This window comes from uncultured Olsenella sp., from assembly GCF_959602185.1.
Classification (GTDB): Bacteria; Actinomycetota; Coriobacteriia; order Coriobacteriales; family Atopobiaceae; genus Olsenella_I; species Olsenella_I phocaeensis.
Window position 1 is genome coordinate 57,326 of record NZ_CAUGRZ010000002.1, and the last position, 57,671, is coordinate 114,996.

45 protein-coding genes (2 of these 45 running past the window's edge) are annotated in these 57,671 nt (G+C 63.3%); 9 read left to right on the forward strand and 36 right to left on the reverse strand.

Going from position 1 to position 57,671, the window contains the following annotated elements; all coding sequences use genetic code 11:
* From Q5923_RS02085 to Q5923_RS02200, 23 genes are all read right to left on the reverse strand, one after another.
* Positions 1-315: the 5' end (the start) of a 2-C-methyl-D-erythritol 4-phosphate cytidylyltransferase gene (locus Q5923_RS02085; RefSeq protein ID WP_009279572.1), read on the reverse strand. 408 nt of this gene lie to the left of the window's left edge; the window shows 315 of its 723 coding nt (coding positions 1-315); it begins with the start codon at positions 313-315; the stop codon falls past the left edge of the window.
* A gap of 148 nt (positions 316-463) precedes the next feature.
* On the reverse strand, positions 464-1,282 hold the full coding sequence (locus tag Q5923_RS02090) for a phosphorylcholine transferase LicD (protein WP_232202859.1): 819 nt from the start codon (positions 1,280-1,282) through the stop codon (positions 464-466).
* Between the two features lie 34 nt (positions 1,283-1,316).
* Positions 1,317-2,123: a phosphorylcholine transferase LicD gene (locus tag Q5923_RS02095; protein ID WP_009279574.1), complete on the reverse strand. Its 807-nt coding sequence runs from the start codon at positions 2,121-2,123 to the stop codon at positions 1,317-1,319.
* 64 nt (positions 2,124-2,187) lie between these two features.
* The gene (locus Q5923_RS02100; protein ID WP_009279575.1) at positions 2,188-3,534 is read right to left on the reverse strand and encodes a Gfo/Idh/MocA family oxidoreductase; all 1,347 of its coding nucleotides are present in this window, start codon (positions 3,532-3,534) and stop codon (positions 2,188-2,190) included.
* On the reverse strand, positions 3,527-4,291 hold the full coding sequence (locus Q5923_RS02110; RefSeq protein WP_303131833.1) for a DUF4422 domain-containing protein: 765 nt from the start codon (positions 4,289-4,291) through the stop codon (positions 3,527-3,529). Before Q5923_RS02110 ends, Q5923_RS02100 begins: the two co-directional genes overlap by 8 nt.
* A 73-nt stretch (positions 4,292-4,364) precedes the next feature.
* The gene (locus Q5923_RS02115) at positions 4,365-5,561 is read right to left on the reverse strand and encodes a lipopolysaccharide biosynthesis protein (RefSeq protein ID WP_303131834.1); all 1,197 of its coding nucleotides are present in this window, start codon (positions 5,559-5,561) and stop codon (positions 4,365-4,367) included.
* Between the two features lie 67 nt (positions 5,562-5,628).
* A complete protein-coding gene (gene rffA, locus Q5923_RS02120) occupies positions 5,629-6,762 on the reverse strand; it encodes a dTDP-4-amino-4,6-dideoxygalactose transaminase (protein ID WP_009279578.1) in 1,134 nt (377 codons plus the stop codon).
* 48 nt (positions 6,763-6,810) lie between these two features.
* Entirely contained in the window at positions 6,811-7,989 is a 1,179-nt protein-coding gene (locus Q5923_RS02125) for an acetyl-CoA carboxylase biotin carboxylase subunit family protein (RefSeq protein WP_009279579.1), read from the reverse strand.
* A gap of 42 nt (positions 7,990-8,031) precedes the next feature.
* Positions 8,032-9,162 carry an acetyl-CoA carboxylase biotin carboxylase subunit family protein gene (locus tag Q5923_RS02130; RefSeq protein ID WP_009279580.1) on the reverse strand — a complete coding sequence of 377 codons (1,131 nt, stop codon included), beginning with the start codon at positions 9,160-9,162 and terminating at the stop codon, positions 8,032-8,034.
* 90 nt (positions 9,163-9,252) lie between these two features.
* Positions 9,253-10,170, reverse strand: coding sequence for a glycosyltransferase (locus Q5923_RS02135; protein WP_009279581.1), 918 nt, complete (start codon positions 10,168-10,170; stop codon positions 9,253-9,255).
* Between the two features lie 28 nt (positions 10,171-10,198).
* Positions 10,199-11,122, reverse strand: a complete 924-nt coding sequence (locus Q5923_RS02140; protein ID WP_303131837.1) for a glycosyltransferase — start codon at positions 11,120-11,122, stop codon at positions 10,199-10,201.
* A 12-nt stretch (positions 11,123-11,134) separates the two neighbouring features.
* A complete protein-coding gene (locus tag Q5923_RS02145; protein ID WP_303131839.1) occupies positions 11,135-13,918 on the reverse strand; it encodes a YfhO family protein in 2,784 nt (927 codons plus the stop codon).
* Between the two features lie 62 nt (positions 13,919-13,980).
* Positions 13,981-15,054, reverse strand: coding sequence for an alanine--glyoxylate aminotransferase family protein (locus tag Q5923_RS02150; RefSeq protein ID WP_198003174.1), 1,074 nt, complete (start codon positions 15,052-15,054; stop codon positions 13,981-13,983).
* A gap of 70 nt (positions 15,055-15,124) precedes the next feature.
* On the reverse strand, positions 15,125-16,030 hold the full coding sequence (locus Q5923_RS02155; RefSeq protein ID WP_009279585.1) for a sugar transferase: 906 nt from the start codon (positions 16,028-16,030) through the stop codon (positions 15,125-15,127).
* 176 nt (positions 16,031-16,206) lie between these two features.
* The gene (locus Q5923_RS02160) at positions 16,207-17,463 is read right to left on the reverse strand and encodes an ATP-binding protein (RefSeq protein ID WP_303131842.1); all 1,257 of its coding nucleotides are present in this window, start codon (positions 17,461-17,463) and stop codon (positions 16,207-16,209) included.
* Positions 17,464-17,578: 115 nt separating this feature from the next.
* The gene (locus Q5923_RS02165) at positions 17,579-18,118 is read right to left on the reverse strand and encodes a hypothetical protein (RefSeq protein ID WP_009279587.1); all 540 of its coding nucleotides are present in this window, start codon (positions 18,116-18,118) and stop codon (positions 17,579-17,581) included.
* Between the two features lie 256 nt (positions 18,119-18,374).
* Positions 18,375-19,655, reverse strand: a complete 1,281-nt coding sequence (gene pepT / locus Q5923_RS02170; RefSeq protein ID WP_303131845.1) for a peptidase T — start codon at positions 19,653-19,655, stop codon at positions 18,375-18,377.
* Between the two features lie 216 nt (positions 19,656-19,871).
* Positions 19,872-20,114 (reverse strand): hypothetical protein, encoded by a 243-nt coding sequence (locus Q5923_RS02175; protein ID WP_009279589.1) that lies wholly within the window; start codon positions 20,112-20,114, stop codon positions 19,872-19,874.
* 86 nt (positions 20,115-20,200) lie between these two features.
* Positions 20,201-21,475: an alanine racemase gene (locus Q5923_RS02180; RefSeq protein WP_009279590.1), complete on the reverse strand. Its 1,275-nt coding sequence runs from the start codon at positions 21,473-21,475 to the stop codon at positions 20,201-20,203.
* Positions 21,472-22,995, reverse strand: a complete 1,524-nt coding sequence (locus Q5923_RS02185) for an amino acid adenylation domain-containing protein (protein WP_303131848.1) — start codon at positions 22,993-22,995, stop codon at positions 21,472-21,474. The genes Q5923_RS02180 and Q5923_RS02185 overlap by 4 nt, the downstream gene beginning before the upstream one ends.
* A gap of 64 nt (positions 22,996-23,059) precedes the next feature.
* The gene (locus Q5923_RS02190) at positions 23,060-24,448 is read right to left on the reverse strand and encodes a hypothetical protein (RefSeq protein WP_303131850.1); all 1,389 of its coding nucleotides are present in this window, start codon (positions 24,446-24,448) and stop codon (positions 23,060-23,062) included.
* Between the two features lie 16 nt (positions 24,449-24,464).
* Positions 24,465-26,057, reverse strand: a complete 1,593-nt coding sequence (locus tag Q5923_RS02195; RefSeq protein ID WP_303131851.1) for an MBOAT family protein — start codon at positions 26,055-26,057, stop codon at positions 24,465-24,467.
* Positions 26,058-26,342: 285 nt separating this feature from the next.
* Positions 26,343-26,717 (reverse strand): helix-turn-helix transcriptional regulator, encoded by a 375-nt coding sequence (locus tag Q5923_RS02200; RefSeq protein WP_009279594.1) that lies wholly within the window; start codon positions 26,715-26,717, stop codon positions 26,343-26,345.
* A gap of 174 nt (positions 26,718-26,891) precedes the next feature.
* On the opposite strand from Q5923_RS02200, the gene Q5923_RS02205 reads away from it, so the two are divergent.
* Together Q5923_RS02205 and Q5923_RS02210 are read left to right on the forward strand one after the other, a co-directional pair.
* Complete coding sequence (locus Q5923_RS02205) at positions 26,892-27,077, forward strand: hypothetical protein (RefSeq protein ID WP_009279595.1); 186 nt, start codon at positions 26,892-26,894, stop codon at positions 27,075-27,077.
* Positions 27,078-27,319: 242 nt separating this feature from the next.
* Positions 27,320-28,273, forward strand: a complete 954-nt coding sequence (locus Q5923_RS02210; RefSeq protein WP_303131853.1) for a LysR family transcriptional regulator — start codon at positions 27,320-27,322, stop codon at positions 28,271-28,273.
* A 19-nt stretch (positions 28,274-28,292) separates the two neighbouring features.
* Here the strand turns inward: Q5923_RS02210 and Q5923_RS02215 are convergent, their stop codons facing one another.
* Complete coding sequence (locus tag Q5923_RS02215; RefSeq protein ID WP_009279597.1) at positions 28,293-28,697, reverse strand: hypothetical protein; 405 nt, start codon at positions 28,695-28,697, stop codon at positions 28,293-28,295.
* Positions 28,698-29,009: 312 nt separating this feature from the next.
* Between Q5923_RS02215 and Q5923_RS02220 the strand changes: the two genes are divergently transcribed.
* The gene (locus Q5923_RS02220) at positions 29,010-31,634 is read left to right on the forward strand and encodes an RNA helicase (RefSeq protein WP_303131856.1); all 2,625 of its coding nucleotides are present in this window, start codon (positions 29,010-29,012) and stop codon (positions 31,632-31,634) included.
* Between the two features lie 217 nt (positions 31,635-31,851).
* On the opposite strand, the gene Q5923_RS02225 is transcribed toward Q5923_RS02220, so the two are convergent.
* From Q5923_RS02225 to Q5923_RS02235, 3 genes are all read right to left on the reverse strand, one after another.
* Positions 31,852-32,700: a hypothetical protein gene (locus Q5923_RS02225; protein ID WP_303131858.1), complete on the reverse strand. Its 849-nt coding sequence runs from the start codon at positions 32,698-32,700 to the stop codon at positions 31,852-31,854.
* Positions 32,701-33,579: 879 nt separating this feature from the next.
* Entirely contained in the window at positions 33,580-38,286 is a 4,707-nt protein-coding gene (locus Q5923_RS02230) for a 2-hydroxyacyl-CoA dehydratase (protein WP_303131860.1), read from the reverse strand.
* The gene (locus Q5923_RS02235) at positions 38,279-38,980 is read right to left on the reverse strand and encodes a TetR/AcrR family transcriptional regulator (RefSeq protein WP_009279601.1); all 702 of its coding nucleotides are present in this window, start codon (positions 38,978-38,980) and stop codon (positions 38,279-38,281) included. Before Q5923_RS02235 ends, Q5923_RS02230 begins: the two co-directional genes overlap by 8 nt.
* Positions 38,981-39,332: 352 nt before the next feature.
* Between Q5923_RS02235 and Q5923_RS02240 the strand changes: the two genes are divergently transcribed.
* On the forward strand, positions 39,333-39,707 hold the full coding sequence (locus Q5923_RS02240) for a hypothetical protein (RefSeq protein WP_303131862.1): 375 nt from the start codon (positions 39,333-39,335) through the stop codon (positions 39,705-39,707).
* On the opposite strand, the gene Q5923_RS02245 is transcribed toward Q5923_RS02240, so the two are convergent.
* The 3 genes from Q5923_RS02245 to Q5923_RS02255 form a co-directional block, all read right to left on the reverse strand.
* The gene (locus Q5923_RS02245) at positions 39,704-40,051 is read right to left on the reverse strand and encodes a helix-turn-helix domain-containing protein (RefSeq protein WP_197414921.1); all 348 of its coding nucleotides are present in this window, start codon (positions 40,049-40,051) and stop codon (positions 39,704-39,706) included. The two genes, Q5923_RS02240 and Q5923_RS02245, sit on opposite strands and share 4 nt — an antisense overlap.
* A gap of 208 nt (positions 40,052-40,259) precedes the next feature.
* Positions 40,260-41,543: an amidohydrolase family protein gene (locus Q5923_RS02250; RefSeq protein WP_072500280.1), complete on the reverse strand. Its 1,284-nt coding sequence runs from the start codon at positions 41,541-41,543 to the stop codon at positions 40,260-40,262.
* Positions 41,544-41,631: 88 nt separating this feature from the next.
* Complete coding sequence (locus Q5923_RS02255; protein WP_009279605.1) at positions 41,632-43,014, reverse strand: NCS2 family permease; 1,383 nt, start codon at positions 43,012-43,014, stop codon at positions 41,632-41,634.
* A 514-nt stretch (positions 43,015-43,528) separates the two neighbouring features.
* On the opposite strand from Q5923_RS02255, the gene Q5923_RS02260 reads away from it, so the two are divergent.
* Positions 43,529-44,368 (forward strand): ABC transporter substrate-binding protein, encoded by an 840-nt coding sequence (locus Q5923_RS02260; protein WP_009279606.1) that lies wholly within the window; start codon positions 43,529-43,531, stop codon positions 44,366-44,368.
* Between the two features lie 359 nt (positions 44,369-44,727).
* Here the strand turns inward: Q5923_RS02260 and Q5923_RS02265 are convergent, their stop codons facing one another.
* The 3 genes from Q5923_RS02265 to Q5923_RS02275 all read right to left on the reverse strand — a co-directional run bounded on the left by Q5923_RS02265 (position 44,728) and on the right by Q5923_RS02275 (position 50,232).
* A complete protein-coding gene (locus tag Q5923_RS02265) occupies positions 44,728-45,444 on the reverse strand; it encodes a DUF554 domain-containing protein (protein ID WP_303131866.1) in 717 nt (238 codons plus the stop codon).
* 450 nt (positions 45,445-45,894) lie between these two features.
* Positions 45,895-49,152, reverse strand: a complete 3,258-nt coding sequence (locus tag Q5923_RS02270; RefSeq protein ID WP_303131868.1) for a DEAD/DEAH box helicase — start codon at positions 49,150-49,152, stop codon at positions 45,895-45,897.
* 180 nt (positions 49,153-49,332) lie between these two features.
* A complete protein-coding gene (locus Q5923_RS02275) occupies positions 49,333-50,232 on the reverse strand; it encodes a DMT family transporter (RefSeq protein ID WP_303131870.1) in 900 nt (299 codons plus the stop codon).
* 264 nt (positions 50,233-50,496) lie between these two features.
* On the opposite strand from Q5923_RS02275, the gene Q5923_RS02280 reads away from it, so the two are divergent.
* The 4 genes from Q5923_RS02280 (at position 50,497) to Q5923_RS02295 (ending at position 54,078) form a co-directional block, all read left to right on the forward strand.
* Complete coding sequence (locus tag Q5923_RS02280) at positions 50,497-51,189, forward strand: iron-sulfur cluster assembly scaffold protein (protein ID WP_009279610.1); 693 nt, start codon at positions 50,497-50,499, stop codon at positions 51,187-51,189.
* An 18-nt stretch (positions 51,190-51,207) separates the two neighbouring features.
* Entirely contained in the window at positions 51,208-52,212 is a 1,005-nt protein-coding gene (locus tag Q5923_RS02285) for a GGGtGRT protein (protein WP_009279611.1), read from the forward strand.
* 164 nt (positions 52,213-52,376) lie between these two features.
* Positions 52,377-53,102 carry a D/L-lactic acid transporter LarD gene (larD, locus tag Q5923_RS02290; RefSeq protein ID WP_009279612.1) on the forward strand — a complete coding sequence of 242 codons (726 nt, stop codon included), beginning with the start codon at positions 52,377-52,379 and terminating at the stop codon, positions 53,100-53,102.
* Between the two features lie 91 nt (positions 53,103-53,193).
* On the forward strand, positions 53,194-54,078 hold the full coding sequence (locus tag Q5923_RS02295) for a DegV family protein (protein ID WP_303131872.1): 885 nt from the start codon (positions 53,194-53,196) through the stop codon (positions 54,076-54,078).
* Between the two features lie 157 nt (positions 54,079-54,235).
* Here the strand turns inward: Q5923_RS02295 and murI are convergent, their stop codons facing one another.
* The 3 genes in view from murI to Q5923_RS02310 are tightly spaced (at most 60 nt apart) and all read right to left on the reverse strand, a layout consistent with a single transcriptional unit that may run on beyond the window.
* Positions 54,236-55,009 carry a glutamate racemase gene (gene murI / locus Q5923_RS02300; protein ID WP_009279614.1) on the reverse strand — a complete coding sequence of 258 codons (774 nt, stop codon included), beginning with the start codon at positions 55,007-55,009 and terminating at the stop codon, positions 54,236-54,238.
* Between the two features lie 60 nt (positions 55,010-55,069).
* The gene (cydC, locus tag Q5923_RS02305) at positions 55,070-56,728 is read right to left on the reverse strand and encodes a thiol reductant ABC exporter subunit CydC (protein WP_009279615.1); all 1,659 of its coding nucleotides are present in this window, start codon (positions 56,726-56,728) and stop codon (positions 55,070-55,072) included.
* Positions 56,715-57,671, reverse strand: partial view of an ABC transporter ATP-binding protein/permease gene (locus Q5923_RS02310; protein WP_009279616.1) — the 3' portion only. 810 nt of this gene lie beyond the right edge of the window; only the last 957 of its 1,767 coding nucleotides appear in the window; its start codon lies beyond the right edge, outside the window; its stop codon occupies positions 56,715-56,717. The genes cydC and Q5923_RS02310 overlap by 14 nt, the downstream gene beginning before the upstream one ends.

Sequence of the window (57,671 nt, forward strand, 5' to 3'; positions counted from 1 at the left end):
CGCAATGCTTCTTTCACCTGCAGCAAGCTCCTCGGCAGCACAGAGCGCATTATAGATGGACTCTTGGCCCGTGGAACCTCCGTGCACGACCCTCTCAACCTTCGAGAGGCCATGTTCGACCATGAGTTCTTTGCAGTACGCAATCCACTCCGAGACACACGAAATCACGATTGCATCGATTTTCGCATGGGCCTGGAACAGTTCCGCCGTACGAACGATGATTGGCTTGCCGTGTATGACCAGGAACTGTTTGGGGAGCTCTTTCGAGCGCATGCGACTGCCAACGCCACCTGCGAATATCACCGCAATGTTCATATGGTTCCCTTCAGAGCGACGAGACGTTGGACAGCCACTGCACAAGGAGGCGGCAACATCGCCACAAGAGCGCAAAAGGCAGATGTGAGCCACTTAATTAAGGGACACTCCCACATGGCCACCTTGAGGAACACTATACCTTTGTGGGTTAGTCACACACGGATCTGTCCCAATAGAAATCATCGGGGTGCGGAAGTCGCTCCTCTTCAGGCGGGAGCTGCATGTAGTCGCCATAGATATTTGATAGATATTTATCGTAATTCCTGTATCCGAGAAGCTCAAGGCCCTCGAACTCGAAGCTCGTTTGAGGAAGCATGTCCGCTTTGGCCCAACGCTCCTTCAAGCCGTACATACCAGTAATCCCACCGACGAATTCGGCAGTTTCGAAGGGCAGCTGGGAACAGACCGCATCAAGCCTCTTCGCGATGCGATAGCTGCCGTAGAGCTTGAGAAAAGGACGGACCATGTCCTTTGCCAGGGCGACCTTCTTGCCACGGTTGCTCATTCCTTTGCGTGACGTGCTCAGCAGAAGAATCCGTCGCAAACGCTCGATGTGCTTAACCTGATGATAAAAGGCGATGTCATCGGCTGGCACCCCATCATGCGGAAAGATGTCCAGGCCGAAGTAGGGGCAGTCGTCATCGGACGCATAGCGCGCATCTCTTAAGACGGCGTGGCTAACGTACCTGGCATAGTGCCGCGGAAAGGTCTCGTCCCTCAAAGAGACCACACTACGTTTGGCAGGAAGACTGGCTTTTCCCTCCAGACACAGGACGAGTAGGCGCTCATAGTCCGGACGAGGCATCGAGACGTCTACGTCATCGTCCCAAGGTATGAAGCCGTGATGTCTTACCGCACCAAGCAAGGTCCCTCCCACGATGTCATAGCGAAGGTCATGACTGCGACACAGGGAATCGAACTCCGCGAGAAGCGTGCGCCCCACCGAATGAATCTCGTCGATGGTCAAGGGACGCTGCCGTGGCATCACGGTAACGTCCGCGCTAGTCATTGATAATTTCCGCACTGTGCTTGTTCCTATCGCTCTCAGGAGGAAACTCCATGTACTTTGGACCGTAAATCGTCTTACACACCGTCTTGTAATCGCATGGTCCGACGAGTCGCTCGCCTTCGAACGAATAGGTGGTACCCGTCGCGAAAGAACTACGGGGAAAGATCTCGTCAAACCCAAAGGCCGCAAGGAAATTCAGGACATCATGGGTATCTGAATCATAAGGGCAGGACATGAGCACCCTGTTAAGCGACCTCAGGCAGCTCTTATAGGGAATGATGCGTCCAAGCCACTTGAAACAAGAGGCAAGCTTGACAGATAGTGCCCCCAGAGGACTTCGTCTGCGACGTTGGTCCACCAGCTCGTCGAACTGGACTATCTGGTTGAGATTCCACCAGAAGCTCAGACGTATTTTATGCAGCGTTCGTAAGGCTGCGGAATCAGGAATGCCATCAAGGGGAATGAGATCAATCCATGCGTACTCGATGCGCGGTATGTTCGCCATGCGATTTATCTCTCGCATGTTATGGCTGACCATGCGAGCCCATGGGTACCGGTATGTGTCGTCGTCTTCAAAGGTGCATAGTGCAAAAGGTTCACGGAACTCATCATCTGGAAGCGTGATGAAGCGCTCGTAATCCCCCCGCGGCATCGCAATGTCAACGTCGTCATCCCAAGGGATGAAGCCATGGTGTCGAACGGCCCCGAGAAGCGTCCCTCCCAACAAAAAGTACCTGAGGTCGTGCTTCTTGCAAAGGGCGACGAACTCTTTGAGGATGTCGAGTTCCTCGAGCTGCATGCGACGAAGGTCACCAGTAGCGACCATGTCCATCTGAGTTTGATTCATAGATGTAGGTGCAACGCTAGGCGATTTGCGTCACGTTCCTCCCGTCAACGAAGTCAGACATGACTCTCACGATGGCACGCGAGGTCTCTGGATCGATATAGCGTGTCCTCGTACCACTCTCGGCCATTCGCACAAACGACGCAAGCTGATTACGAATTCCAGCACCGTCAAGCTGGTAGAAATAACGTCTGTTGTTCGCAGGGTTCTCGAATCTGAGCTCAAAGTAGTCTGTTCTCCACCAAGGAGCAGGGACATAGGCATACCCGCGCGTTCCCGAAACAACGAGGTCTCCCTCCGACTTCACGCCCTTCCCCACGATAATTGACGCGACCGCATCAGGAAACACAAAATCAGCCTTGGTAAAGGCGTCGAGCTTCCTACTCGTTTCGAAACGACGGGAGACCATGTGCAAATCAGAGAAATCCGTTCCGAGCATCTGAAAAACCGGCAGCATGGCAATCGGGCCCCACTCTCCCATGCTGCCCCAGACGCCAGCAGGAATCTCAGGAGATGACCCTATTCCCTCGATCAGGCTCGTGCACGTGGCATCGACCGACGTCACCTTACCTATCACTCCACTCTTCACAAGAAGACACAGCCTCTTGAATGCAGTGCTGTAGGCGGGACGAATCGCCTCGACAAGACGAACGTCCGCCTTATGCGCAATCGCCTCAAGCTCTTCGAAATCGTTTAGGTCAAGGGCGATGGGCGATTCGCAAAGCACATGGATACCACGCTCCAGGGCTTGTTTTATCTGCTCAAAGTGCTCCGAAGGAGTAGAGGCGATGTAAATCGCATCGACAGAGGCAAGCAACTCGTCAAGAGAGCCAGTGACAACCCCTAAATCACGAAGTGGGCCCTGAAGGCGTTCGGGATGACGAGCGCAGATTCCACTCACGTCGAGTCCGTTCACATACTCACTTTCGGACAGGTACTTGGTAAGAAAGGAAACGTCGCCCACGAGGCCCAAGCGCATCCTCTTTTTTTCGGAGCGTATCTGAGTGCTCGAAATCCCTTCCGTGCGGTCCAGGTAGACCACATCGCAGTACTCCTTCAGGTAGTCAAACTGCCCAACCCAATCTGAACCGACGGCGAACACATCAATGCACAGCCGCTGGATGTCATCAATCTTCTGGCCCTCATATTCCTCGACGATTATCTCGTCGGCCAGGCCCGTCTCACGCACGGACTCCATGCGTTCAGCCAATGACTGCTGGACATTGATCTTTCCCCGTGCGACATCAAAGTCATCCGTCGTAACGGCAACCACAAGGTAGTCACCCAGAGAGCGGGCACGTTCCAATAACCTCACGTGGCCATGATGCAGCAAGTCAAAGGTACCGTATGTTATGACTTTAGTCACGGATAGTCCCACTCGCCACTTTTCGCTTGAGAAAGCTCGTTCCCTTCTTTATCCAATGCTGACTCTCCATGTTGATGACACCCATCTCGGAATAATCCACGCCATGCGCAAGAATCCAGGGATCCAATAACCTCTCCGCGACAAACCCGAATACTCTCTGATCGTTTGTGCTGTATCCAGAGGTGTCGAGCTCGTCCTCGAGTTCTGAAAGAATGCCAAACAGCCATGAGCAATACTCGTCGAACAAGTCATTTCGCATGACGAGCATGTTGAAGCGATGGCCGTGCGTCAGAGACATGCACTCGTCATAGGAACTTAGCATGGCCGGATACTTGCCCTTGATGATTTCCCTCGTGCAGTCTAGGTCCACCGAGTGATGTGCGTGCACGTACTGGCTGTAACTCGTCTCGATGAGATAGTTTCGTTCCTTCGGGAGGATGACGGGATGGCGTTCGAGCCTATATAGAAAATCGTCGCTAGAGGCAATCCGCGAAGTCTTCCCTCCCAAGGGGGAACGAGAAAAATGCCTGCGATAATGAACAAGCCCGAGATGCTTCGCGGTCACGTTCTTCCACATCCAGTACATTACTGTCAGTTCGCAGTAGCCTCTGTTCTTTTCGCTTATTCCCTCCCCCTCATCATCCCGACGCCACCCCTGGGGCAAATCGGCTGGAGCCTTGAGGGCACTGCCGGCCCAAACGGGAAGATAGGCCTCATCCTTGGGCATCCAATAGCGTTTATGCGCTGCAACTGACACGCACAGGTCTCTCATATGCCTTCTCGCAATCCGCGCAGGGGCACCACATTCCTCCCTGATGCATTTCAGGCGGTCAGTCGCTTGTGCTTCCCTTATTCGAGCGGAGACCCATCAGAAAGCCGCCGAGACACCAGAGTGTCAGACACAGCATAACCCAAAGGTATGACCATGACGCGCCATCGATTCCTTCAGCCCTTACCATCACCGGGCAGAGAATGCGAGCGATAAGGGAGACCAGGAGATATCCGAAGGTCAACATCCTTTGGTTTCGCATGATGGTGATGCCCGTAGTGAAGAGTGTTGCCAGAGCGAGCAGACCACCGCCCATAAGGAGCACAATCAAATCAATCCTGTACGGATACAGATTTGTATTATACAGAGCCCCGAGAACGGGGGCGCCTATCGTCCATGCACCCACGATGCAGCCGACTGTGATAAGAAGGATGACTATGGACTGCCACAAAAATCTTTTTGAGAACGCGTCCACTTTACCCTTGGACCATTGGAGGGCAAGGGATGCGACAATTGGATTGAAAATGAAGTTAGACAACAGGCCGACCACAAAGACGGGCATGGCAATGAAGCCATAGATCGCCTGCGCTGCGTCGTCCATAAGAGTGTCGATGGTATATTTTGGAATATTTCCTATATAAAACAGAAGAAAGAGCGAGAGAAAAAGGGGAAAGCAGGCTTTGAGGAGAGGCAGGGCTTTCGAGCTGCCACCCGCATCGAATGATGGAAGCCCATACCGTCTCCACACCCAAGCCGTCTCGGCAAGAAAGTACAGCGCGGTGTACGCCGTCGCGATGCTGAGGCTCAGGAGGAGATCACGTGTCAGGCAGACGAGCAGCGCAAAAATGGCGATCGTGGTAGACAACCGGAAACAGAGAACCTTGGCGCCAACATCAAGGTGCCCGTTTTGCTGGTAGTTTCCATGGACGGCATCCTCCAACGCATCAATGCACTTGAACAGGAGCATCACAAAGATGGTTGCCGACTTCGAAGCAGAGTATCCCGTATCGCCAAAAGGAGAAAGTAGAAACGCCGAGCCGAAGACCAACATCAGGGTGCTCGTCAGCACCCTCAGCTTCGCGTATGCGATAAAGCTGTGACGCCTCTCCACGTCCGAGACCTGGTAGTTCCTTACGCCATACTTGCCCAAGTTGAGAAAGAGGTTGGCATGGGCATATGCAAGGGTCAACACACCAGCCGTGCTGACATCGCAAACATGGGTGACCACCACCAGCATGATGACGGACTGAAAGGCCATGAGCATGCTGCTTGCGGTATTCCAAAGGTACGTCGATCGACTCGTCCCCTGGCGGTCCTCCCTCGGTCTAGCATCCATAGAATTCGTTCACGAAGTCAATCACGCTCTGGCAATCCGATTCGCTGAGCGAGTAGTACATGGGGAGTCTCACGAGACGCTCGCTTTCCGCAGTCGTATATCGATCAAGCCCACGGAACTCCCCGAAGCGACGGCCTGCGGGTGAGGAATGAAGTGGTATGTAATGAAAGACGCAGCCTATAGAACGCTCTCGCGCGGTCTCGAGAAACCTGCTCCTCTCCGATAGGTCTGCACACTTGATATAGAACATATGCGCGTTATGCACACAATCCTGGGGGATGCTAGCAAGCTCAATTATCCCCTCATCTGCCAGTCCGGATAGGCCGTTCCAGTAGTGATTCCAGGTCGCCAGGCGATTCTCGTTGATGTCGTCTGCACGCTCGAGCTGAGCCCAGAGGTATGCCGCGTTCATGTCGCTAGAAAGGTAGCTGCTCCCTCGGTCAACCCACGTATATTTGTCGACCTGACCCCTAAAGAAGCGCTGTCTGTTGGTTCCCTTTTCTCTAATTATTTCAGCCAAATCGTTATACTTGGCATCTTTGATGAGAAGGGCACCGCCCTCCCCCATCGAATAGTTCTTCGTTTCGTGGAACGAAAAGCACCCGAAGTCGCCAATCGTGCCCAATGCCCTTCCTTTGTAGCTGCTCATGACGCCCTGTGCGGCATCTTCGACAACGAGCAAGCCATGCTTGTGAGCAATGCGCAGTATCTCGTCCATATCACAGGACACACCCGCATAATGCACCACAACGATAGCGCGAGTCCTGTCAGTAATCGCATCCTCGATGAGCTTCTCGTCAATGTTCATCGTGTCGGGTCGTATGTCAACAAAGACTAGATGTGCCCCAACCATCTGAAAGGCAGTGGCGGTAGACGAGAAGGTGAAGCTAGGCAGGATTACCTCGTCTCCAGCATGCAAGTCGCACAGGATTGCTGCCATCTCGAGAGCGCTCGTTCCACTCGTCGTCAGCAGGGCCTTCTGTGCCCTAAAACGTTCCTCAATCCACTCGTTGCAGAGTTTCGTAAATGGGCCGTCTCCACAAATCTTATGATTGAGCTCCGCAGCCTCTCTCACGTACGAGAGTTCCGTGCCAAGATAGGGCGGAACATTAAAGTCAATCACTCACGTTCCTCCATTCCATGATCATAGAGGGTAAAGGGAACCGAAAGTCTAGCAAGGCAGGTAAGCTTCGAGATCTTCCGGCCTGGCAGCCGTCATCACGAAATAGCCTGCACGCTCCGAGCTGTCATGGACAGATGCCTTGGAAAACAGACTGTCACTTGGAAGTTCGAACTCGACTATATCGACTCTCTCGTCATTCTGCACTTCATAAAAGGCACGAAGATCATCCTCGCCAAAGAAGAAGCGGACAGCGGCCGCATTACCCGTACAAGTAGAGTCGACCGCCGGGTCAATCCCCAAAGAAACGTCTATGACCGCTCGTACGTAGTCAATGCCCGTGGTCAGCTGAACAAGGTGGCTCCCGATACAATCCCCACCCATACGCCCCCCTATCTCCACGATATGGGGACAGTTGTTCGCGTCCATAATTACTTCAGCATGGGCCGCCCCATTGTCAATGCCAAGCGTCGCAAGGGCGTGCAACACCGTCTTACGCAGCAGGGCCTCATTCTGTGGCAGGAGGCAGCTTGGTTCAAGATGTGCCGTTTCGATAAAATTGGGTATCCCTGTCGTAAACTTTCTCGTCACTGCCAGCACCTGTCGGCGGCCAGCGAAGCAAATGCATTCCGCGCTGTATTCGGTGCCAATCACATACTCCTCGAGAACGGCCTTTCGCTCGAAGCTTTGGGAAAGGGCATCTTGGATGGCGGGTCCTATCTCCGAGCGCGAGCTTATGTATGTAACGCCCCTGCTCCCTGAACGATCGGTCGGCTTGACGATAGCGGGCAGAGCGAGGTCAAACGAATCAATATCCGCGCCCTCATCTACCAGATAGCTCTTGGGAGACGGGTCGCCCCCGGCGGCAAAAGCACGCCGCATGGCAAACTTGTTGGTCATCTTTTTCGTGTCAGACCAGGTATTGCCAATGAGCCCCAGGCAACCCGCAACGTAGTTAACGGTGATGGCGGCAAGGTCTGACGCAATGCTACAAATGCCATCTATCCCAATTGCTCGACAGACCGCTTCAATTTTCTCGTATTCCGTAATGCTGATCGGATAAAAGAAGTCCGCCTCAGACTCGCCCACGTCCCCCACTTGCCAAGCAAAAACATGCGTCTCTAAGCCAAGTTCCCTAGCACGCCTGATGAGCGGGAGCTGAAGATAGGAAGCTCCTATAATTGCCAGTTTCTTACCACTATATAAGCTGGCGTCCGAATCCCTCTGCATACGACTCTCCTATAGCTTCTGGCAAAAGATGACTGCAGAAACTTACTGTATGAGGAATGAGGACGCTGCCTGTCGATCGGCGAGCGCCTCGCAAAACTCGACGCTCTCTCCCATGACAGACACCTGTCCTATGCAGTCATTGGCGCTCTCGTATCTGTTGACGTGTGAGCCGGCGCTGCGAAATGCCTGGACCTCAAAGACCTGCGGGTCGATTGGCTTGAGGCTGACGGCGCTCAACGTACCGTCCCTGTCGGGGAGAATCATCTTTGCAAGCGTGGCGTTTGGGGCATCCGAGTCGGAGAACGTGACGGGAAGTCCAAGGGCAACCCTAATGATGGACTCGTAATAGTCGATGCCATAGTTCATGCCTACGAGCTCTGGCAGGCCGTTGGCACCGGCCCTGCCCGTGAGTTCCATGACGCGGACCTCATTGCCGCTCATTTTAAAGTCCATGTTGACTGCGCAGTTATCGAAGTCACTAGCCCGTATTGCCTTGATTGCAGCATCTCGGGCGATTTCGGCACGGTCTTCGGTTAGGTTCACCGGGCAGAAGTGTCCAACAGGAATGGGGGCATGCGACTGGAACAGAAGGTCCCCATGCAACATCACGAAACGGATGTCACCATCGACCACGCATGCCTGGGCGCCAAACTCGTCTCCCTGAAGATATTCCTCTATGAGGAACTCGTCCTCGTCACGGAACTCTCGCTCGAGGACGGATTCGGCCTGAAGCCTGTCATTCACAACAAAGACGCCGTTGCTGCTTTGTGAGTGACGCTTCTTGAGCACCAATGGATAGCCAAGCCTGACTTCTGCCTCATCAAGATCGCGAGGCTCTCCCTTGGAAATCACGCAGTCAGCCACAGGGACCCCGGCATCCAAAAGGGCACGCTTCTGGAGCACCTTGTCGAATGAGGAGCGAGCCACCTCCTGCGAAATCCCTCTGAACCCAAGTGCGTCATTCACCGCCCCAAGCGCCTCGACCCCTGTGTCCATGCAGCTTGTCACTACAGCATCGATGTTAAGGCTCTTGGCTGCAGCAACCACTTCCGCAGGGCGCGTTATGTTAACGAAGCATTTTTCGTCAGCAACCGCCAGTCCAGGATAATCACCATCGAGCCCAGCGGCTATGGTAACAAGTCCCATCCGATGCGCGGCGGCATACAGACCCATTTGTCCTCTACCAGCACCGACAACCATTATTCTGCGCCGAACGGACATCACAACCCCCTATGTATCTCCCTTAGAAGTGCCGTCAAAAAATCAGAGCTTTCCGAGCAATATGAGAACATCGTTGAATAACCTAATGATAGGCGAGAAAGATTTGAACTTTGAGTCAAAGATTAGGTGAAATCTCTTGCCGAGACTCTCACGGTACAGGGCGACTGCCCTTAGCTCAGCGAGCTTGTCAGGGTAGACGGCCTCATAATTGCGCAGAACCTCGCGCGCGTTCTTCTCATGAATGTTGCTCCGGGGGCCAAGGCGGCGGGAGAGGTAGTCAAAATTCTTTAGAAGGTGATCAAGCGGATTGGTCGACGTAATGGAGAGGTTCGACCCTGTCTGGCGGTATAGAATGTAGGACCTATTGTCATACACGACGGTCCCAAGCCAAAAAGCGACAAGGGCGACGTAGGTGTCATGCCCTGAAATCTCCCCGACCTGAATGGGCGCCAACAACCTTTGTAGTGCATCGTTGTAGACCATCGTGCATCCGCGTATCCCAATGAAGACAGAGAGCATGTACTTGTCTATCTTTCCCTCCCAAGCGTTCGCCTTCCTGATGAAGTTCTCTTCCGCATCGACGACGTCAAGATCCGAGTAGTAGCATGCAGGCAACGAGGAGTCGGTCTGCTGAAGCATCTCAACTGCAGACAGAAGCTTCTCGGGCAGCCAGAAGTCATCTTGATCAGAGAATGCGTAATATGCCTTCGAGACGCAAGGGCAATTGTTCACAAGCCACATAAAAGATTTGATATACCCCACATTCTCTCCAAGGAAAACGCTCATGTTGCTGTTTTCACGAGCGTACCGTTTGAGCAAGGCGACGGTATTGTCCGTTGATCCGTCATCCCTCACCATCAAGCGGACGTCCACCCCCGACTGCCCTAGTATGCTATCGAGTTGGCGAGAAAGGAATTTTTCTCCGTTGTAGGTTGAGAGTAGGACGAATACCTTCTCCATCGTTGCCTCCCACAAAGTATGACAAATATCAGAAATTTATTTTTTCTTTTATTACATACTGAGGATATTGGTTCACTGAGATAAATATTCTTCCTATATATTCACCCAGCAAACCGAGCTGCAGCATTATCAAACCCGCACAGAGCAATATCACGATGGTGAGGGAACGGTAGCCGCTGGAAACGCCTGGATTTATTAGCTTGCAGACTATCGAAAACAATCCCATGGCGACGGCGAGAAGCGAGAGCACCCCTCCCAGTAAGGCGCCGACCCGAAGGGGCTTCGCAGAAAACGCCGTGAAGCCATTCACCCAAAGAGCAAGCGATTTGGAAAAAGTGAAGTTCGACTGCCCCACACGGCGCGGCCGCTCCTCCATGGGAACCATCACGATATCCGTCGTTATCCTTAGAGAAAGGCCTTCCAGATATGGGAACGCATTCTTATACGTCGCCATCGACTTGCAGACCACCTTGGTGCGTGCAATGAAATTCGAAAACACGACATTCTTCGGCTTTCCAAGCAGCAGGTGTGACATCTGATGGTTCATCGCACTGCCGAAGCGCTTCAATGGGGTCTGTTGCTTAACGCCATAATCTGCCATCGCCATATCATGGCCACGTTCGAGAGGCGCAATGAGTTCCCAGAGGTACTCGATTGGACACTGGCCGTCATCATCCACGCTCACGACGTAGTCTCCGGCAGCCAAAGAGTATCCCGCCAGAACTGCCGCATGTTTCCCAACATTTCCAGCGAGGCTCGCAACGCGCAGATGAGGGTCTCGGGCCGCTCTGTCTCGTAAGACCTCAAGGACCTTGTCGGGTGAACAGTCATTAACCGCCACGACCTCGTAATCGTAGGCCCCTTCTCGCATGCGCATGACAGAAGAAATTTCATCGATGACAGCGAGAATCGTCTTCTCGCTGTTGTAGCAGGGAATCACAAAACTGATCATCTTCACCTTGGATTATGCAGAAGGAAGCGAATTCTCTTCTGCACGTCCCCCTCTCATCCGCAGACGGCCTCTCGCTAAAATACAAATCGCATAGGCGAGCGTAGTTACAGCCGAAATAACCACGCCAAGTTGCTGCTCCCTATCAACATACTCGAGCGATAGGTTATGCATGCCGGGGCTAAGTCTGATGCCGACCATGCCGCCGTCGACATCAACAACGGGTGTCGTAAGCCCATCAAGCTTCAACTGCCATTTACTACCATAGAGTAAAGGCAGGCAGAGCATGGCGTCGCCTTCCGAGTCGTTCGAGACGGTTCCCTGAAAAACAGCTCCATGCTGCGTGATTTCAATATCCCCCAGGCTCCCCTGCCTCGCAAAGACGGATTCAACCGTCTCGGCAGAGATGCTCTCCAGGTCAATGCTATATACGTCGGCTTCGACGCCATCGGAAGCAGAGAGGACGATGTATCGACTCGGGCCTAGATCAGTTAGATCGATGGCATATTCTCCCACGCCATCGTGAATGGAGAAACTCGTCGACCTTGCAGCATCAGGATTCCCCAAGTCGTCAGTTGCGTACACTCGTAGCGCAGACGCCTTCCGGCTATTGAGAAAGATGGTCATCCTCCCGAACTCTGCCCCTGGATCTTCGCCCAAATCAAAGCAAAGTGGAGAATGCTTCCCGCCCTTGAGCGGAACGACACCATCAACCTTATAGATGTTCCCCCTATTGTCGACGGTGCGGTCGAGCAAATTCAGTTTGCGTATCGAGTCAGACACCGTGTCCATAGAGGGCCCTGTAGCGCCAAGGGAGTCAGAATCGCCGTCCGTCAAGTAATAACCGGACGTCAGGGCAAGCTTCCTCTCATTCGGGGACATCCGAGATAGCTGGTCTTTTGTCACTGCATGCGTTGCCAGATATCCGAAGCCTTGGAAGTTGGAACAACGGTAGAGCATCTTGTCCCCCCGCATTCCTACCAGGTCATAGAAGCGTGGGTCCATGTTGTCGTCATCCTGCGTGATCACATACTTCACGCCCAGAAAACGATCGCTGAGGATGCTACGATGCGGAAAGCGTATCCAATTACTTCCAGTAGTGGTTGACGTATTGTTCCGCACGGTACCAAAATTGGAATATGCCCCAACTAGTTCGGCGGAATTCGTAGAACTATATGACCCAACGCCAGGGTAATCTTGTACGAGCTGATCGTTGAAGCTCTGCGAATCGTACGTCTTGTTCACTCTATATGTGCCACCATCTTTTTGGCGCAAAGACAGCGCAACCAAGGACGTGCCGTCGGAGTACAGGTCGTTATTCCATGCGTCGATGGAAACATAGCTCCTCAGATTGATGGTGAAGTAGTTACTAGCACAGACATCGAAGATGAGCAGGACAAGAAACAATGGCTGCACAAGCGGAAGCAGTCGTTTGTAGGCATGCTCCTCCTCAGTTGCCCTGCGATTCAGAATCCTCGCATAGAGCATGAGGAACGCAGCATAGGAGGTAAAGACGATGACCAACTTGGTCAAGGTATTCCTGCTGACGCGATACCCCGAAACCTTGCCAATGACGTATGTGATGCAGACAAGCATCAGGAACAGTACCGCAGAATACTTGACCGTCGTCAAAAGGCGCGCAGGCGAATTCTGACCTGCGACCTCCTCCCGAATCAAGCAAATTGCCTCACCAATCATGAGCACCTGCAAAAAGCACAGTATGAACGTCCACCGTTGCGTCAAGGCCCTGAAAGAAAGCATCTGGGAAACTACCGGGCAGCCCAGCGCAATGAGGCACAGCGCGAAAATCAGAAGGAATCGCTTCTTATACCTGCTGCGAGTCAATTCGACGAACGAAAAAATCGACAGGACGCTTACGCTCAATATCGCAATCTCATAATAGTTGCCCGCGCCGGAATACTTCCCACCTATGCCCAGCAAATCGCTCGAAAGAAACCGACCTATGAAGCAGCCGATGTACTTTATGGAGTAATAGGGAGGAACCACCTGAGAGCCTACAACGCTCGCTCTCGTACTCCCCATAAGCTTTGAAATGTTTGGGATGATATACTCCGACGCCATTCCGAGAGCGGCGATGACGACACCTATGAAAAGAAGCGCCCTGCTTAGCACTTCGTGCCAAGGTTTCTCATGGATTCTCAGGTAGATAACCCCATAGAGTGCAAAAAATATGCTGGCAACATAAAGCACAGGATAGCTTGCCCAAGCTAGGCAAGCCACTGCAGGCACCACAAGCGGAGCGAGGCGGTCTCTCTCAAGGAAGAGCTGGAATCCGTAGAGCGCAGTGGTGAACGAAGCCATCGTGAGAAGGAACGAGTAATGCTGTCCCCAGAGTACGGCGAAGCCATTGAAGCACCACAGCATGGCTGCGGAGATGCTTGCAAGCCCGTCTGTTAGCACCCTCCGAAAATACAAATCAGCAAAGATTGCCATCCACAGGTATCTCAGGTAGGTGCTGACGATAAGGCCCCACTTGATGTTCTTCTCTCCGAATATGAGGAGAGGAAGGTTAAGAGGATGCAGATATTTTATAAGAGGAGTTCCCGAGAAATCACCTAATCCCCTAGTCAAATCATAGGTGTTAAAATCAAAAGCGGCAATTTTCCTCAGGTCATAGATGATGTTCGGCAGATATGCATTCACCGTGTCAGCGCCTATGTCCGTATAGGCGTAAATATTCGCGGCGAAGACGAATTTTCCATAGAGAACCAGGAAGGTCACTGTAATAAGGGACCACAGGAGCAAGTAACGCCTCTTCCCCCGATACCATACGTCCATGAGTCTCCAATGCTCCCGGCCTGTGCTACTGACACGTGCTCTAATTCCAGACAGAGTCAGCCCTACAAGAGGATTTCACGCCTCGAAAGATCGTATAGCGCTGCAATGAGCAGCGTATTGTCCGCAACGGACAGCTCACCCAAATGCCCGACCCTAAATGATGAGGACGATTCTTCCCCCCCATTAGGGCAGAGCCAGATCCCATATTCGTCCTTCAGCGTATGAAGTACCTCTAGAGCGCAGGGGGAGAGAGTCTCGACATAGGTCACGGCATTCGAGGGAGACTTGAGTCGCATGGAAAAGGGCAGGCCCTTGGCCCTTCGCCTGAAATCACCTGCCAAAGTTGCAACCTTACTTATCTCGGTATCTATCCCTCGCTCACGTATCTGATGGAGCCGGGAATGAACCTGAATGAGCGTGCCGACTGCCGGAGTGAAGGGCGTTTGCCCCCTCTCGCCATCTCTCAGCAGTAAATGCAAGTCAAGATACATGCAAGTCGGCTTGACCTGTGCGACCTTCTCCAAGCCGCGTGCAGATAGAGCAACAATGGAGACTCCTGGAGGACATGCAAGCCCTTTTTGCGAGCCAACGATAACAAAATCTGCTCCAATTGCAGACATATCGAAGGTATCTGCCAGAAATGAGCTAATCGCATCAACTACAAGAAGTAGGCCATTTCTTTTACAAAAATCTCCGACGAGATCCTTGTCGTAGAGAATGCCCGTTGACGTCTCGTGTATGTTCACGAGAAGGGCCGAGAAACCAGAGCCTTCGTAGGGAGCGAGGTCGGATGCCTCAAGGGTGTCACCGCGCTTTAGCGCTATCGCCTCGTAAGCAATACCATGGAGCTCGCACAGCTCAACGAACCTGTGTCCGAAACTACCACCATCGACCACCAGGACTCGATCAGAGCCATCAAAGGCCCCAGCGATCGTGGCCTCCATCGCAGCAGTTCCAGAACCACTGACAAAGACCGCCCTTGATCCTTCTGGCGCACCCACTAGGTGTAGGAAATCGCTCTCGTTCTCTAACATCAACCTCGAGAATTCTGGCGTTCTAAAGTAAGGGACGTCGTGAGCACCTAACTCACGCACGTCGTCGTTTGATTGGACCGGACCGACGGCGAAGTTAATCAAGATGTTCTCTCTTTCGAAAATTCGTACAGACAGTCAACAAGCTCCCTCAAGGCGAGCTACACCACGAGAGTCATCTGCCAGAACCTGTTGAGCCAAACATGGCATGGAAGGTGCCAAGGATGCAGAGGAGGTCCCTCCCAAGGCTGCGGTCGCGGATGTACTCGAGCTCCAGCCTCTGACGCGAGCCGTCCTCGTAGGTGGCATCGTTTCTTGCCTTGACCTGCCACCAGCCCGTGATGCCGGGGGTGACGCTGAGGAACTCCGCCACGCTCTGACCGTAGGCCACCAGCTCGTCCGGCTCGACAGGGCGCGGGCCGACCACGCTCATGGAGCCAGAGAGGACGTTGAGGAACTGGGGCACCTCGTCCAACGAGGTCTTGCGCAGGAACTTGCCGACCTTGGTCACGCGCGGGTCGTCATCCACCTTGTGCTCGGACAGCCACTGCTGCAGCTGCTCGGGATTGAGGTGCTTTTCCACGTCGTCCGCATCAGCCACCATGGTGCGGATCTTGAGGATGTCCACAGGTATGCCATAGCGCCCCACACGCCGCTGGGCGTAGATGGGGCTCCCCTTGCTGTCCAACGCCACAAGAAGGCAGATGGCGGCGGTGGGAACGAAGCCCACGACCACCGCTACGCTCGAGAACGCCACGTCGAAGACCCGCTTGGCAATGTGATATGCCTTTGTGTCGCGCGAGCCGGGAACGGGGGGAATCTGCTCCTCCTCGATCACGATGCCCGTGCCATAGGTGGCCTCGGAAACGACCGCTTGGGCCCTCTCGCGCGTGACAGGAGCCAGGGCCTCCTGCTTGGGCTTGAGTCGCGCGTCGCGCACCATCGCGACGGCCTCCCCCACCGCACCAACGGCGAGGATGGCAGCGCCTAGACCACCCGCAACCCCATACATGGCCAGGTGTCTGCGGTGGCTCTTGGCGCCGCCCGAGTGGCCGCGTCGATCGTCTTTGGGTCTTTCCATAGCTAAAAACTCCTGGAAGCGGGCCGTCGCCCGCGTAGCTAAAGTTCGAATCCGTGGATACAGGAACGCTTAAGACATTCTAGTACAGGGAACCCGAGCCCACCGTTCCTGGACACAAGCGTGCAAATTACCCATCAACCAGGGGCTTGCGACTCAAACTCACAAGAAGCACGGTCTCAATTGCCCCTTTTATATTTGAGCCCCCTGCCGGCCCCAACCGTAAAGACCTGCCCAAGCTCAATGAGCTCCTTGAGGATGCGCGATAGCTTTGACCTTCCGAAGTCGACCATACCCAGCAGCTCTCCCGAAGACCGAGGAACGGTAGGGCTCAACAGCCCATACACGAGCCGTTGATCGTCGGTGAGCCCAAGGTCGGCAACTGTCACCGGAAGGATCACGGTGATGGTGTTCTCCATCACCAAGAAACGCGGCGTTGTCTTGCTGCTGGCATATGCGTCCCGGATACGCTGAACCCCCGTTCCAAATGCCTCTATGAGGCCCAACCGGTAGAACACGTTGGCAAGAACGGGGTTTCGCCTGATCGAAACCATGCCAGCAAGGTACTCCTCCTCCGAGATGCCCGTTGGCAGGCCGCCAGGGGATGACACCTCCACCCGGTCGGGATACATTGCGATGCGCGCGTGGGCAGGCACATCCCAGGTCCTATGAACCAATGCGTTCGCGATTGCCTCCCTAAACGCCTCGGAGGGTATGCGCTCGACCTGAGTTCGCTCGAACCCAGAAATCCGCTCGTAGCAGTAGCAATCCCTGTACATGCGGACTGCATCTTCGTATTCGAGCAACACGGACTTCCCGGCACTCGTCTCCCGACGCAGAATTACGCTGATGCTCTCTCCAAACTGAGCCATGTCAAAGCCGGGCAAATCGTTCTTGTCTGCCAACAGGGCAGCGGCATTGTTGTAGCCATCTTCGTCCGAGTAGAGCTCGAGCGTCCTGAGGGTGTCCGTGTCGAAATTCTTGATGCCAACCGTGGATTTCAGCGCCGAGCCGAGTGTCTCGAAGGTAAACTGCTGGCTTCTTGAGCTCAGCCGCTCGTACGAAAGGTTACTCCCCTCGAGCACGAGCCTCCTGAACTCGATGGGATCCACCTCGACGGTCGAGCTATCGCTACGTCGGTATGCCTTGGCGCGATAGAGATACGGCTTTGACCTCCCCGGACGAACCACGAGCTCGACAGTGGAGTCTTTCGTGTTGGGCAGAAGCTCATAGTCGGGGCGGGAAGAAATAGAATCATTGACCTTGTTTTCGATGTCAAGGCAGGCTGCCCGTACGTTGCCAAGCCCCACAACCCGCGCCGCGTCGTCCACGCCAAACAGGATTGACCCGCCCTCATAGTTCGCAAAGGCGGACGCAGTTTTGAGAAAGCTGTTTGAAATCTCCTCTCTGAATTCAAGCGTCTTCGTTTCCCTCATGAGACTCTCCAAATCAAGATTGCAGCCGAAAATCAACAGCAAAATCAACAGCAAAATTTTGCTGTTGATTTTGCCATCGCGCTTCGACCGAAAAGAGGCCCAGGAGCAACCGCCGCTACAGCCCCGAGTCCAGAGCGTCGAAGCGGTTGATGCGCAGCAGGATCTGGTCCACGTCGAGTGACCCCCAGATGGTGATGGAGCCTCTCTTGCCCCGCTCGAAGACACGCACGCTCTGGTAGCCCACGAGGGCGTTGGGCCTCGCCCACTCGATCCGCGCGATGTCGCGATAGCGCACGGTGCGCGTGAGGCCCACGAAAGGCGTGATGCGCATGCGGTCCACGTAGGTGACCACGCGGTAGTGCTTGATCGCAAGCCAGAAGGAGAAGGTGACCAGGAGGAAGGCCAGGAAGAAGGCGAATACCACGGTCGTGTCCGCCTTGAAGGCGCCCAGCGCGCAGAGCCAGCCCAACATGAGGCCCAAGGCACCCATGAAGACCATGGCCATGACCAGCATGCGCGAGAATTGGCCCGACACGATGTAGGTGTCGTGGTGGCTGTGGTGGCGCTCGGAAAGCCCCGGGTTCCCCACCAGCTCGATGGCGGTGGCGACCACGGGCACGGCGGCAGTGAGGCCGGCAAGCATCTGCAGGGTCATGGTCGAATCGCCCCTCCGTGCCTGCCGCGCATGGAACCTCCCCCATCCTCGAACTTCCCACCAACGTGCATGACTCTCTCAGCCACTACCTTAGGGGGTAAGGCGAACGCCGCCCACGGGCGCTTGGCGTGCGGGCGGCGTTCTTCTGTATGCGGCTCAATCCCCAGCCCAGAGGTAGGAATTCGCCTGCGGGCGGCAGGGCCCAGGGTAGGGTTCGACGCGGGATGGCGGGGCCTCTCCCCCGTCCCCTCCCCCCCTACGCCTGCTGGGGCACGGCGAACTTGCCCACCAGGCGCTGGAGCAGGTCGACCGTGAGCACCATGTTCCTCACGGGGATGAACTCCCTCACGGAGTGGGCGCTGTAGCCACCCGTGGCCAGGTTGGGACAGGGCAGGCCGCGCAGGGTGAGCTGGCTCCCGTCGGTGCCCCCGCGCATGGCGATGACCTTGGTGGGGATGCCCAGCTCCTCCTGCGCCTCGAGCACGTTGGTGACCAGGAAGTCCATGCCCGTCAGGTGCTCGCCCATGTTGCGGTACTGGATGCGGGAGTCCACGCTCACCGTGTCGGCGCCGTAGCGGTCGTTCAGGAAGGCCGCGATCTTGCGCAGGGTCTCCTCACGCGCGAAGAAGCGCCCGGAGTCGTGGTCGCGGATGATGTAGGTCAGCCGGACGTCGCTCGCCGTGCCCTCGATGCGAATGGGGTGGTAGAAGCCCTCGCGACCCTCGGTGTGCTCGGGGCGCTCGAAGATAGGCACCATCTGCTGGAACTCGCTCGCCACGGTGATGGCGTTGACCATGATGTCCTTGGCCACGGCCGGGTGCACCATGACGCCGTGGACGGTCACCGTCGCCTCCATGGCGTTGAAGGTCTCGTAGCTGAACTCGCCCAGGGCCTCGCCGTCCACGGTGTAGCACCACTTCGCCCCGAACTTCTCGAGGTCGAGCAGCCGCGCGCCATGGCCTATCTCCTCGTCGGGGACGAAGGCTATCTTGAGCGCTGGGTGCGGGATGTCGGGGTCCTGCTGGATGCGGTGCAGGAGCGAGCAGATCTCGGCCACACCCGCCTTGTCGTCGGCCGCGAGGAGCGTGCGCCCGTCGCTGCAGACGATGTCCTCGCCCACAAGGCCCTTGAGGTCGGGGAACTGCTCCTGGGTCGTGGCGACGGGCTTGCCGTCCACCACGCCGGAGACCAGGTCTCCCCCCTCGTAGCGCACGACGTGGGGACGGACCCCCTTGGCAGGCACGTCGCTCACCGAGTCGATGTGCGCGCAGAGCCCCAGCGCGGGAAGCCCCTCGGCGCCGACGGAGGCGGGCACGCTGCCCGTCACGTAGGCGTGCCCGTCCACGACCACGTCCTGGACGCCCAGGCTGCGCAGCTCCTCCCCCATGTAGCGCGCCATCTCGTGCTGGAACGGCGTGGAGGGCACCTCCCCGTCGTTCAGCGGGTCGGACTCGGAGTCTATCTGCACGTAGCGCATGAAGCGCTCGACCACGTCCGGAAGCTCGGCGTCGTGCGCCGCCTGCCCTTCGTCTGCCATCTTCCTCTCCCCTTCTCGGCGTCGCCGCGCGGAGCGGAGCCCGTGTGCCCTGCGCTGCGAATTTGGGCCGCCACTTTTGATGCGGCCGAAAAACTGCGCATTGGTTTTGTGGAGGCCTCCGCAATCCTGGCCAAACGCCAGACTTCTTCACAATTGGGCGCTTCCGTGCGCAGTTTTTCGCGCACGGAAGCGCCCGTCAAGGCCCGAAGCGACGAGCTAGTCCTCGTCGGCCAGACGCTGGACCATGGCCAGCAGGGACTGGGCGCTATTGAAGTTGGCGGGGACGATCTCCTTTGCGGGCACGGCGACGTCGAACTCGTCGTCGATGGCGCTCACGATGGAGAGGATGTCGAAGGAGTCGAGGATGCGCTCGTCGATGAGGGTGGTGCAGTTGGTGTAGTCCACGCCCTCCTTCACGTCGTTGAGCAGGTCGATCATGGCGTCGAGGTCGATGTCCATGCTGTCTCCCATCTGGGTCGTTCTGGCGGTTTGCGTATGGTCACGGGCCTGGCTGCCGCGCGGGACGGCGCGAAGCCGGGAAGAGTCTAGGCGTGCGATGTGGAAGGCGTGTTGAGGACGCTCGTCTGGACCCAGTCGCGCGCAAGTGTCACGCTGCCGTCCTCCTCCACGAGTAGGACGCGCGGCATCGTCCGGCTCAGGAAGAGGTGGATGCCCTCGGTGACGGAGTAGGCACCGAGGTTCCTCAGGGCCAGGACGTCCCCCATGCGCAGGTCGTCCATAGGGAGGCTGCGCACGAGCACGTCGGCGGTGGTGCAGAGGCTGCCGCAGAGGCTCCACTCGCGCGCGCCGGACGTCGCGGGGCCAAGCGGGGCGGGGCCCCCGGGCACCACTGCGCCTCCGCGCCCGGCAGCACTGAGGTCCTGGATCACGGGCAGCTTCATGCCCATCATCTGCCCCAGGTAGGTGACGTGGTTCATGCCACCATCCACGAAGGCGTAGTGGGTGCCCTCGTTGGACTTGAGGTCCACGATGCCCGTGAGGTAGCTGCCGCACTCGGTGGCGAAGAAGCGCCCCATCTCCACCGTGAGCTCGACCTTGCCGGCGACCCTTCGCAGGTCCTGGGCGATCTGGCGGGCGGGGGCAAGCGTGTCCTGGAAGTCCTCGCCCTCGAAGAGGGGCACGGCCAGGCCGGGCCCGTACTCGAGGCGTCGGGGGCGCCAGCCGTGGCCGCGTTCGAGTTCGTCGAGCAGATCCTCGAGCCTCTGCAGCTCGCGTGCCTGGTGCTTGAGCTTGCGGCGCTGGGTGCCCACGAAGTAGTGGATGCCCACAAGCTCCGCCGCGGGGAAGTTCTGGCGCTCGTCCACGATGGAGGTCAGGTCCTCGAGCGACATGCCAAACTGGCTGCCCCCGTTGAGCCTGAGCAGCACCGGGACGACCTTCCCCGCCTCCATGGCGCAGCGCTCGACCAGCTCGAACTGGAGGCGGGACTCCGCCGTGAAGACGCCCACGCCGTACGCGAGCGCCTCCCTCACGTCGTCCTCTCGCTTGCACACGCCGGAGTACACGATCGCCTGGGGGTCGATGCCCAGGGACTCGCAGATGCTGAGCTCGCCGGGGCTGCAGACCTCGAGCTTGAGGCCCTCCTCCGCCGCAGCTCGGGCGAGGAAGGGGTTGGCCTTGATGGAGTAGCAGAGTCCCACCTCGGGCCCGAAGGCCTCCCCCACCTCGCGCAGGCGCCGGCGGAAGGGGCCCAGCTCGAAGACGAAGCTCGGGGTGCCGAAGTCCCTGGCGAGCGAGAGGAGCTCGTCTCCCGTGGCGAAGCCCCCCTCGGGGGCGAGCTTGCTGTACTGCCGGCTCATCGGCGCGCTCCCATCTGCGCCAGCTCGGCGCGGTCTATCTTGCCGTTCTTGGTGAGGGGCATCTGGTCCAGGCGGCGGACCTGCCGCGGGACCATGTAGGGGGGCAGCCTCTTTCCCAGCGCGTCGAGGAGCTCGTCCTCCGTGGGGGCGCCCAGGTAGAAGAGGCGGATGCGCTTGCGGCGCGCGTCATAGACGCAGCAGGCGCGCTCCACACCCTCCACGGCCTGCGCCGTGGCCTCGATGTCTCCCAGCTCGATGCGCTGTCCCAGGTGCTTGATCTGGTGGTCCTTGCGCGAGGCGTAGACCAGGTTGCCGGCCTCGTCGTAGCGGGCGAGGTCGCCCGTGCGGTACACGGGCTCGAGCCAGCGACGGTTGAGGGGGCTCTGGACGAAGGCGGCGGCGGTCTTCTCCCCGTCGCCCAGGTATCCCAAGCCCAGGGCAGTGCCGCCCACGCAGACCTCGCCCTCGACGCCGGGGGACGTGACCTCTCCCCCGTCCTCGTCCAGCAGGAAGACGCGCTCGTTGGGGAAGGCGCGTCCCATGGGGATGACCTCGTCGTCCTGGTAGTCGCGCTCGACCTCGAAGTAGGTGCAGTTGCAGGTGATCTCGGTCGGGCCATAGAGGTTCACGAAGCGGGCGCCGGGAAGGAAGCTCCGCCAGACGCGCAGCTGCTTGGGGGGCATGACCTCGCCGGAGAAGAGGACGCGCCGCACCGTCCGGGGGACGCGGTAGTCGAAGCCGTGCATGATCGAGACGAAGCAGAGGGCGCTCACGGCCCACACCAGGGTGGTCACCTGGCCGTCCGACAGGTAGTCCATGAGGGTCGTGGGGTTGGAGAAGTAGGGCCGCGGGATGATGCGCAGGGTCGCCCCGCGGCAGAGGCTCGAGTAGATGTCCTTGACCGAGACGTCGAAGTCGAAGGGCGCCTGGTTGCCCAGGACGTCCTCCGCGTCAATCCCGAAGGTCTGGGTGAAGGTCGGGATGAAGTCGATGACCGAGCGGTGGGACACCACGACGCCCTTGGGCGTGCCCGTGCTGCCGCTGGTGAAGTTGACGTAGAGGGGGTCGACGTCGATTGCCGACGCGCGCACCGAGGCGAGCGCGTCGGCGTCCGCCCGCGGGAAGGCGAGTGCCTCGTCGACGAGGGCGACCCTCGTGCCCGTCCCCTCGAGGGCACGGCGCGCGGCCTCCTCGTTGGCGCGGTCGGTGAGGACCAGGGCGGGTTCCAGGGCCCGGCAGATCGCCTGGATGCGCCCGTCGGGCTGACGCACGTCGAGCACGGAGTAGAAGCCCCCGGCATACACGCCGCCCAGCATGCAGCAGAGGGCGTCCGTGCTCTTCTCGAGGTAGAGGGCGAGGGCCTGGCGCGGAGCCATGCCCTGTGCGACGAGCCAGCTCCCCGCCCGACGGGAGCGGTCGAGTAGCTCGGCGTAGCTCAGCTGGGAGTCGGGGTCGACCACGGCCAGCTTGTCAGGCCTGAGCGATGCCTGGCCCTCGAGCCATTCGAGCACGTTTCTCATGTTCCTGCCTTTCCCGCGCCGTCTCGGGTGCCATCCGCCTCGCGGACGTGCCAGGACGGCGCGACTAGTACGTGACCAGGATGTTGGAGCGACGGTCGAACTCCGCCGTGGAGCCCACGAGACGGGCGCGCACGTAGACGACCTTCTCCCCGTGGCCCGTGACGGGCAGGTCGAAGGTGGGGTCCTCGCTCCAGTCACGGACCAGCGCGGTGCCGTTGGAGCCCCTCTCGCCCACGTAGTACTGGTACTCGACCTTACGACCCAGGCCAGCGTAGGGTGTCGCCGTGACGCGAACCACACCGTCGCCGGGCTCCTCGTCGAGGGTCACCGCAGACAGCCTGTCTATGGAGCCGAGGTACTCGTCCCAACCGTCATACGAGTAGAAGTCGGACGTCACGTCCTGGTCCGTCTCAACGCGCGCGAGGAGCTCGCCAAAGGCCTTGGTGAAGCGCGCGGCGCCGTTGGCATTGAGGTGCTCGCCGTCCAGGAAGTCCGACTCGTCGGCCACGTATGCCGAGCCCCGGGCGAGGTTAAAGTCGAGGAAGCGGAAGCCCGCGTCCGTCACTACCTTTTGGGCGCGCGGCATCTGCTTGGGGTAGTAGTCGCCATAGCATAGCACGTTGAAGGTGGGGCATGGGGCGACGACCACCGTCAGCTCGACCCCGTTGCTGCGGCAGAGGTCGCAGATGCGGCGCAGCGCGTCGAGGGTGTCGTCGCGGAAGGGCTTCCTGCCGTACTGGGACGAGAAGAGCAGCTCCTTCGCGTTGGTGTAGTCGATCACGAAGTCGTAGTTGCCATAGCCCTTGCCCTGGTAGTGCCAGTTGGGGTCGCGCTGCTTGACCGCCTCGAGCTGCGTGGTGCCGCCCAGGCGCTGGCGCAGGTTCTGGCTCACGGCGCGCGGGCCCATGCCCACGCGGTTGAAGGTCCAGGGGAAGAGGAAGTTGAGCGACTGGCTGGTCCCCGCGAACTCGTGGCTGCTCATGAGCCCCCACAGGGCGCGGGCGCGGTATCCCAGCGGCTGTCCCTCGCAGCGGGCCAGGAGGTAGGCCATGCGGGCGTTGGGGTAGGAGCCCTCGGAGAAGCTCGCGTAGTCCACGCCCAGGATCGCCCGCTTCACGTGATGGTCGCGGATGGCCTGCTCTATGCCTATGTAGGAGTCCTCGAGCGACTGCGCCGACGAGGAGAGGCTGAAGGAGCTGGCGCCGAGGGTGCCGTCGAGCACCTGGAGGTCGAGGGAGCGCTCAGACACCGAGGAGCCCACGACGATGGTGTCTATGTCCTGGCCTGCCATGGAGCGGTACTCCGACCAGCGAACGGAGCTCAGGCTGCCATAGGGGTCGAGAAGCAGCGTGGCAAGGACGTTGGCGAGGGCGAGAAGGGCCAGGGTCACCAGGGTGCCGAGCGCTCGGCGAGCCCAGGCGCGACGGCGACCGGGGACGACGTCCGTGTCCATGGGCACCTCCCTCCCGCTAGAAGTTCGCATACATGAACCCTCCCGCGCCGCCGATCGAGAACGCGTACGAGGACGCGATGAGGAAGAGCAGGGCCACATAGGCGCAGGTCCTGACCAAGAGACCGCGCGAGAGCACTAGCTCGCGCACGTCATGCCCACGCTCCTCGACGAGGCTCACCGCGAAGATGGCCACGCAGCCTATGATCGCGATGTAGCTGACACCAAGCGGCCCCGCCGCCTTGGGCCCGAAGAGTTCGGCCAGGGTGGGCTTCATCAGCTGCGGCGCGAAGTTGAGGAAGGTTGCCCTCAAGCAGGTGAGGGAGTCGCCGAAGTCGTAGATGCGGTCGAAGTACCAGCCCAGGTTGACCACCAGGAAGGTGCGCAGGGTCGCCCAGACGCGCCAGAGACGGGGGTGGGAGTCGGCGCCGAGCGCCGTGCGCATGCGGGCGAAGGCCGGCGAGAACAGGTCCGCCGCAGCGATGACCAGGCCGTTGTAGAGGCCCCAGGCCACGTAATGGACCTCCGCGCCGTGCCAGACGCCCACGATGAGGAAGACCAGCACGTTGGCGCAGCAAGCCGGCAGCGTCCGCCCGAGGTGGCGTCCCAGCCTCTCTCCCGACCAGCGGCCGAGGGCCTTCATGGGACGAGTGAGGGCGAAGGGATAGAAGACGTAGTCGCGCATCCACGCGCCGAGCGAGACGTGCCAGCGCCTCCAGAAGTCGGCGAGCGAGACGGCGAAGTAGGGGCGCTTGAAGTTGGGGGCCATCCGCACGCCCAGGAGCTCCGAGGCGGCGAGCACCATGTCGATGCCGCCGGAGAAGTCGGCGTACTGCTGGACGGAGTAGAGCAGGATCCCGAGGACGACGACCGACCCGGGCATGCCCGCGTCTACGGACGAGAAGATGGCGTCAATCCTGCCAGAGAGGACGTTGGCAACGGCGTACTTCTTCATGGCGCCGAAGAGGAAGAGGAGGAGCGCCCGACGCGCGCGGTCCCAGTCGGCGCGGTTGCGACCCAGGAGCTGGGGGGCAAGATCTGCCCAACGGTTGATGGGACCCTGGATGAGCTGGGGAAAGTACGAGACGAAGAGCAGGTAGCGCGGGAGGCTGCGCTCCGCCTCCACCCTGCCGTTGTAGCAGTCGAGCAGGTAGCCCACGGCCTGGAAGGTGTAGAAGGAGATACCCAGGGGAAGCACCAGCCCCAGGCTCGAGGGCGAGGGGGCCGCGCCCGCCTGCCAGAGAATGACGTTCCAGTACTTGAGGTAGCCCAGCGCCCCCAGGCAGCAGGCGAGGGCCGCCAGGAGCACGACGCGACGCAGCCGAGCGAAGCGAGCCTTAATCTCCTTCTTCGCCGCCCGGTCGGGGGCGGCCTTGCGACGGTCGCGGCATTCGGCGTCAAGCCGGGCCAGGGCGAGGCCAGCCGCCCAGGTGACGGCCGCCGTGGCAATGACGAGCCAGAGCGTGGGAAGGCCGCCCATGAGGCAGTAGAAGCAGAGGCTGCCGGCAAGGAGCACGACCCACTGTCCCCGGCCGAGGATGCGGCCCACGCCAAAGTAGGTGACGGCGAGGGCGGCGAGGAAGAGGACGAAGTTGAGGGAATAGAGCTCCAAGCGGGCACCTCACCTTCCTTTCTTGCCCCGCGTCGTCTGACGGGGCATCCGAGGTGCTCGGCTGCCCGCGCTCAAGATAAAAACGTTTCAGCACTCCAACTGTGACAGGCGATCGGGCGAATGGCAGCGCCTACGGCGCGAAACCATCGAAATCGCCAAAATCCCCATATGCGGGCTGAACGAGGAGGGTTGATTGCGTCTGATCCTAGGACGGGGAGGACCTGCCAGGGCGCGCGCCACGAAGGGGCGTGCGGGATGTCCGGCCCTTGGACGGGGAGATGAGGACTACGCATTGCGCTTCCGGTGGCGGGCGCGTGGCCTCCTGGCCTTCGCGCTCCCCTCCATGATCGTGTGAACCGCCTCGCGGATGTTGGGAGGCGTGCGCTGGTAGAGGTCGGCGAACTCGAAGTAGCCGTCCTCGGCGAGGTAGCCGCGACGGGTGCCGCCGGCGGGGTCGCCACCGTCCTCGATGCCGAAGAGCTCGTTGGGCGTGCACGAGAGGACCCGGCAGACGTCCCAGACGTAGCGGGACTTCAGGCTGTTGCGACCCACCTCCCAGGCGTTGTAGGTCGACGGCCCGACGCCGAGCTCCGTGGCGACGTCGGCCTGGCTCTTGCCCGACCTCACCCTCAGCTCCTTGAGCCTCAGCCTTCGTTCCACCGTCCGTCTCCCATGCGCCGACCTGCCTGCATGGGGCCATTCTTTATGAGGACACGCCGGCCGAATATATGGACCATGTCGAAACGTCTGAGTTGGCCACCAATATCCACGTACCGTAGACTTTGTAATGCACGCGAAGGCAGAAACGAGCTTGAAACCCACGAACGGAGAGCCATGGATGACGAGAGGGACTTCACCGCCCCGGACCCGAGCCAACCGTACCGGTTGGACGGGACCGACAGGACCGTCACCTATGCGGAGATGACCGCAGAGATAGACCCCGAGCTCCTTCCCTGCAGCAACGCGGACCTGGAGCTTCTGCTCTCGCTCATGGGCGCGACGCCGGTGGAGAGGGGCTGAGACGCGGACGCCTGCGGGCGGCCACGGGCCCCAGCACGGGAACTGGAGTCATTCTCCCTCGAAATACGAGGCCGTACGCCTTCGAAAAGTGAGGCCATTCTCCCTCGAAAAGTGAGGCCATTCTCCCTCGAAAAGTGAGGCCATTCTCCCTCGAAAAGTGATGCTCCAAATGCTCAAAAAGTGAGATGCTAAGAAAACCGCAGGTAAAAGCTATCGAGCAGAGCACTAACGAGGAGGTCAACATGAGGCTGCAGCAGCTGCGCTACGTCATAGCCGTCGCCGAGGCGGGGTCGATCAACGCCGTCGCCCATGCGCTCTTCGTCTCGCAGTCGAGCCTTTCCGTCGCGATCAAGGAGCTCGAGGCCGAGATGGGCATCTCCATCTTCAACCGTTCGAGCCGCGGAATCTCGCTCACCAGCGAAGGCGTAGAGTTCCTGAGCTACGCCCGCCAGGTGGTGGAGCAGGCCGACCTCCTCCAGAGCCGCTACGCCGGCGACCGCACGAGCGCCTCACGGAGGCTCTCCGTCTCGTCCCAGCACTACGCCTTCGCGGTGAACGCCTTCATCGACTTCGTGTCCGAGCACGACGACGGCAGCTGCGAGTTCACCCTGCGCGAGACCCGCACCGCTGACGTAATCGAGGACGTCCGCGGCTTCAGGAGCGACCTTGGCATCCTCTACCTGGGCACCTCCAACGAACGCGCGCTGCAGCGGCGCTTCGACGAGGCGGGTCTCACCTTCACCTCGCTCTTCAAGGCACGTCCCCACGTCTTCGTCCACGAGGGCCACCCGCTCGCGCGGCTCGGCACGGTGCGGGTCAAGGACCTCGCGCGCTGGCCACGCTACACCTTCGAGCAGGGGCCCCAGAGCTCGCTCTTCTACTCCGAGGAGCCTCTGAGCACCCTGCCGCACGAGCGGCGCATCGTAGCCAGCGACCGCGCAACGATGACGAGCCTCCTGCGCGACTACGAGGGCTTCCTGGTGTCCACCGGCGTGAGGTCGGACGAGATGTACTCGCGCATCGTGTCGCTCCCGCTCGAGACCGACGAGGTCATGAACGTGGGCTACGTCGTCCACTCCGAACGGCGCCTGAGCGAGCTTGCGCGGACGTACATCAAGAAGCTGAACGCTCTGATCGTCGGCTTCGACGACCAGAGCGTCCTGGTCCCGTCCAAGGGCGCGCTCAGGGACAGGTGAGAGGGGCGGGCACGGGCGCCTAGCGGGCGGCGTCCTCCGCGACCTTGCGCGAGAGCACGAGCACGGCGAGCGACGCGAGCAGGAGCAACGCGGCCAGGACGAGCGCCACGAGCCTGCCGCCCATCTGCACGCAGGCCACGGCCAGCACGTTGGCCACGAGCAGAACCCAGGCCGACGCCTTCTGGTCTGCCACGCGACGGGGCGCGTTTGCCGCCCGGGCGAGGCGGGCGCCAAGGACGACGCTCACGACGCCCGAGACGAGCGCCACGAGCCCCAGGACGAACCCACCCAGCGGCGCGCTGCCGTTGGAGACGTCGCCCGGCAGCATGCCCAGCTCGAGGAGCACGCCCTCGGCCAAGGTCACCACACCCAAGAGCAGCACGGCTATGGAGAGGACCTTCAGGCCCTTCTGCGCTCCCATCATGAGGAGCTCCCTTCCCTCGCTTGGCCCCGACGTGCCGCCGAGGCCCCACGTTTCTCTCCCCCGATGATACCCAAGGGCCCGCCAGTCGCGACGCCGCGACCGCAGGCGAAGGCGCGCTGCGTTGCGGAGGGTGGCACGCAGGCGTAAAGTCAGCAAGGCGAGAGGACCTGCGTCCGTGCCTTGCTGGCCAGGAGGTGCCAGTCGGAGCGCCACGCGCCCGCGCCACGTCGGCACAGCACGTCCCTCTCGCCCCATGCCAACCGCCCCCGACGCGACCCGCGCGCCCCGCCCCCATCCCAGACTTGGAGCCCCATGCCCGCCGACCTCACCCCCACGCCCCAGGAGCCCTTGGACCAGAGGGACGTCGCCTCGTTGGGACAGCTCGTGCCCTGGCCGGACGACGAGCACTTCCCCGACATCCCCGCCGAGGACGCCCTCGAACTCTTCCTGGGCTGGGTCGAGTCGCGCGGCGTCACCCTCTGGGAGCATCAGGAGGAGGCCCTGCTCGACCTCGCGTCCGGCAGCCACGTGATCCTGGGCACGCCAACGGGCTCGGGCAAGTCCATGGTCGCCCTGGGCCTCTGCTTCATGGCCATGTGCACCGACCGCCGCAGCTACTACACCGCACCCATCAAGGCCCTGGTGAGCGAGAAGTTCTTCGACATGGTCGAGCTGCTGGGCAGGGACAACGTGGGCATGGTCACCGGCGACGTCACCATCAACCCCGCCGCGCCCGTCGTGTGCTGCACGGCCGAGATCCTGGCCAACCTCGCGCTCTCGGAGGGCGCCCGCGCCGACGTGGGCTGCGTCGCCATGGACGAGTTCCACTTCTTCGGCGACCGCGACCGCGGCTGGGCCTGGCAGGTCCCCCTGCTCACCCTCCCCCACGTGCAGTTCCTCCTGATGAGCGCCACCCTGGGCGACGTCAGCGCCATCGCCGCCTCGCTCGAGGGGCACACGGAGCGCGCCTGCGAGCTCGTGCTGGACGCCGAGCGACCCGTGCCCCTGGAGTACCGCTTCGTGGACACGGGACTCGAGGGCACGGTCGAGCTTGCCCTGAAGGACGGCGACGCCCCCCTCTACGTCGTGCACTTCTCGCAGGACAGCGCCCTCGCCAGCGCGCAGTCGCTCGCGAGCTACGGCGTGAGCACCCACGAGCAGCGCGACGCCATCAAGGAGGCCGTCAAGGGCACGCGCTTCACCACCACCTTTGGCAAGACCCTGCGTCGCCTGCTCCTCTCGGGCGTGGGCGTGCACCACGCGGGCATGCTCCCCCGCTACCGCCTCCTGGTGGAGAAGCTCGCCCAGCAGGGGCTCCTTCCCGTCATCTGCGGGACCGACACCCTGGGCGTGGGCATCAACGTGCCCATCCACACCGTCCTCCTCACCGCGCTCAGCAAGTTCGACGGAAGGCGCATGCGCAGGCTCTCGGCCCGCGAGTTCCACCAGATCGCCGGGCGCGCGGGCAGATCGGGCTTCGACACGGAGGGCCTGGTCATCGCCCAGGCGACCGAGTACGAGATAGAGAACGCCCGCGCCCTGGCCAAGGCCGGTGGCGACCCCAAGAAGGCTCGCAAGATCAAGACCAAGAAGCCGCCCGAGGGCTTCGTGGGGTGGAACAGGCAGACCTTCGAGCGGCTCGTCGAGGCCACGCCCGAGACCCTGCGTCCCCACATGAAGGTCACCCACTCCATGGTGCTGGGCGAGGTGGAGCAGGGCGGCGACGCACATGAGCGCGTGATGCGCCTCGTGGAGGACTCCCAGCAGACCGAGGAGCAGAAGCTGCGCCTGCGCGTCCGCGCGGACGAGATCTTCGCGACCCTGATCGACGCCGGCGTGGTGTCGCGCGAGGAGGCCACGGACGGAAGCCTCGCCTTCGACGGAAGCCCGTCGGCGAGCTACGCCCTCACCGTCGACCTGCCCGAGGACTTCGCCCTGGACCAGCCGCTCTCGCCCTTCCTGCTCGCGTCGCTCGAGCTCCTGGACCCCGAGTCGCCCGACTACGCGCTCGACCTCATCAGCATGGTGGAGGCGACGCTCGAGGACCCGCGCCAGATACTGCGCGTCCAGGAGCGCCATGCCCGCGACGAGGCGATGGCGCAGATGAAGGCCGACGGCATCGACTACGACGAGCGGATTGACCGCATCCAGGAGGTCAGCTATCCCAAGCCCCTCGAGGAGCTGCTTGGGGAGGCCTTCGCGCGCTACTGCGAGCAGGTGCCTTGGGCGCGTGACTTCGAGCTGTCACCCAAGAGCGTGCTGCGCGACATGGTCGAGACCGCGAGCGACTTCAAGGGCTACGTGGCCCGCTATGGCATCGCCCGGAGCGAGGGGACGCTGCTGCGCTACCTGAGCGACGCCTACCGCGTGCTGAGCCGCACGGTCCCCGCGTCGAAGCTGGACGAGAGGCTCGAAGAGGTCGTGGACTGGCTGGGCCTGGTGGTGCGCACCGTGGACTCGAGCCTCGTGGACGAGTGGTCCGGCCTGGGATCGCGGGACGAGGACGGGCTGGACGCCGCGGCGCCACAGGAAGCGGACGTCGTCGTGCGCGACCGGCGCGGCCTCACGCTCTTGGTGCGCAACGCCCTCTGGAGGCGCGTGCGGGCGGCGGCGGTGCGCGACGCTACGACCCTGGGCGCGATGGACGAGGAGTGGGGTTGGCGAGAGAGGCGCTGGCAGGCGGCGCTGGGCGAGCTCTTCGGGGAGCACGACGAGATCCTGCTGGACGGGGACGCCAGGAGCTCGGCCTACCTCTGGGTCGACGAGGCGGACGAGCGCGAGGGGCACGTCTGGCACGTAAGGCAGATGTTCCATGACGCGGACGGCGACGACGACTTCGGCATCGCCGCGGACGTGGACCTGGACGAGACGCAGGCCGAGGGCAGCGTCGTCTTCGCCAGCTACCGCGTCGGCTTCGTCGAGGACCTGCGGGCCTAGGCCTAGGCCTCTGCCCCTCTCCCCTCCCCCCCCCTCGCGAGTGCGCAATCTGAAAGCTTCAGTTTGCGCACTCGAGGCTTCTCTCGCCTGCATTTGCCCAGGAAAGTGAGAAAGAACCCTGCCGAGTGCGCAATTTGACTCATTCAGTTTGCGCACTCGGGCTGCAGGGCACTCTGACTAGGCTGGCATCTACCCTCGAGTGCGCAAATCAGTACGTTCAGCTTGCGCACTCGGGCGGACGACGGCCACGGGGGAGCAGCCGTCGGAGGAGAATCCTGCGCCGGGCACGCAGCTCGGGGTCCCCGAGCAGGTCAAGTCGCTCTCGCGCAAGCCGCTTCCCCATGTGCCTCGACGAAGACGAAATCACTCGAGCCAGAAGCGTCTCAGCAGCCGCAGGCGTGCGCAAGTCATCGAAGACAATGGGGCAGGCGACGATGCCAAGTGCCGCGTAGTCCTGCATCCTACGAACGTCCTCCCTTCGCTGCTCCGCCAGGTCATGCCATTCCCCGCTGTCATACTCAAGTGCGAGCTCCAGGCCAGGGAAGTACAGGTCGGGCCTGAGCCTCCGGTGTTGGACTCCCCTTCCAGACGGCCCGAGGTCCAAAGGCTGGTTGACCAGGGGCTTCTCGAGACCGATGCCACCCAGCTCTGGCGGAAGGCTCAGGAGCAGGGCGAGAAGCGACTCCATCGGGGACGCGGCACTCTCCACTGCCAGATGCGCGGCCTGCCTTGCCAGCGCAACGCCCCGCATGCGCGAGCAGCCAGCCAAGAAGCCAGAGAAGTCCTCGAGGCGCTGGAGTGGCCTGAGCCCATACGTACAGGCTCCCCGCAAGGGGTCCCGTGGGTCCCTGCCGTAGCTGCCGCACATCTCGTTTGTGAACTCCGTTAGGTCGACGAGGGCGGCAAAGTCCTCAAGGATGCCCCTTCGGATGCGCCTCTGCCGGTCTCGGGCAAGCTGCAAGAGGCTGAGCTGGGGAACGTCTATCGCAAACCCATGCGTCCCAGGCTTCAGAAGCGGGGACGACAGGCCCAGGAAGGCGGTCGCGGGAAACTCGACCGAACACATGTCACTTGCCACGAGACGATGCCGAACCCTATGCCCCGGGTCCGGGGCATGAAGGCGCAATGGATGCGCTGCATTGATGGCGAGAAGACCAGAGAGCCGGTCGACCGCGACGTCACCCAGGCGCTCGTAGGGGCATGCCGACCTCCTCACTCGCCGCAAGCCCGTTGGCGCGACCGTGACCTGATTGTCAATCCTGCTTCTGCGCAGCAATTCCAGGGAGCTGCCGCCCGACACGAAGATATCCATGCGGCGAGACTAGCAACGCAAGCTCGTAGGTACCTCGTTGGCAGCTTGCCGCAGACTGCCAGCAGATTGGGGTTGATGTATGCAAGCCTCGTTTGCGCAGTTCAGCCATGACACCAACCTGCAGCTAACGCTTAAGTTGCCTGCCGTCGAACCGACGTGGGAACACACTCGTCACAGAAAGCCCACGGACTACCCCGCTTGGACAAGCTCCGCGCTTCCTCATCCCGCTTGCCCCTCTCTCCGCTCGCCTCTTTCCTCTCCCCGTGTCTCCTCTCGCGAGTGCGCAATCTGAATGCCTCGAATTGCGCACTCAACACAATTAAGCAGCATGTTTGCCCAGGAAAGGAGGAGGCATGGGTAGTCGAATGCGCAATCTGAAGCTTTAAGTTTGTGCACTCGCGAGGGGGAGGGAGAGAAAAATGGCGAGAGGAGCGCCTGGCCTTCGCCGCAGCGTCCCTCTCGCCTGGAAGTACCTCTTGGCGGAAGCCGGACCGCCGCAGCGACATCGTCTCCTGCCGTGCAGACGCCCCGCCTCCTGCCGCGCGGGTGGCTGCCCCCCTGCCCCACGTCCACCTTCTGCGTGGCTACCTCGTGTCCGCCTTCTGCGTAGCTACCTCGTGCTCTCCTGCTCCCTTACCTCACGCCTGCCTTGCGCTTGGCACGCTCGATCTCGGCCAGCTGCTCGGGGGACAGCCTGATTCCGTGCACCGCCGCGCTCTCCGCGCGCTCGTCCACGATGCGGTCGGTGTAGCTACGCTGGTAGCGGGTCTCGTCCACATAGGGCGCCACCACGCGCTCGGTGGGGTCGTCGGGATTCTGGACCCTGAACGCCCCGCCGTTCCTGAAGTTCTCCTTCGCCACCGAGATCATCAGCTTGATGCGGTTGAGCTGGTTGACCTCCGACGCACCGGGGTCGTAGTCGACGGCCACGATGTTGGACTCCGGGTGCATCTGGCGCAGCCTCTTGATGACCGACTTGCCCACGACGTGGTTGGGCAAGCAGGCGAAGGGCGAGGCGCAGACGATGTTGGGGGTGCCGCTCTCGATGAGGTCCACCATCTCGGCCGTGAGCAGCCAGCCCTCGCCCATGGTGTTGCAGAGCGAGAGGACCTGCTTGGCCTTGGCGGCGAGCTCGAAGATGTCGATGTAGGGCTCGAAGCGCTCGGACCTCTCGAGCATGCGGTTGATCGGCGCGCGCATGCCCTCGATCAGCTTGATGCCCGCACCGTGCGTGAGGCGGCTCGTCGCCTTGGTGCCCAGCTCGTCCCTCATGTTGATCTGGTTCGAGGTGCCGAAGAGGAAGAAGTCCACGAGGCCCGGGACGTCGGCCTCGCAGCCCTCGCCCTCGATCACGTCCACGACCTGGTTGTTGGCCGTGGGGTGGAACTTGACGAGGATCTCCCCCACGACGCCGACGCGCGGCTTGCTGCGGTCGTCCACCAGGGGCAGGGCGTCGAAGCGGTCGACGGTGTCCTGGCAGAGGCGGTAGAAGCTCTTGCGGTCGGTGCGGCAGATCAGCGCCTTGGCACGGCTCATGAAGTGGTCGAAGAGCCTGTTGGCGGCACCGGCCTCGGCCTCGTAGGGACGGGTGCGGTACAGGAGCTTCATCAGCAGGTCGCCGTAGAGCAGGCCGTAGACTGCCTTCACGATGAGGCCGGGCCTCAGGATCTGGAAGCCGGGGTTGTCCTCGTCGAGCCCTCCTGCGACGGAGAGCGAGATCACGGGGACGTCCTCATGCCCGGAGTCCTTCAGGGCCTTGCGAATGAGCGCGATGTAGTTGGTCGCGCGGCAGCCGCCGCCGGTCTGCGAGATGAGCACGGCCGTGCGGGACAGGTCGTACTTGCCCGAGAGCACCGCCTCCATGATCTGGCCCGTGACCAGGATCGAGGGGTAGCAGATGTCGTTGTTTACGTACTTGAGCCCCGTGTCCACGGCCTTGTGGTCGACGGAGGGCAGGAGCACCACGTTGTAACCCTCGGAGCGCAGGAGCTCCTCCACGATCTCGAAATGGATGGGCGACATCTGCGGTGCCAGGATGGTGTAGCCCTCGGCCTGCATCTGCTTGGTGTAGCGCACCTTCTTGACCGCGGCGCTCTTTGCCTCGCGGTACACCGGGGTGCGACGGCTGAGATCGGTCTGGCGCGCGTGCTCCAGCGAGCCATCTGCCAGGCGCACGCCGACGGGGGCCGCCTCGCCGGCGACGCCGGCCGCGGTCTGGCGCTCGAGCTCGGCGCGCTGCTCCTTGAGCGCGGCCATGAGCGAGCGCACGCGGATGCGGGCGGCGCCCAGGTTGCTCACCTCGTCGATCTTGAGCACGGTGTAGATCTTGCCCGAGGCCTCCAGGATCTCCTGCACCTGGTCGGTGGTGAGGGCGTCCAGGCCGCAGCCGAAGCTGTTGAGCTGGATGAGGTCGAGGTCGTTGCGGCTGGCCACGAAGCGGGCGGCGCGGTACAGGCGGCTGTGGTACATCCACTGGTCGACCACGCGGATGGGCCGCTCGGGCTGCATCTTGTGGGCGACGGAGTCCTCGGTGAGAACCGCGAACCCAAAGGAGTGCAGGAGCTCCGGGATGGCGTGGTTGATCTCGGGGTCGTTGTGGTAGGGGCGGCCCGCCAGGACGATGCCGTGTGCGTCGTTGTCCTCGATCCACTGCAGGACCTCGTCGCCCAGGCGGTGCATCTGGTCCTTGAAGGCCAGGTCCTCCTCCCACGCCGCGTTGACGGCGGCGTCTATCTCCTGGCGCGTGATCGCCTCTCCCCTGAAGCGGCCCTTGCCGGCGCGTACGTCCTCGGCCCTCTGGACGGCGATGAGCTCGTACAGGCGGCGCTTGAGCTCGCGCTTGTCGTCGTAGGGGATGAAGGGCGCCAGGTACTCGACCTTGTCGGAGGCGAGCTCGTCCACGTTGAGCTCCAGCGCCTGCGGATAGCTCATGACGATGGGGCAGTTGTAGTGGTTGGTGGCGCTGCCGTCCTCGGTGCGCTCCCAGCGGATGCAGGGCATCCAGATGAAGTCCGGGTCCTTGGCCAGGAGGTTCATGACGTGGCCGTGGCTCAGCTTGGCCGGGTAGCAGACGGACTCGGAGGGCATGGACTCGATGCCCGCCTCGTAGGTCCTCTTGGTGGTCTGGTCGCTCAGCACGACCGAGAAGCCGAGCTCGGTGAAGAAGCGGTGCCAGAAGGGGTAGTTCTCGTACATGTTGAGCGCGCGGGGGATGCCCACCGTGCCGCGGGGCGCCTCGTCGGGCGCAAGCCCCTTGCGGTCGAAGAGCAGCTTGTTCTTGGTGGCGAAGAGGTTGGGAGCCTTGCTCTGCTCCCTCTTTGACTTGCCCGCGCCCTTCTCGCAGCGGTTGCCCGTGACGAAGCGGTGGCCCCCGCCGAAGTCGTTGATGGTGAGCTGGCAGTTGTTGGAGCAGCGGCCGCAGTGGGTCTGGATGCGCTTGACCTCGAGGGTGTCGATGGCGACGCGCGGCAGCAGTGTGGAGGTGCCGCTCGCACCGGCGCGGTCACGGGCCAGGAGAGCCGCACCGTAGGCGCCCATGACGCCGGCGATGTCGGGGCGGATCACGTCGCGGCCGGTGAGCAGCTCGAAGGCGCGCAGGGTGGCGTCGCTCATGAAGGTGCCGCCCTGGACCACGACGTACTTGCCAATCTGGTCGTAGTCGCGCAGCTTGATGACCTTGAACAGGGCGTTCTTAATCACGGAGTACGAGAGGCCCGCGGCCACGTCGCCGATGGTCGCCCCCTCCTTCTGGGCCTGCTTCACGCGGGAGTTCATGAAGACGGTGCAGCGGCTGCCCAGGTCGATGGGCCTCTCTCCCCCGACTGCTGCCTTGGCGAACTCCTGCACGGTCATGCCCATGGAGTCGGCGAAGTTGGCGATGAAGGAGCCGCAGCCGGCCGAGCACGCCTCGTTGAGCATGATGTGCTCGATGACGCCGCCCTTGACCTGCAGGCACTTCATGTCCTGGCCGCCGATGTCCAGGATGAACTCGACGTCGGGCACGAAGGCCTTGGCACCACGCAGGTGCGCCACGGTCTCGATCTCTCCGGAGTCGGCGCGCAGGGCCTCGATGAGGATGCCCTCGCCGTAGCCGGTGGTGGTCACGTGCCCGATGGCGCAGTCCTCGGGCAGGTGGTCGTAGATGTCGTCCATGATCTTGCGGGCGGTGCCCAGGATGTCGCCGTTGTTGTTGTCGTACCAGGTGTAGAGGAGCTGTCCGGCCTCGCCCACGACGGCCGCCTTCATGGTGGTGGAACCGGCGTCGATGCCTATGAACACGCGACCGTGGTAGTCCTCGAGCCGTCCCTTGGGCACGACCTGCTTGTCGTGACGCTCCTTGAAGGCGCGATAGTCGTCCTCGGTGGCGAAGAGCGGGTCGAGGCGCGCGACCTCGGAGCCCTGGGTGCCCTTGAGGCTGGCAAGGGCGTCGACGACCTCGCTGAAGGTGACGTGCTTGTCGGACTCCCCGGCGAGGGCGGCACCCGTCGCCACGAAGAGGTGGGCGTTGGCGGGGATGACGCGGTGCTCCTCGTCCAAGTGCAGCGTCTCGTAGAAGCGCTTGCGCAGCTCGGAGAGGTACTGCAGGGGCCCGCCCAGGAAGGCCACGTAGCCGCGGATGGGGTGCCCGCAGGCGAGGCCCGACACGGTCTGGTTGGCCACGGCCTGGAAGATGGAGGCGGCCACGTCCGCGGGGGCGGCGCCCTCGTTGAGCAGCGGCTGCACGTCTGACTTGGCGAAGACGCCGCAGCGGCTCGCGATGGGGTAGATGTGCGTGGCCTCCTTGGCCATCTGGTTGAGGCCCGAGGCGTCCGTGCGCATGAGCGAGGCCATCTGGTCGATGAAGGCACCCGTTCCACCGGCGCAGGTGCCGTTCATGCGCTGCTCGATGCCGTTGTCGAAGTAGATGATCTTGGCGTCCTCACCGCCCAGCTCGATGGCGCAGTCGGTCTGGGGGATGAGGGCCTCGACCGCGCGCTTCGAGGCGATGACCTCCTGCACGAACTCGAGGTCGAGCCACCTGGCGAGCAGCATGCCGCCGGAGCCGGTGATGGACACGCGCATGGAGGGGTCGCCGATGACCGAGCGGGCTCGCTCGAAGAGGGCCTTCGCGGTGGCTCGCACGTCGGTGTGGTGACGTTCGTAGTTCGCGTAGACCAGGTGGTTGCGGGCGTCGATGACGGCGAGCTTGACCGTGGTGGAGCCCACGTCGATGCCCAGCCTGAGCTCGGCGTGCCCCAGGTCGACGGGGTTGGCGGGGCTAAGCTCCGCCCCCTGCTGCCTCAGCTCCACTCCCTGCGTGGCCTCTGTCTGCGCCGCGTTGGAACCTGCGTGGTTAGTCATCGCTTGTCTCCTTAATTCCAAGAAGGGAGAGGCCCAGGGCGTCGACGTCGAACTGCAGCGACTTGCCGTAGAGGTCTCCGGGCCTGACGAACAGGAGAGCGGTCATGACGCGCGCCATGTCGCCCACGTCCTCGCGCATCCCCGCCGAGAGCCAGCGCGCGAGGACGCCGACCTCGGCCGAGATGACGAAGGTGAGGTAGTAGTCGAAGAAGGGGATGGCGCGCAGGTCCAGCCCGTCGAGCGCACGGTCCTGTACCACCTCGCGCACCATGAGCTTGATGCGCTCGGCGAAGGCAGGGTCTCCCCCCTCGCCCAGAAGGGGGCTCAGGTAGGGGCGGGACCTGAAGTACTCGAGGAGCCCCACCGCGCCGGGAGCCGGCTCGAGCCGGGCGATGACCCTCTGGAGCTCGTCCAGGTTGACGGCGGAGAGCCGTGCGACGCGGCTCCTGAGCTCGTCGATGGTCCGCTCCTCGAGCGAGGACACGAGGTCGGGGATGTCCCGGTAGTGGGAGTAGAAGGTGCGCCTCGTGATGCCTGCGCGGTCCGAGACGGCGGTGACCGTGACCTGGGAGAGGTCGCCCGTCACCTCGATCTCTTCCGCGAGGGCGTCGCGCAGGGCACGCCTCGTGCGCACGACGCGTCGGTCGGCGCTCGCCGCCGTGGCGGCGCTCTTCTGGCGAGGGGCCTGTCGCATGCCGCGACTCCTTCCCTGTTGGCAGTCACTTCGCACCCTGTGAAGTATGTTACAGCGTGGGAATTATTGCACAAGGCGAGAAGTATCACCAGACGAGAGTGACGGGCGCACGTCGCTCACACATTCGGCCAAGCCGCGACAAGAAAGGCGCGCCCCTCTCCCCTCACGAATCGTCAGACGCCAAGATGGCTTCAGCCCAACTCGCAAATCCGTACAACCTGTTGTTGCGCAAGGCGTCGAGCTCCTCGCCCCACCCTCGCGGTGGATGTCGCTTCTCGCTCACCAGCACCTTAAGGGCGTCAAAGACCACCTGCAAGCGCGAGCTCGCCAGTTCCAGCAGAAAGGCATCTGGATGGCGCGCCATCACGCCAAACTGCCGCAGGACGGAGTCGGGGAAGTCTTTGAGGTTGTACGTGACGATGGTGCCCGCGCCCGCGGCGATTGCGGCACGCACCACATGCACGTCGTCCAAGTCTGGAAGGTCAAGGCCAGGTGGCCGCCTCGCAAGCTTTACCTGGGCAAACGGAAATGCCTTGTTGGCAGCGTCAAAGATGGCATCGCCCGCGTTGCCACGAATGCGCTAGTTCGCCCTCCTGGCTTCTTCGATGATGCGTTTGGACCAGACGGGCTCGAATACCTCGGCGTCGGCAAGCGTGAGCAGCACGTCAAGCGTCCATGTCGTGACGAAGACGTTTGCGTCAAGGACAGCAAGCTGCATTGCGGCTAGCCGAGACCGTCAAGGTACGATGACAGGTCCGTATCATAGAAGCCCGCCTCGTCTGCGGCATCCCTCATCTCTTCGAGCGCGGCAGACCGCTGCGCGCGCACTCTCAACGCAAGGGACACGACATCCTCCATAGCGACCCTCCTGTGGTGGTTGCCGCCGATGCGCTCGCACGGCAGCTCCCTCCTGTCAATCATGCGAGCGACGGTCCTGCGAGACACGCCGAGGACCTTCGCTGCCGTTCCCGTGCCGACGAGGTGCGGACCACGACCCTTGCCCTCTGAAGGCGAGGAGAGGACCTGAGCCACCTGTTTGGCAAGCTCATAGGCCTCCTGGGTGAGCCGCATGCGGTCCCCCTGCGCGCTCACGAGGTAGGGACACGTAGTGGGAACAAGAGTCGTGGTATGCATTTCTTCTCCCTCCCTCGTCTGTCTTGGCTGCATTCATCTTAGCAAAAACGGTCAAAACGGACATCTCGGCACAAGAAGGCGCGCCCCTCTCCCCCGCAAGACGCAGGCGAGAGGGGCGCACGACGATCCAGCGGCAATCTGTGCCCTAGAGCTCGATCTCCTTGCCGGCGACGAACTTGGCGGCAAGCCTGCCACCCTCGTCGGCGAGGTAGCAGTAGCGCTCGAGGCGCTGCTCCACGCTCAGCTCGCGCGGCGAACGGATGCCGGAGTCGTCCAGCACGAGCGCGTCGAAGTCGAAGCCTTCGTCCAGGCTTCCCACCTTGCCGAAGAACGAGCCGCCGCCCAGCGTGGCGATCCAGAAGGCCTCCTGGATGGTGAGCGACGGGAGCTCCTGGTCGACGCAGCGCCAGCGCAGCTTGGAGCAGCCCACGGCGTCGGCGACGGCACGGAACATGTTGAGGCTCGCGCCGCCAGCGACGTCGGTGCCCAGTCCCACGTTGACGCCGCGGCGCAGGTAGTCGCGGATGGGAGCGATGCCGGACGAGAGGAAGGCGTTGGACTGGGGGCAGTGCGCCACGTAGGTGCCCGTAGCCCTCAACAGCTCGACCTCCTCGGGGGTGGAGTAGTTGCAGTGTGCCATGATGGTCTTGGAGTTGCCGCCCAAGAGGCCGAAGTGGTCGTAGGTCTGGCCGTAGCAGCTCGACCAGGGGCAGAGGCCCTTCACCCAGTCGATCTCGGACAGGTTCTCGGAGAGGTGCGACTGCACGGGAAGGCCCGTCTCGGCCTTGATCTTGCCGAGGCCCTCCATGAGCTCGTCAGAGCAGGTGGGCGTGAAGCGCGGGGTGAGGATGGGCAGGGTGTTCTGGTAGCGGCCGCTCACGTCCGCGAGCCAGGAGCGCGTCGCCTCGAGGGACGCCTCGGCGGTCTGGTCGCTGAGGTAGTCGGGGCTGTTGCGGTCCATGTTGACCTTGCCCACATAGGTCTTGAGGCCCGTCGCCTCGAGCTTGTCCATGAGCAGTTCGGTGCCCGGCACGTGCATGGTGCCGAAGACGACGGCCCTCGTGGTGAAGGACCTCTGGAGGTCGTCGGCGAAGATCGAGTAGCCCTTCTCCGCATAGGCGAGGTCGGCGTACTTGCTCTCCTCGGGGAAGGTGTAGGTGTTAAGCCAGTCGAGAAGCTCCAGGTCCATGGCGATGCCACGGAAGCCGTACTGCGGCGCGTGCACGTGGATGTCGTTGAGGCCGGGGACGATCAGGGCATGGCCGAAGTCGCGCAGGGGCAGCTGGGCATAGCGCTCGGGCAGCTCCTCGAAGACGCCGGCGGACGCGCCGTCGACGCAGACCACGTAGCCTGCCTCGAGCGTGCGGAACTCGGTCTGGGACACGTTGTAGCAGACGTCACCCTTGAGTACGAACGACTTGCCTTCCATGGGTTCTCCAATCCTAAGAGAGGTCCAGCATGTCGCGCGACGGGCCGCAGGCTCGGTCTGGCCCCGGCCGCGGCCCACCGCGATTCTCCTATATGACGAGGTACTTGAGGACGAACAGCACGGCCAGCGCGTACATCATGGGGCTGATGGTGCGCCTACGCTCCTCACCGGCGGCGAGGTTGACCACGACGTAGACGATGATGCCCAGGCAGATGCCCTCGGCGATGCTGTAGGTGAAAGGCATGGCGATGGCGCAGACGAAGGCGGGAAGCCCCTCGCAGACGTTGCCGAAGTCGACCCCGAAGAGGGCGCCCATCATCGAGAAGCCCACCATGATCAGGGCAGGTGCCGTCGCGAACATGGGGATCGCTAGGAAGAAGGGCGAGAGGAGGAGCGAGAGCACGAACATCACGGCGACGGTGATCGAGGTGAGCCCGGTGCGGCCGCCCGAGGTGATGCCGGCGGCGCACTCGACCGAGACGCAAGTGGGCGAGTTGCCGAAGACCGCGGCGACCATGGTGGTCAGGGACTCCGCCACGAGCGCGCCCTTGGTGTGGGCAAGGTTGCCATCCTCGTCGAGGAGGCCGGCCTTGGAGGCCGCGCCGACGAGGGTGCCCACGGTGTCGAAGAGCGAGGCGAAGAGGATGGCCATGACGACGGTGAGGAAGCCGAGGTCGGTGATGTGGCTGAAGTCGAGCTGCATGAAGGTGGGCGCCAGCGAGGGCACGGAGAGCCCGCGCGAGAAGTCGGGCAGGACGCTGTTGAAGCCCGCCGCCGGATCAGGCACATAGACGCCGGCGAGCTGGCAGACGATGCCCAGGGCCCAGGTGATGAGGATGCCCAGCAGGATGTCGCCCTTCACGTGCTTGGACGAGAGGATGCCGGTGATGATGACGCCCACGAGCGCGAGCACCACCGAAATGCCTGCCGTGGAGAAGCTGCCGTCAGCGAGGCTCTCGTGGATGTTGAAGAGCCCCACGAGGGTGGCGTCGTTGCCCACGATGATGCCGGCGCCCTTGAGGCCGATGAGGGCCACGAAGAGGCCGATGCCCGCGGTGATGGCGAGCTTCAGGCTCTGCGGGATGGCGTTGAAGACGAGGTCGCGCAGCTTGGTGACCGAGAGCAGCAGGAAGATGAGGCCCTCAACGAAGCAGGCGGCAAGGCCCACCTGCCAGCTGTAGCCCATGCTAAGGCATACGGTGTAGGCGAAGTAGGCATTGAGCCCCAGGCTCGGGCCCAGGATGAAGGGATAGTTGGTCATGAGGCCCATGAGGCAGGTGCCGATGAAGGTGACCACCGCGGTCGCCGTGAACACCGCGCCGCTGTCCATCCCCGACTGTGCGAGCACGGAGGGGTTGACGGCCAGGATGTAGGCCACGGTGACGAAGGTGGTGAGGCCGGCGATCACCTCCGTGCGGATGTTGGTCCCACGTTCCTCCAGATGGAACAACCTCTGTAGTGCTGCTTGCATAGAACCCTCCCTTGCTTGCCTGGAGGGGTGCAGGTCCCCCCGGCGCAGGGGCGCGGCGTCCATGGGCGTCTCGCTCCGTCCCCTCCACATGCCAACTAAAAACCAATTTTTCTCACTTACAAACTTTCTGTCTGCATCTTGACCATAGACTTATGCTTGCCTCCTGATTTTTTTCTTCTAGGCGAGCGGTCGCTATTTCTGGGCGTACGTAACGAAAGTTCCTGCAGCCTAAGCATTAGTTTATATTCATGTAGCTTCATAAAGATTACGAAGTGAGTGTCATATGCGGTTTTATGTGCATGATATTCTCGAATTTTTTTATTTTCTTGATAATGAATTCCTTTTTTGAAGAGTTTTGCGTCATGTTTATAACATCCATGTTAAAGGAGGCGAGAACTGCCCCACCGAAGGGGACTTCGGGCGCAAACTGCCCTGCAAGCGCACGGAGCAACCCCCGGGCGCGACGGGGACGGCCACGAAGACCGCCCGAAGCAAATAGGGACGGAGACCCATCATGAGCATCAGCATCTCTCGCCGTAGCTTTCTCGCCAGCTGTGGGCTAGGCCTCGCCGCCGAGCTCGCCGGCTGTTCCGCGCAGGGAGGGGGCTCCGCCGGCGGCACGGCGGGATCCGCGACGGAGGCGGGCTACACCCTCGTCGAGCCCGGAAAGCTCACGATGATCAGCAACTTCTACTTCCCGCCCTTCGTCTCGATGAACGCCGACACGGGCGACTACGAGGGCTTCGACGTCGACCTCTACAAGGCGGTGTGCGAGAAGCTCGGGCTCGAGCCTAACATCCTGCCCACGGTGCAGTTCGACACCATCGTCCCCACCATCAAGCAGGGCGGCAAGGCCGACGTGTCCCTGGGTGCCGTCACCATCACCGACGAGCGCCTGCAAGAGATCGACTTCAGCAACCCCTACCTGGACTCCAACCAGGCCATCGTCGTCAAGCAGGGCAGCGCCGCCACGACGGCGGACGCCCTCAACGCCTCCGGGACCCAGATTGCCGTGCAATCCGGCACCACCGGCGAGGCATGGTCGCGCGAGAACCTCCCCAACGCCACCATCGTCCCTTTGGACGACATCATCCAGTGCCTGACCGGCGTCCAGACCGGCCTCTACGCCGCTTCCGTCTGCGACCTGCCCGTCGCAAGCTACGAGATCAGCAGCGCCTACGCAGACCTGGTCATCCCCGACGGCGGCCAAATCCCGACCGGCGAGCAGTACGGCATCGTCGTGAGCAAGGACAACCCCAAGCTCACCCAGGCGATCAACGATGCCCTTGTCGAGCTGCAGTCAGACGGGACGCAGGACCAGATCGAGCAGAAGTGGTTCGGCTCCACGATCTAGCACGTGGGATCTAGCACGTGGGCTCTAACACGTGGGATCTAGCGCGTGGGTCGTCGCGGGAAAGGGGCATGGCGGTCAGAGGCTCCAGCGGGCGATTGGGGCAGGCCGCTCCAACGGACGCGGACAGCTCCAACGGACGGCTGGGGCAGGTGGCTCCAGCGGGCGCGGGCGGCTGCAAAGTTGGTTGCGGACTTCTCCCCTTCCAGAGTCCGCATCTAACGCGCCGAATCCTGGGGTCTTGCATGTTGCACGACCAAACGCATCGTTGGCTGCGTAGTTTGCCCTCGCAAAACTGCGCAGCCAACTCCTTTAGGGCGCGCGGACGACTTCTCGGGCGCGCGGACGACTTCCAGAGCCGCCTAAAGCAGTCCTAGCGCCTGCATGGGCGGCACGAGCAGGATGGGCATGAAGGCGGACGGGAGCATGTTGGCCACCTTGAGGTCGGTCAGCTTGAGCAGGTTGGTCCCCACCGCGAAGAGCAGCACCGACCCCGCGAGCGCCACCTCGGCCACGACCTCGGAGGAGAGCAGTCCTCCCAGCACGGCCGCGAGCGCGCTCAGCACGCCCTCGTAGACAATCAGGCTCACCCCGCAGAAGGGCACGCCAATGCCCATCGTAGCCGCGAAGGGGATGCACACCACCAGGTCGATGACGCCCTTTGACACCAGAGTCGCGTGGTCGAGCTGGATTCCGCTCTGGAGCGAGCCCATGATCGCCATCGCCCCCGTGCAGGTGAAGAGCGTGGCCGACACGAAGCCCTCGGAGAAGCTGCCCAGGCGCTCGCTGCCTTCGAAGGCCGCGTTGATGCGTCGCTGCGCCCAGGAGCCCAGACGCGTGACCTGGCGATCGATGTCCAACCAGAAGCCCAAGAGGCAGCCCAGGGCAAGCGAGAGGGTCGCCACGATGACGCTGCCGCCCTGCGCCATGCCCTGGACCCCCACGAGCACCACGCAGAGGCCCTGTCCCTTGAGAAGGAAGTCCCCGAGCTCGTCCGAGACCCGGCTCTTGAACGCCAGGCCTATGAGCCCGCCCACGAAGGCCTCGAGGCCGTTTGCGATAGCACCAATGAGAAACACCGTGGAGCCTCCCCCGCGCGCATGCGTACCGTGCCCGCCCACAATAGTGCAACGGGCGACGGCCGAGAGCGCTGGCGGTCGCTCTTCACCTCACGCCGACGCTCGTCGCGCCTCTCGCCAGCTCCGTTACGTCGAACGCGTCTCTCGCCAGCTCGAGCACGTCAAACGCGTCAGCCGTGTGCGCCAATACGTCCAACGCGTCTGATGCCTCTACGTTTGCCCAGTTGAGCGGCGGAGAAAAAACGCGATCGACGTAGTCGAGAGTACAACGCACGCACTGGACGTAGTCGCGACGCAGATGCGCGCGCTGGACGTAGTCGGGAGCACAACGCGCGCGTTGGACGTAGTCGAGAGCAAGACGCACGCGCTGGACGTAGTCGGGAGCAAGACGCACGCGATCGACGTGGTCGCGGCGCGGACGAACAACGCACGGTCGCCCGCGCCCGAGGCCTAGTCCCCGAGCAGGGCGAGCAGATCCTCTCGCCTGAGCGAGGCGAGGCTCATGCCCTCCCCCGAGCCCACGACCTGCTCCGCAAGGTCGCTCTTCGCCTCCTGGAGGGCCAGGATGCGGTCCTCGATGCTGTCGCGCACGATGACCTTGTAGACCATGACGTCGCGGGTCTGGCCTATGCGGTGGGCACGGTCGGTCGCCTGGTCCTGGGCGGCGGCGTTCCACCAGGGGTCGGCGTGCACCACGATGGAGGCACCGGTCAGGTTGAGGCCCGTGCCGCCCGCCTTGAGCGAGATCAGGAACACCGGCGTCTGGTCCTCGTTGAAGACGTTCACCAGCTCGAGGCGCCTCTTCTTGGGCGTCGCCCCCGTGATGGTGTAGTAGGGGTGCCCACGTTCGTCCAGCTCGTGCGCGATGAGGGCGAGATAGCTCGTGAACTGCGAGAAGACGAGCATCTTGGACCCCGAGTCCACGGCGCTCTGCACCAGCTCGAGCACCGCGTCCAGCTTGCAGGAGGGGCCGTCGTAGTCCTCGAATAGGAGGCGCGGGTCGCAGCAGATCTGCCTCAGGCGGGTGAGCTCCGCCAGGACCTGGAGCTTGCCCGAGTCGAAGCCGTCGTCGCTCTGCCTGGTGAGCGAGAGGCACAGCGCCTGCTCGCTGGCGGAGTAGAGGCTCCGCTGCTCCCCCTCCATCCGGGCGTAGACCACCTGCTCGAGCTTCTCGGGCAGGTCGTGCAGGACCTCTCGCTTGAGGCGGCGGAGCACGAAGGGGCCCACGGCGGCGCGCAGCCTCTGGGCGACCTCCTCGTCACCCTCCACGATGGGCTGCTCGTAGCGGTCGCGGAAGCGGTCATAGGAGCCCAGGAGCCCCGGCATCAGGAAGTCGAAGATGCTCCAGAGCTCCGAGAGCCGGTTCTCTATGGGCGTGCCGGTGAGGGCGAAGCGGTGGCGCGCGTCGAGCGCCTTGACCGCGCGGGCGGCGAGAGTCTCGTGGTTCTTGACGTACTGCGCCTCGTCCAGCACCTCGCACCACAGCGGCATGGCCATCCAGGCCTCCACGTCCCGCCGCAAGAGGTCGTAGGAGGTGACGAGCACCTCGTGGCCCGGCTCCCTGCGGACGCGGTCTCGCTCCGCCGCCGTGCCCGCGACCACCGCCACGTCCAACTGCGGGGCGAACTTCTCGAACTCGGCCTGCCAGTTGTAGACCAGGGAGGCCGGGCACACGATCAGGGTGAGGCCCCTGCCGCGGCGGGCGAGCAGGAGCGAGATGAGCTGCAGGGACTTGCCCAGTCCCATCTCGTCGGCGAGGATCCCGCCGAAGCCCATGTCGCAGAGGGCGCTCAGCCAGCCGAAGCCCTCGGCCTGATAGGGCCTGAGCAGGCCGGCGAGCGACGCGGGCGGCTCGTAGTCCGCCGGGTCGTGCGAGCGGAAGTCGCGCAGGAACTCCCTGAACGACTCGTCCTTCTCGTCGTCCGAGACCAGGGTGTCGAGGAGGGCGAGCTTGTAGGAGGGGATCCGGGCATGCCCGCTGGCAAGCTCCCGCGAGCCAAGCCCGAGCTCGTCGGCGAGGCGCTCCGCCTCGTCCAGGTCGAGGCCCGAGAGGTCAACGAAGGAACCGTCCCTGAGGCGGTGGAAGCGCTTGCGTCGGCGGTAGCTCCCGAGCAGGGCATGGAGCTCCGAGAGCGGCAGGTCGTCGGCGGACACGCTGAGGTCGATGAGGTTGGACCTCACGGAGAGGCCCAGGCGCACCCGGGGCCTGGCGTCGCTCGCCAGGCGGTCGAACTCGGGCGTCGTGAGCACCCGGCCCATCGCGGCGAACTCCGCGAGGCCCGAGAAGAGCAGGCGGGCAATGGCATCATCGGAGCGGGCGGGTATGCGGGCGAGCCCCTCCCCCTTGCGCCCCGACAGGTAGCGCAGGGCAAGCTGACGGGCGCCGGCCTCGGCCTCGAGGTCACGCCCAGGCTCCACGACGGACCCCAGCTCGTAGGCGAGCACGTGGTGGCGGCGCTCGCCATAGGCCGCCTGGACGTCGCAGCTCACGCCCTCCCTGTCGTAGTCGAGGTAGAACTCGACCTGGCAGGGCAGCGGTCGCAGCTCGTCCAGTGACTCGGGCAGCTCCACGTCCATGGCTCGCTCGAGCTTGGGCAGGAGGTTCGCCGCGAAGCGCGGTGCGTCGGCGGCGGAGAGGAGCAGCTGGGGAAGCGGGCTCCCGAAGACCCCGGTGAGGAAGGGCGCCACGCGCTCGAGGCGGGCCGGGCAGCGCCAGAGGGTGTCCCCCTCCACGGCATAGAGGTGCTCGTCGGTGGAGAAGAACTCCGCCGACCCCTGGCGCTCAAGCTCGTAGGAGTCGTCGCCGGCGGGGCGTACGGCCAAGCGCAGGCGGGGCTCCCCGTCGCGCACCACGACGCGCCGGGTCGACGCTGGCCTGCGGGCCAGGGCGGGCACGCTCTCGAGCTCCAGCTCGCTCCCCAGCATGAGCTCGAGGAGCTCGTCGGCCTCCGGGCCGGACAGCCTGAGCTCCCGCCCCGCAGACGATCCCGAGGCGCCCGACACGCCGAAGACCCTGCCGCCAAGGCGCTCCGACGAGAAGGCCCTCCGGTTCTGCACCGCACGCGAGAGGAAGCGCAGGAGCTCGCGGGAGGGCAGGTCGAACATGCGCTGCTCGTGCACGAAGGCGAGCCTCTTGCCGTACTCGAAGAACTCCTCCCCCTGCACGGCCTGGACCAGGCCCGAGATGCTCCGCACCACGTAGGAGCCATGCGAGCCCCCTATGCGAAGGCGCAGGAAGAGGTCGCGGTCGCGCACCAGCGTGGGCAGGACTCGGACGCCGCCCGGGCGCTCCGGCGTCTGGCCGCCCACCACCACGTGGCGCGCCGCCTCGCTGCGGTCGAGGAGCTCGCCCAGGACGGACGAGGTGCTGGCGTGCATGGTGCGGCTGTGACCCTCGTACGACTCGGGGCTGGCGTTGTAGTCGAGGGCGAGGGCGATGCTGTGCTTGCAGGGGCCGGGGTAGCGGTCCGAGGCGGGGCAGGTGCAGGAGTAGGAGGCGACGCGGTCGGCCGCCTCGTCGAAGGCGATGCGCGCGTCGTAGTGGTCGGCGTAGCCCGACGACGACGCAACCCTGCCCGACAGCCTGGTGAGGGCCCCGTCATAGTCGCAGGACCTCCGGCCGATGGACCCCGGGCGATGCGCGATGATACGGCCCCTGCCAAGGATGGCGGGCCTGCAGGCACGGCTCAGGGCGATCTCGGAAATCACGGGGCCTCCTCACGGGTTGCGCTCGCCGCGCCGCCGGACGGGCGAACGGTAGCGAACCAGCGTAGCCCATCGGAGGGCGCCAGGCGGGCAGGCGAGGCCAAAGCCCACCATAACTACGGGAACGGGATAACTACGGGAACGGGACCCGACGAGACGCCACAGGGGGCGCACCGCCTCCGCCTACGCGCGCCCCTTGCCCCTGCCGCCGGCGAGCTCGCTCACCAGCACGGCGGAGAAGACCAGCGCGAAGCCCAGCGCCAGCTGGGGCGTGAGGGGCTCGCCGTAGAGGAGCACGCTAAAGAGCATGGCGAAGACGCTCTCGAGCGAGAGGAGCAGGGCGGCGCGCGAGGGGTCCACCTTCTTCTGGGCGACGTTCTGTATGAGGAGCGCCACGACCGAGGCCAGGACGACCAGATAGGCGAGCTGCAGCCAGAAGTCGACCCCCAGGTCGAGCGCGTGCGGCAGGGGCTCGCGGGCGAGCGCGTAGGCGAGGCTCACCGCCGAGCTCGCGAAGAACATGACGATGGTGAGGGTCACGCTGTCGTGGGCGCTGCCGTAGCGGCCCACCGCGACGATGTTGAGCGCGAAGAAGAGCGCCGAGAGGAGGGTGAGCCAGTCTCCCCCGGAAAGCCAGGGCGAGAGGTCCCCCCGAAGCGAGACGAGACCCACCCCCACCAGGCACATGAAGGCGGCGACCAGGTTGTTCGCGCCGGGACGCCGCCTCTGGACCAGCCAGTCGACGAAGGGGACCATCACGCAGTAGGTGGCGGTGAGAAGGGCGTTCCTGCCAGGGGTCGTGTCGGTGAGGCCGACGTTCTGTATCAGGAAGGCGAGACCCTCGGGCAGGCCCACCATGAGGCCGGCGACGAGGTGGCTACCGTCGAGGTTGTCGCGCAGGCGCCTCCAGAAGACGGCGGCGAGGATCGCCCCCGCCAGGAAGAAGCGGGCGGCGAGCAGCCAGCCGGGGCTCACGGCGTCGAGCGCGCCCTTGAGCACGACGAAGGCGCCGCCCCAGATGATGGTGGTGACGACCAGGGCCAGCTCGAGCGCCCAGGCGGGGATGTTCGACGAGTCTCTCATGGCTGGGATTATACGGACTCGCGCCGCCACGGCGGGACGGACACCCGGCGCACGCCTCCCGCCCCGCGTGCGCAACCCGCAGCCCACGCCGAGCCCGCGCCGGGGGCCCTCTCTCTCCCGGGGACAGCGTCCCATGCATTGGCGCGCATGGAGGCCCACCCTTGCCCTAAAATGGACCTGTCTGGCACATGCGACGCCAGATTCACCGGAGAGGGGCGCCAGGGGAAGGGAACCAGGGCGCCATACGTGGTGGAGAGGAGAATCATGCAGTATTCCGCAGAAGTGGAAGGGATGTGCCCCGTCGCCAAGGGCGCGTACCACGGTCCTGCACCCATCCCCGAGGAGGGCAAGTGGGTCCAGGCCAAGGAGATCAAGGACATCTCCGGCTACACGCACGGCATCGGCTGGTGCGCACCCCAGCAGGGTGCCTGCAAGCTGAGCCTCAACGTCAAGGAGGGCGTCATCGAGGAGGCGCTCGTCGAGACCATCGGCTGCTCGGGCATGACCCACTCCGCCGCCATGGCCGCCGAGATCCTCCCCGGCAAGACCATCCTCGAGGCCCTGAACACCGACCTCGTCTGCGACGCCATCAACGTCGCCATGCGCGAGCTCTTCCTGCAGATCGTCTACGGCCGCAGCCAGACCGCGTTCTCCGAGGGCGGCCTGCCCGTCGGCGCCGGCCTCGACGACCTCGGCAAGGGCCTGCGCTCCATGGTGGGCACCACCTACGGCACCAAGGCCAAGGGCGCCCGCTACCTCGAGCTCGCCCAGGGCTACGTGACCCACCTCGCCCTCAACGAGAAGGACGAGATCATCGGCTTCGAGTACCTCAACCTCGGCAAGTTCACCGACGCCATCAAGAAGGGCGTCGACCCCAAGCAGGCCGTCGACGACGCCATCGGCCGCTACGGCCAGTGGGACAGCCCGGCCAAGGTCATCGACCCCCGCGAAGAGTAGAGAGAGGAGCTGAGCATAGTGGCAGTTACGTTCGAAGGCTACGAGCGCCGCATCGACAAGATCACCAAGGCCTGTGAGCAGTATGGCATCGCCGACCTCGACGAGGCCCTAAAGATCTGCACCGACCTCGGCTTTAACCCGTATGACATCACCACGGGCATCCAGTCCATCGCGTTCGAGAACGCCAAGTGGGCCTACACCCTGGGCTGCGCTATCGCCGTGAAGAAGGGCTGCAAGACCGCCTCTGAGGCCGCCGCGGCCATCGGCGAGGGCCTGCAGGCCTTCTGCGTCCCCGGCTCCGTCGCCGAGGACCGCAAGGTCGGCCTGGGCCACGGCAACCTCGGCGCCATGCTCCTGGGCGAGGACACCGAGTGCTTCGCCTTCCTGGCCGGCCACGAGTCCTTCGCCGCCGCCGAAGGCGCCATCGGCATCGCCAACAACGCCAACAAGGCCCGCAAGAAGCCCCTGCGCGTCATCCTGAACGGCCTCGGCAAGGACGCCGCCCAGATCATCGCCCGCATCAACGGCTTCACCTACGTGAAGACCCAGTTCGACTACTTCACCGGCGAGCTCAAGGTCGTCGAGACCATCCCCTACTCCGACGGCCCGCGCGCCAAGGTCAACTGCTACGGCGCCGACGACGTCCGCGAGGGCGTCGCCATCATGTGGCACGAGAACGTCGACATCTCCATCACCGGCAACTCCACCAACCCCACGCGCTTCCAGCACCCCGTCGCGGGCACCTACTTCAAGGAGCGCACGCTCGCGGGCAAGAAGTACTTCTCCGTGGCCTCCGGCGGCGGCACCGGCCGCACCCTGCACCCGGACAACATGGCCGCCGGCCCCGCCTCCTACGGCATGACCGACACCATGGGCCGCATGCACTCCAGCGCCCAGTTCGCCGGCTCCTCCTCCGTCCCCGCGCACGTGGACATGATGGGCCTCATCGGCATGGGCAACAACCCGATGGTAGGCTGCACCGTGGCCTGCGCCGTCGCGGTCGAGGAGGCCCTCGCCAAGTAGGCGCCCTCCCCGACCACAGGCTCCGACCAGGGGCCGTCGCCTTCGGGCGGCGGCCCCTTCTCCATGCCCGTCCGGCCGGATGCGCCGGGGCGGGCGGGACGAGGCTCGGGGCCTGCTAAGATGGTGGGAGCCCAAGCCCAGATGGCCGACACAAGGAGGCCCCCATGCCCCACGCAGTCCTGGCAGAGCTCGCGAGCACGGCCCTCATGATCGTCTTCGGCGTCGGCGTGCACTGCGACACCGTGCTCAAAGGCACCAAGTACCAGGGATCGGGGCACATGTTCGCCATCACCACCTGGTCCTTCGGCATCTCGGTCTGCCTCTTCGTCTTCGGCGGCTCGGTCTGCATGAACCCCGCCATGACCCTCGCCCAGTGCATCCTGGGGCTGGTCCCCTGGGGGATGTTCGTGCCCTACGTCGTCGCCCAGATGCTCGGAGCCTTCCTGGGGGCCGTCGTCGCCTGGTTCATGTACGCGGACGACTTCCGTGCCTCCGAGGGCGTCATCGACGCCACGGCGCAGCGCAACATCTTCTCCACCAACCCCGTGATCCAGAACCTCCCGCGCGACTTCGCCTGCGAGGCGCTCTGCACCTTCGTCTTCATCAGCGCCATCCTCGCTGCCGCCAGCCGCGCGGGAGAGAACGTGATCATGCTCGCCATCGCCGTGGGCCTCATCGTCTGGGCCGTGGGCATGGGCATGGGCGGCATCACGGGCTTTGCCATGAACCAGGCTCGCGACCTGGGTCCCCGCCTCGCCTACCAGCTCCTCCCCATCAAGGGGAAGGTGGACAACAACTGGCGCTACGGGCTTCTCGTCCCGGGCATCGCCCCCTTCGTGGGTGCCGTCGCCGCAGCCCTCTTCGTCCACGGCTTCCTGGGCGTCTTCTAGCGAGGAGTCCGAAGGCGCCGGGGAAGGCGCCTCTCGCCCGCACGGGCAAGCACCAGACCAAGCCACGGCCACGTCCCATCAGGAGGATGCGATGCATGACTACGTACTGAGCTGCTGCTCGACCGCCGACGTGACGGAGGACTTCCTCCACGCGCGCGACATCGAGTGCGTGTACTTCAACTACCAGGTCGACGGCGTCTGGTGCAAGGACGACTTCGGTCGCACGCACGCCCCCGCCGAGCTCTTCGAGCGGATGCTCTCCGGCGCGGACGTGACCACCTCGCAGGTCTCCGTCGGCGACTACATCGAGTTCTGGCGTCCCTTCCTCGAGGCGGGGAGGGACGTGCTGCACCTGACCCTCTCGTCCGGGATATCGGGCACCTATGGCTCCGCCTGTGCCGCCCGCGACCAGCTCGCGTCCGAGTTCCCCGAGCGCAGGCTCGTGGTCGTCGACTCCCTTGCCGCCTCGGCAGGATACGGACTGCTCATGAACCGCCTCGCGGAACTCCGCGAGGGCGGCATGGGAATCGAGGAGCTCGCCGCCTGGGCCCTGGAGCACCGCCTCGAGGTCCAGCACTGGTTCTTCTCGTCCGACCTGACCTTCTTCATCAGGGGCGGGCGCATCTCCAAGGCGGCGGGACTCGTGGGTGGCCTGCTCAAGATCTGCCCCGTCATGGACGTGGAGGCGGACGGCTCGCTCGCGGTGGTGGAGAAGATACGCACCAAGGGCCGGGCGCAGAGGCGCGTGGTGCAGCTCATGCACGAGCTCGCGCAGGGTGGTGACGGCTACGACAAGCGCGTCTTCATCAGCAACTCCGCCTGCCTGGACGACGCCAGGACCGTCTCGGACCGCATCGAGGCTGAGTTCCCCCAAATGGACGGCAGGGTGCTCCACTTCGACATAGGAGCCACCATCAGCTGCCACACCGGCCCGGGCACCGTCGCCCTCTTCTTCTGGGGCAAGCCCCGCGCCTAGCCGGGCACCTCTTTTCCGCGGCACCACGACCGCCGGCCCGTCAATGGCGGGCTCGCGAGCGTCCTTCCGGCCCCGTTCACGCGGAGGCTAGGTTGGGGGATGGCCGACCAGACGACCAGACTTCAACAGGAGCTTCTGTCCCCGTTCGCGCGGGGGGCTAGGCCTTCATGCGGAAGAACTCCTCGTAGCGCTCCAGGACGCCCGGCCCCCTCAGGCTCGAGCGGAGCTCCACCCTGCCCTTCCCCTTCGAGGGCGAGAGAAGCGAGGCCTCGGACAGAAGCGAGCGCAGCCTGCGCGCGGTCCCCGCGCCGCCGTCGAAGAGGGGCACGTCACCCAGCACCTGACGGATCTGGCGGGCGACGAAGGGGTAGTGGGTGCAGCCCAGGACCACGGAGTCCACCGCACCGGCATACTCCCCCACCAGGCCTTCGATGAGCTCGAGCAGGTCGGGGGCATCCAGGTCGCCCTGCTCGATGCGATGCGCGAGCCCCACGCAGGGGACGGCGATGACCTCGGAGCCCGAGCCGAACTCGCGAGCGAGGCGGTGGAACTTGTCGAGCCTCAGGGTTACCGGGGTGGCCATGACGAGGATGCGGTCGTGTGGGTCGTGCTCGGTGGCGGGCTTGAGCGCGGGCTCCACCCCCACGATGGGCAGGCTGGGGTGCTCGAGCCGAAGTTGGGCGGCGGCCGCGCTGGTGGCGGTGTTGCAGGCGATGACCACCGCCTTCGCGCCCTCTGTCAGGAAGGAGTCCACGATGCCCCCAGAGAGCTCCCTGAGCTCGTCCACGCCCCTCTCGCCGTAGGGGTTGTGCGCGGAGTCGCCGAAGAACACGAAGTCCTCGTGCGGCAGGAGGCCCACGAGCTCGCGCAGGACGCTGATCCCGCCCACGCCGGAGTCGAAGACGCCTATGAAGCCATCGACGGACGCCATGCGCCCTCCCTTCCGGGGCCCCGCCGACCCGTCCTGCCATGACGGGGCCGCGTGCCCACCCTAGCTTACGCGCCCGTCGTCCATGGAGAAGCTCGCGTCGGCCAGCGACATGGTGCTGGCGCGGTGGCTCACCAGGAGCACCGTCCTCTTGCCGCGCTGTCGGTCGAGGCTGCGCAGGATGGTGCCCTCGTTGAGGGAGTCCAGATTGCTCGTGGGCTCGTCCAAGATCAGGAGGGGGGCGTCGTGCAGGAAGGCCCGGGCCAGGCCCAGGCGCTGCCTCTCTCCGCCCGAGAGCGTGTCCCCCAGCTCGCCCACCATGCTGTCGTAGCCCTGGGGCAGGCTCGTGACGAAGTCGTGGACGGACGCCGCGCGGCAGGCCTCCTCGAGCTCCTCCTGGGTCGCGTCGGGACGGGCTATGAGCAGGTTGTCCCGGATGCTGTCGTGGAAGAGCTGGGTGTCCTGCTCCACCAGGGCCTCGAGCGAGCGCAGGCAGCCGGTGTCCAGGGAGTCGATCCTCTCCCCAGACACCAGTATGCTGCCGCGGTCGGGATCCCAGAAGCGCATGAGCAGACGGCAGAGGGTCGACTTGCCGGACCCGCTCTTGCCCACGACGCCCACGACGCTCCCCCGCGGAAGCTCGAGCGACACGTCGCTCAGGACCCTCTCGCCCTCGTAGGAGAAGCTCACGCCCCTCAGCTCCGCACCATCGAAGCCTACCTGCGCGCCATCGGTGACCTCCTCGACCTGGGGCTCCTCGTCCAGGAGGTCAAGGACGCGACTGCCCGCGGCGAGCGTGGCCTGCAGGCCGGTGCCCAGGCGCGCCAGCGCGACGACGGGGCCGAAGGACCCAAGGAAGGCGACCACACAGACGGCCGCGGACGCCCCGTCGAGGCTCCCCGAGACGACGAGATGCGCCGCCAGGGCAAGCTCGGCCAGCGAGAGGAGGGTGATGCAGGCCCCGGCGACGGCCGACCCCATCCCTCCCAGGCCGGACATCCTGCGCTGCAGCCCGCTCAGGGCGAGGGAGTCCTCCCCGAGCCGTTCCAGGTAGCGCTCACCAGCGTCGAACTGGAGCAGCTCGGCGAGACCCCTGAGCCCGTCCAGGACGAGGCCCGAAAGGCCACCTGCCCGGTCGCGGAGCTCACGACCCAGGCCACCCGAGGCGCGCGAGGCGAGCAACGGGAGCGCCAGGCCCACCACCAGGTACCCCACGAGGGCGACCATGCCCAGGCGCAGGTCATAACGGCCGAGGAAGGCGACCATGATGCCCGACATCACGGCCGCGATGCACACGGGCGACACGGTATGGGCGAAGAAGACCTCGAGCAGCTCCACGTCCGCAGTGAGGGTCGAGACGAGGTCGCCACGGTCGCTCCCCGCGAGGCGGGCCGGCGCAAGCTCCCTGAGCTTCCCGAAGACGAGGTCGCGGACGTGCGCGAGGAGGCGGAAGGCGATGTAGTGGTTGCAGCTCTGCTCGGCGTAGTGGAGCACCCCGCGCAGGACCGCCAAGGCGGCGAGGGCGCAGAACACCGCAGGCAGGCCCTCCGCCCCCAGGCTGCCGCGAGCGACGGAGACGGCTGCCCAGGCCGCGAGGGTAGGAAGGAAGGTGGCGCAGCAGAAGCCCGCAACCCCGCATGCCACCGCCACGACCATCACGCCGGCGAGAGGACGAGTGAGCGCCAGCATCCTCCCCGTGACCCGGAACCTACTCGTCCTCATCCGCACCAGTCCCCTCGACCTCGGCCGGGGCGCCCGCCCCGGCGTAGCCCTCGAGCTCCCTCTGGCTCCCCCAGAGCCTCCCGTAGGCCTCGCAGCCCCGGAGCAGCTCCTCGTGGCTTCCCGAGCCCACCACGCGACCCTTCTCCAGCACGTAGACCCTGGGCGCGTCGACCACGTTGGCAAGCCTGTGCGAGATGAGCACGACCGCCTTGTAGCGCGCGACCTCGCGCACCGCCGCCATGATCGCGTCCTCGCTCTCCACGTCCACGTTGCTCGTGGCCTCGTCCAGCACGAGCACGGACGACTCGTGCAGGAGTGCCCGGGCCAGGGCGAGCCGCTGCCTCTGCCCGCCCGAGAGGTTCTGCCCCTCCTGCTCCACGACCGTGTCGAGCCCCTGCTGCGTCCTGAGGTAGCCTGCGAGCGAGACCGAGCCCAGGGCGTCCCAGAGCTCCCCGTCGCTCGCGTCGGGCCTGGCCATGAGGAGGTTCTCGCGCACGCTGCCGCGGAAGAGGTGGGCCGCGCTGGGAACGGTGGTCACGTAGCGGGCGAGGTCGGCGCGGGAGAAGCCCTCGAGGGGCTTGCCCCCCAACAGCAGCTGGCCCTCCCAGCCCGACTCCCTGCCCGCGAGGAGCGCCGCCACGGTGGACTTGCCCGAGCCCGACTCGCCCACCAGCGCCGTGACGCCCACGGCAGGCACGTCCAGGCTCACCTCGTGCAGCACCTCCTGGCCGCCGGGATAGGAGAAGCTCAGGTGCGAGACGGACAGGTGGTCGCCGGGGACGATCCTCTCGCCCCCCTCCCCATCGCCCTCGGGGAGGTCGAGGACCCGAAAGATCTTGTCCGCCGCCGCCATCCCGTTCATGGCCACGTGGAAGTACGAGCCCAGCATGCGCATGGGCAGGAAGAAGTCGGCGGAGAGGAGCACGACGGAGATGCAGCCCGC

Excerpts from the sequence above, each read along its gene's own strand:
- Q5923_RS02185 (WP_303131848.1), bottom strand. The coding sequence starts at position 22,995 with ATGAGAAACGTGCTCGAATGGCTCGAGGGCCAGGCATCGCTCAGGCCT.
- Q5923_RS02135 (WP_009279581.1), bottom strand. The coding sequence starts at position 10,170 with ATGGAGAAGGTATTCGTCCTACTCTCAACCTACAACGGAGAAAAATTC.
- Q5923_RS02155 (WP_009279585.1), bottom strand. The coding sequence starts at position 16,030 with ATGGAAAGACCCAAAGACGATCGACGCGGCCACTCGGGCGGCGCCAAG.
- Q5923_RS02220 (WP_303131856.1), top strand. The coding sequence starts at position 29,010 with ATGCCCGCCGACCTCACCCCCACGCCCCAGGAGCCCTTGGACCAGAGG.
- Q5923_RS02095 (WP_009279574.1), bottom strand. The coding sequence starts at position 2,123 with ATGCAGCTCGAGGAACTCGACATCCTCAAAGAGTTCGTCGCCCTTTGC.
- Q5923_RS02260 (WP_009279606.1), top strand. The coding sequence starts at position 43,529 with ATGAGCATCAGCATCTCTCGCCGTAGCTTTCTCGCCAGCTGTGGGCTA.
- Q5923_RS02255 (WP_009279605.1), bottom strand. The coding sequence starts at position 43,014 with ATGCAAGCAGCACTACAGAGGTTGTTCCATCTGGAGGAACGTGGGACC.
- Q5923_RS02245 (WP_197414921.1), bottom strand. The coding sequence starts at position 40,051 with ATGCGGCTCACCCAGGAGGCCTATGAGCTTGCCAAACAGGTGGCTCAG.
- Q5923_RS02250 (WP_072500280.1), bottom strand. The coding sequence starts at position 41,543 with ATGGAAGGCAAGTCGTTCGTACTCAAGGGTGACGTCTGCTACAACGTG.
- Q5923_RS02165 (WP_009279587.1), bottom strand. The coding sequence starts at position 18,118 with ATGACCCTGCAGATGCTTGCCGGCCTCACTGCCGCCGTGCCCGTGGTC.
- Q5923_RS02205 (WP_009279595.1), top strand. The coding sequence starts at position 26,892 with ATGGATGACGAGAGGGACTTCACCGCCCCGGACCCGAGCCAACCGTAC.
- Q5923_RS02160 (WP_303131842.1), bottom strand. The coding sequence starts at position 17,463 with ATGAGGGAAACGAAGACGCTTGAATTCAGAGAGGAGATTTCAAACAGC.
- Q5923_RS02175 (WP_009279589.1), bottom strand. The coding sequence starts at position 20,114 with ATGGACATCGACCTCGACGCCATGATCGACCTGCTCAACGACGTGAAG.
- Q5923_RS02240 (WP_303131862.1), top strand. The coding sequence starts at position 39,333 with ATGGCGCGCCATCACGCCAAACTGCCGCAGGACGGAGTCGGGGAAGTC.
- Q5923_RS02275 (WP_303131870.1), bottom strand. The coding sequence starts at position 50,232 with ATGAGAGACTCGTCGAACATCCCCGCCTGGGCGCTCGAGCTGGCCCTG.
- Q5923_RS02235 (WP_009279601.1), bottom strand. The coding sequence starts at position 38,980 with ATGCGACAGGCCCCTCGCCAGAAGAGCGCCGCCACGGCGGCGAGCGCC.
- Q5923_RS02115 (WP_303131834.1), bottom strand. The coding sequence starts at position 5,561 with ATGGCCTTTCAGTCCGTCATCATGCTGGTGGTGGTCACCCATGTTTGC.
- Q5923_RS02130 (WP_009279580.1), bottom strand. The coding sequence starts at position 9,162 with ATGGGTCTGTATGCCGCCGCGCATCGGATGGGACTTGTTACCATAGCC.
- Q5923_RS02180 (WP_009279590.1), bottom strand. The coding sequence starts at position 21,475 with ATGAGCCGGCAGTACAGCAAGCTCGCCCCCGAGGGGGGCTTCGCCACG.
- Q5923_RS02215 (WP_009279597.1), bottom strand. The coding sequence starts at position 28,697 with ATGATGGGAGCGCAGAAGGGCCTGAAGGTCCTCTCCATAGCCGTGCTG.
- larD (WP_009279612.1), top strand. The coding sequence starts at position 52,377 with ATGCCCCACGCAGTCCTGGCAGAGCTCGCGAGCACGGCCCTCATGATC.
- Q5923_RS02190 (WP_303131850.1), bottom strand. The coding sequence starts at position 24,448 with ATGGACACGGACGTCGTCCCCGGTCGCCGTCGCGCCTGGGCTCGCCGA.
- Q5923_RS02230 (WP_303131860.1), bottom strand. The coding sequence starts at position 38,286 with ATGACTAACCACGCAGGTTCCAACGCGGCGCAGACAGAGGCCACGCAG.
- Q5923_RS02210 (WP_303131853.1), top strand. The coding sequence starts at position 27,320 with ATGAGGCTGCAGCAGCTGCGCTACGTCATAGCCGTCGCCGAGGCGGGG.
- Q5923_RS02225 (WP_303131858.1), bottom strand. The coding sequence starts at position 32,700 with ATGTGTTCGGTCGAGTTTCCCGCGACCGCCTTCCTGGGCCTGTCGTCC.
- murI (WP_009279614.1), bottom strand. The coding sequence starts at position 55,009 with ATGGCGTCCGTCGATGGCTTCATAGGCGTCTTCGACTCCGGCGTGGGC.
- Q5923_RS02280 (WP_009279610.1), top strand. The coding sequence starts at position 50,497 with ATGCAGTATTCCGCAGAAGTGGAAGGGATGTGCCCCGTCGCCAAGGGC.
- Q5923_RS02145 (WP_303131839.1), bottom strand. The coding sequence starts at position 13,918 with ATGGACGTATGGTATCGGGGGAAGAGGCGTTACTTGCTCCTGTGGTCC.
- pepT (WP_303131845.1), bottom strand. The coding sequence starts at position 19,655 with ATGGCAGACGAAGGGCAGGCGGCGCACGACGCCGAGCTTCCGGACGTG.
- Q5923_RS02125 (WP_009279579.1), bottom strand. The coding sequence starts at position 7,989 with ATGCAGAGGGATTCGGACGCCAGCTTATATAGTGGTAAGAAACTGGCA.
- cydC (WP_009279615.1), bottom strand. The coding sequence starts at position 56,728 with ATGAGGACGAGTAGGTTCCGGGTCACGGGGAGGATGCTGGCGCTCACT.
- Q5923_RS02140 (WP_303131837.1), bottom strand. The coding sequence starts at position 11,122 with ATGATCAGTTTTGTGATTCCCTGCTACAACAGCGAGAAGACGATTCTC.
- Q5923_RS02295 (WP_303131872.1), top strand. The coding sequence starts at position 53,194 with ATGCATGACTACGTACTGAGCTGCTGCTCGACCGCCGACGTGACGGAG.